We start from the raw sequence: 56,647 nt of genomic DNA, 5'->3' as shown, positions 1-56,647 counted from the left end.
GCCCGCCTGCGCAGATGGTACTGCAGTTTTGTGGGAGAGTATGTCGTCGCCTTTCTTTTGAAAACCCTATCCAAATCGGATGGGGTTTTCTGTTTTTGGATGTTTTAGTAAAACTGCCTGATGGCTGATAATGGCCGCTTATCAATAGATGGCCGCGTTAGTGATGGGAGCGTTAGTGATGGGAGCGGCATCCTTTTGCGGGGCACGAAGGGCTTCTTTTTCCCATAGACATCCATCCGCAAAAGATACAGCGGACAGCACGGCCCGCAGGGAAACGCCATTGACATTAGAAAGCTTGAGCCTATAATTGTTAAATTATAGACAATTGTTGGCTGTTAAATATTGATACTTTAGACTTTTTGGATTTGAATGAGTATTTTTGTGTTTAAATTACTTTTTAAACATGAAGAAAAATATTTTATTGTTAGCGCTTCTTGCCGTAACAGGCTTAAGTGCACAACAACGTCCAAAGTTAGTCGTGGGTATAGTTGTCGATCAAATGAAAATGGAATATTTATATCGTTTTTCAGATGATTTTTCTCCAAATGGCTTTAAAAGACTAATGAATGATGGATTTACTTTCCAGAATATGCATTACAATTATATGCCAACTTATACTGCTCCTGGACATGCTTCAATCTACACAGGTACAACTCCAGCGACTCACGGAATTGTAGGTAACGAATGGTTTAGCAGAATGCTTGGTAAAGAAACGTACTGTACTGACGATGCTGGTGTTAAAACAGTAGGTGATGGTACGGCAGAAGAAGGTGCGATGTCTCCAAAAAAACTTCAAAGCACTACAATTACTGATGAAGTTAGAATGGCTACTAATTTTACTGGAAAAGTTATCGGAATGAGTTTAAAAGATCGCGGTGCTATATTACCAGCTGGTCATTTTGCGAATTGGGCATTTTGGTACAGTAAAACGGGTTCTTTTATTTCTAGTACTTTTTATGGAGAGAAATTACCTGAATGGGTTACCGAATTCAATAATGAAAAAAACTACTTAAAATATATTAATAAAGGTTGGGATTTATATAAACCAGCTTCTGTTTATAATGAAAGTCTTCCAGATAATAATCCGTATGAAGGGAAATTATATGGAAGTGCTGCACCAGTTTTTCCATACGATTTAAAATCTATGTATGAGAAAAATGACGCTGGTGTTATTAGAGCGACGCCTTTCGGAAATGATTTGCTAGCTGAATTTGCAAAAAGAGCTATTGAGAAAGAAGAATTGGGTAAAGACAATATTACAGACTTTTTGACTGTAAGTTTTTCTTCTACAGACTACGTTGGGCACTTGTTAGGGCCAAGATCTATGGAACTTCAAGATACTTACTTGAGATTGGATCAAACCATTGCTGATTTTTTAGCATATCTCGACAAAACGGTTGGTAAAGGAAATTATTTGCTTTTCTTAACAGCTGACCACGCTGGTGCAGAAAATGTAATTTATCTTAAAGACCGTAAGTATAATGTAGATAATTACCCTTCTAAAGAGGTTAAGAAAAGCTTACAGGAATTTTCAACTAAGACTTTTGGAGTAGATTTAGTTCAAAATTATTCAAACTTTAATGTGTTCTTCAATAAACAAATTATTAAGGATAAGAAATTGGATCTTGATAAAGTTAAAGATGCTTTTAAAAAGTTTTTAATTACTCAGCCACAGGTTAAAAAGGTTTATACTGAAGAGGAAATTTTAGCTAATGCTGGAAATGATTATGCTCTTAATTTTGTGGCTAAAGGATATGATGCTACACAAAACGGTGATTTAGTTATTGTAGATAAACCTGGAATGATAGAATATACACCAACAGGAACATCACATGGAACAATTTATAGCTACGATACACATGTTCCTGCTATTTTTTATGGTTGGCACATCAAAAAAGGAGAATCTTACGATAAAAAAGCTATTACAGAGATCGCTCCAACAATAGCGCAGAAAATTAAAGTTACGTTTCCAAATGGAACAGAAGCGAAAGTTATGACTGAAGTTCTAGATAGTAAAAAATAAAAAAAATAAAATACTTTGAAAACCTGTCTTCATGACAGGTTTTTTTATGGCATAAAAAAAAGGCTTTTCAATTAAGAAAAGCCTTTTGTAATAGTGACTTAGTAAGCACTTGTTTAAGTATTAGCCTATGCGTTTGCTAATACTATTTCTTCGTTAAAAGGTAAATTCCAAGCTTCTGCAACTCCTTTGTAAAGGATTTTTCCATTTGCTACGTTTAACCCTTTATTTAGTTCTTCATTTTCAGCACAAGCTTTTTCCCATCCTTTATTTGCTAATTGTACAGCATATGGCAAAGTTGCGTTTGTTAAAGCTAAAGTAGAAGTGTAAGGTACAGCTCCTGGCATATTAGCTACACAATAGTGAACGATATCGTCGATAATGAAAGTTGGGTTTTCGTGAGTTGTTGGAGTACAAGTTTCAATACATCCTCCTTGGTCTACCGCTACGTCAACAACAACAGTTCCTGGACGCATTAATTTTAGCATATCACGAGTAATTAAGTGAGGTGCTTTTGCTCCTGGAATTAAAACTGCTCCAACAATTAAGTCAGCATCTTTAATTGCTCTTGTAATATTGTAGTGATTAGACATTTCTGTGTTTACGTTTGCTGGCATGATGTCATCTAACTGACGTAAACGTGGTAAGCTTAAGTCCATAATAGTAACTTGAGCACCTAATCCAGCAGCCATTTTAGCAGCTTGAGTTCCTACGATTCCTCCACCTAAAACTAATACTTTTGCTGGTGGAACACCTGGAACACCTCCTAAAAGAATTCCTCTTCCTTTTAATGGTTTTTCAAGGTATTTTGCTCCTTGTTGGATTGCCATACGACCAGCAACTTCAGACATTGGAACTAATAATGGTAAGCTTCTGTCTGTTTTTTCTACAGTTTCATAAGCTAAACATACAGCTCCTTTTTCTAACATTGCATGCGTCAATTCTTCAGAAGAAGCAAAGTGGAAGTAAGTAAATAATAATTGATCTTTTTTGATCAATGGATATTCAGAAGCAATTGGCTCTTTTACTTTGATGATCATTTCAGCGATAGCGTAAACTTCTTCGATAGTTGGTAAAACAACTGCACCAGCTTCAGCATATTCTGCATCAGCAAAACCGCTTCCTAATCCAGCAGTAGATTGAACATAAACTGTATGTCCGTGTTTTTTCATTTCAGAGACACCTGCAGGAGTTAAGGCAACTCTGTTTTCATTATTTTTTATTTCTTTAGGAACACCTATTATCATTTTGTTATATTTTTTTGTTTTTATTGAAATTGTTTTACAAATCTACAGATAGAGAATAAATTATGGTTTAACGCATAATAAATAAGAAAATATTATTTTATTTTTTACTTTTACAGAAAAATATTCTGTTTAGAAGCAGATTTTATTCTTTAAAAAGAAAAAATGACTAAATCGGACTAATTTTAATAAAACGTTTTCGTTATGGCTTTAGATGAAATTGACAAAAAAATCCTACGTCTATTACAGGAAGATGCGCACTACACTTTAAAAGACATCGCAAACAAAATAAATTTGTCTTTAACACCTGTTCATGATCGGGTGAAACGTCTTGAGAAAGATGGAATTATAGAAAAATATGTGACGCTTTTAGATAAGAAAAAACTTGGAAATAATTTGACCGTTTATTGTCAAGTTACGCTGACAAAACAGACTTATGATACTTCGGAAGGATTTAATCAGTCGATTTTGAATTTGCCTGAGGTTGTAGAATGCAATTATGTTTCAGGAAACTTCGATTATATGCTGAAAATCATAATTCCAGACATGGAAAGTTACCATCATTTTCACCAGAAAAAATTATCAATACTGCCTGAGGTTTCACTAATAAATACCGTTTTTGTAATTTCAGAAGTAAAGAGCACTACTGTTCTTCCTATTTAAACTAAAACAAAAAACCATCAAGAAAATCCTGATGGTTTTAAGAAAAAAAGTTAGTTTGGTTGAATTAATAATAAGTATAACGTCTTACTTTGGCAATATATTTTGCTAAGCGAATTACTTGATGACTGTAACCATATTCGTTATCGTACCAAATATACAGCACAATGTTTTTTCCATCTTTTGAAACAATTGTTGCATTACTGTCATAAATAGATGGAGCAGAAGTTCCTACTATGTCAGACGAAACCAATTCGTTATTCAAAGAATATTTTATTTGCTCTACCAGTTCTCCTTCGAGGGCGTACTTCTTCATGATTTTATTGATTGCCGTAATAGAGGTAGGTTTCTTAACTTCTAAGTTTAAAACAACAAGAGATCCATTAGGAACAGGAACGCGAATCGCATTCGAAGTTAATTTGCCTTCTAACGACGGTAAAGCTTTTGCTACTGCGCTTCCTGCGCCAGTTTCAGTAATTACCATATTTAAAGCTGCAGCTCTTCCGCGACGGTATTTTTTGTGCATATTATCAACCAAGTTCTGGTCGTTGGTATAGGCGTGAATGGTTTCTAAATGTCCTTTTACAACTCCAAGAGTTTCTTCAACGGCTTTTAGAATTGGAGTAATAGCATTTGTGGTACAAGATGCAGCAGAGAAAATATTTACTTCATCAGGATTAAAATCGTTATGATTAACTCCATGTACAATATTAGGAACACCTTTTCCTGGAGCAGTTAACAAAACTTTATTTGCTCCGTTTGATGTTAAATGTCTTTTTAATGCTTCTTCTGTTGTAAATGCGCCAGTATTATCAATAACTAAAGCGTCATTAATTCCGTATGCAGTATAATCAATCTCTTCTGGCGAATTGGCAGTAATGATATGAACGGTTGTTCCGTTTATAATTAAGGCATTATTTTTAGCGTCGGCTATTACTGATCCTTGGAAATCTCCGTGAATGGAGTCGTATCGTAATAGAGAAGCTCGTTTCTCTAAACTTGATGCGTCATTTTTATCACGGGTAACAATTGCTCTTAATCGCAACTGATTTCCTTTTCCTGTTTTCGACATTAGCTCTCTTGCCAATAAACGTCCAATTCTTCCAAAACCGTATAAAACAACATCTTTTGGCTTGATTTCTTTTGAAGATTTTGCTTTTTTCAGTTTATCAATAACAAAATATCTTGCATCGGGATATTTTTCATCTTCTAAACGATACTCGTAAGTTAGTTTTCCTAGATCTATCTTTGCTGGCGGAAGATCTAATGATAAAACCACTTTTGCAATCTCGACAGAATCGAATATTGTAATTGGTTTTCCAACAAATTCACCAGCATATTGATGAAGATTGATAATATCGCTAACGTTTTTATCCAATAATTGATTTTTGAATAAAACCATCTCGATTGATTTGTCATACCATAAATCGCTTATGACTTTAATTAATTCGACACCTGCTTTTCTTCGGTCGACTTGTAAGGATACCTCTTTTTGGTACAATGATTTGTTACTCATAATTGAAAAAATAAAATGCTCACTATTTTAAAATTTGGCGCAAAAGTATCCATTTCAATCGATTTCGTAAACTATTTTAGCATTTATTTTTGAAAATAAAAAAGTCACCTTAATTTTCTTAAGATGACTTTTTTGAAGTTTTCAGTCGCAGTCAGAGTTTGCAGTTTTTAGTAACCGAAAACTGTGGACGAAAAGGGAGATTTAAATTATAATTCTGAAAATCTCTCCGTTTCTGTTGATCATTTCAATTCTTACGCTTTGTCCTTCGTCTTTTTTACTTAAAAGTTTTGAAACAGTTTCAACGTTGGTTGCTTTTACATTATCAATACTTAGAATAATATTTCCTAGTAGTTCGTTTTGATATTGCATTAAATTTTCATTGCTGATGTTTTTAATTTTAACACCATAATCAATTCTGAATTTTTTCTTGTCAACAGCATCAATGTTTTCTAATTCAATCCCTTTAAATTCGGCACTGTAAAACTCATTTTTGCTTAACGTTACAGGAACTGTTTTGGTTTTTCCTTCTTTAATATAAGTTACTTTTACAACATCGTTTGGACGTTTTGTATTGATATAACCTGATAAATCTGCATAAGTTGCAATATTTTGGTCATCCAATTTTACGATAATGTCACCTTTTGTTAAACCAGCTTTTTCTGCACCTGAGTTTTTAGAAACTCTATTAATATAGAATCCTTGTGTTTCTGTTACTCCCAATTCTTTAGAAGCCGTTGCATTTAATTCACCTCCTTCAACACCAAGAATACCTCTTTGAACATTTCCGTATTCCATAATATCCTCAATAATTTTACGAGCAATATTAGAAGGAACCGCAAAAGAATATCCAACATAAGAACCTGTCATAGAAGAAATCATGGTATTGATTCCAATTAATTCTCCTCTAGCATTTACTAACGCTCCACCACTATTACCTGGGTTTACAGCAGCGTCAGTTTGTATGAAAGATTGAATGCCGCTTTGGTCTAAATTTCTGGCTTTCGCCGAAACAATTCCAGCAGTTACTGTTGATGTCAAATTATAAGGATTTCCAACTGCCAATACCCATTCGCCAACTTTTACATTATCAGAATTTGCAAAAGCAGTGTAAGGAAGTTTCTCATCGGCATTGATTTTTAAAAGAGCAATGTCCATTTTAGAGTCGGTACCAATTAACTTCGCTTTGTATGATTTTTTATTGTTTAAAGTAATTTCAATTTCTGTAGCATCTTTAATTACGTGATTATTAGTCACAATGTACCCGTCTTCAGAAATAATTACACCAGAACCAGTTCCTACTTGTTCTTGTTGTTGCTGTCCGCCGTATCCGTAGAAAAACTCAAGCATCGGATTGCTTACGGTTCTTCTCGAAACATTTTTTACGTGAACAACAGTGTGGACAGTTTTGTCTGCGGCTTCGGTAAAATCTAGTATTTCAGCGCCTAAACCAACATTTTTTCCATAAGAGTTAGGGGCAAGAGTTACAACAGAATTTCCTTTTCCAAAAAAAGAATTGTTGCTTTCAAATAATAACTTGTAAGCACCAAGAGTAATAGCACCACTTAATAATGATACTAAAAATAAGGCTGAAAATCTTTTCATATTAGAATTTGTAATTAAGTTATTAGAATTTAAGTTTCATGTTTTATTTAACGTAAAATTACTTCAAAAAATTATTTGTAAAAACGGTTTAACGCTCTTTAACAATGATTAACATTTCATTAATTAATAGTTCGTACTTTTGTATTTCTAACAACTAAAAAATGCAAGTAGAATTTTATAAATATCAAGGCACAGGAAATGATTTTGTAATGATTGATAACCGTTCTAATTTCTTTCCAAAAGACGATGTTAAACTTATTGAGCGTCTGTGTGACAGACGTTTCGGAATTGGAGCTGACGGATTAATCCTTTTAGAAAATGATACCGAAACCGATTTTAGAATGGTCTATTATAACTCCGATGGAAACCAAAGTTCGATGTGCGGAAATGGCGGCCGTTGTCTTGTTGCTTTCGCTAATCAATTGGGAGTAATTGATGATAAAACGACTTTTATCGCGACAGATGGTTTGCATCATGCTTCAGTAAATAATGATTCGATTGTTTCCTTACAAATGATAGATGTTAATGAAATCCAGAAAAAAGATTCTTATACGTTCCTAAATACAGGTTCTCCTCATCATGTTCAGATTGTGGATGATTTGGAACATTATAATGTAAAGGAGAACGGAGCCGCAATTCGTTATGGTGAATTGTACGGAGAAAAAGGCAGTAATGTCAATTTTGTAAAAAAGGTAGATAACGATACTTTTTCTTTAAGAACATACGAAAGAGGCGTTGAAGATGAAACTCTTGCCTGTGGAACTGGCGCAACTGCAGTTGCAATTGCTATGAATGCAATTGGAGAAACAGATAAAACTTCAATAAACTTAAATGTTGAAGGCGGAAAACTTGTCGTTTCTTTTGATAAAGATAATGATGGTTATACAAATGTTTTCTTAACAGGACCTGCAAAATTTGTATTCAAAGGCACAATTGAGATTTAAATCTAAAATCTACAATCAAAAATCTAAAATTGTAAAATGATAACATTAAAAGGCGATTCCATTTATCTACGTGCTCTTGAACCTCAAGATTTAGAGTTTATTTATTCGATAGAAAATGATGAAAATATCTGGGAAGTTAGCAATACGCAAACTCCTTATAGCCGTTTTTTGATTAAACAATATTTAGAGAATGCCCATCAAGATATTTATGAAGCAAAACAGCTTCGTTTGGCAATCTGTCAAGACGAAGATTTTCCTGCTATCGGATTGATTGATTTGTTTGATTTTGATCCTAGAAATAATAGGGCAGGTATAGGTATTGTGATTCAGAAAGAAGAAAATCAGGGAAAAAACATTGGATCTGAGGCTTTAGAGCTTTTAATAAAGTATTCTTTTTACAATTTAAATCTCCATCAATTGTATGCAAATATTGGTGTTCAAAATGTAGCCAGTCTTGCACTTTTTACTAAATTTGGTTTTAAGAAAATCGGAATCAAAAAAGACTGGATTTTGTATCATAACCACTATCATGATGAAGCAATTTATCAGTTAATTAATAAACAAATTTAAATTTTAAGCTTTGAGTCTAAAGAAAATAATCACAATAAGTGCCGTAGCCATTATTTCAGTTCTATTGATATATGGTTTTATTTTAGTAAGTAAAATTTTTAGTTCTAATACTAAATTTGAAGAGAAAGAAATATATGTTTACGTGCCTACAGACGCTAGTTATGCCGATGTAAAGAAAATATTAGCACCTTATATTAAGAATTTTGACAACTTTGAAATGGTTGCTGAAAAAAGAGATTATCCGCAAAATGTAAAATCGGGTCGTTTTCTTTTAAAGAAAGACATGAACAACATCGATCTAGTTCGTGCAATGCGTTCTAATATTCCGGTTAAGTTAGTTTTTAATAACCAAGAACGTTTAGAAAACTTTGCTGGAAGAATTGGAAAAGAAATCGAAGCTGACAGTTTATCCTTAATGAAAGCTATAAAAGATTCTACATTTTTAGCCGCAAACGGATTCAATGAAGAAAACGTCTTTGCAATGTTTATTCCAAATACATATGAAATTTATTGGAATACATCGGCAGAGAAGTTCCGTGATAAAATGATTAAAGAATATAATAATTTCTGGACGGCTGATAGAATCGCTAAAGCAAAAGCGCAAGGATTAACTCCGGTTCAAGCCACAATTTTAGCATCAATTGTACACAAAGAGTCCGTTAAAAAAGACGAAAGACCTCGTATTGCTGGTGTTTATTTAAACCGTTTGCGTTTAGAAATGCCATTACAAGCGGATCCAACAGTTATTTATGCTTTAAAATTGAGAGACAACGACTTTGATCAAGTTATTAAAAGAGTTTTTTATAATGATTTAGTTATGAGATCTCCATACAATACTTACGTAAACAAAGGACTTCCTCCAGGACCGATCGCAATGCCAGATATTACAGCTTTAGAAGCAGTTTTAAACCCAGAAAAGAACGATTATATTTATTTCTGTGCAAGTGTTGACCGTTTCGGATATCACGAGTTTGCGGCGACATTGGCAGAACACAATGTAAACGCAAAAAAATATTCAGACTGGATCGCTAGTCAGGGCGTAACAAGATAATTTTGCTTGTCTAAATAATATTATAAAACCGAAGTCAATTTTGCTTCGGTTTTTTTGTTTTCTTTTTGAGGTGAAAATGTCCTTTAGAACTAAAATTTATCAAATTGCTATTTTGACGATTTTATAGTTTATCGTAATAAAAAAATAAACATTTATTAATGAGGAATTTTATAAAATTCGAAAATTGCTTTTCAAGATTTGCATAAAAAATCATAACCTTTGCGTAAGGTAATTCTTTCTTTTTTGCTGAAAAAGCTTAAAATTTATATAAAATACAATTTTTTTTGACCTCATTTTTCAGTTTTTGAGGCCAAAAAAATAAGCTTCAAATCTATCGGAAACCACTATCATAACTGGGATGATCGCGATTTACGTTTTTACGTAAAAAACGCTAAAGCATTGGTTTTTAGTATATTTTTGAAATAACTTATCTTTGCACCGTAGAAATTTCAAGAGGGTGACAGCGTCTTGAAGAAAAACAATTTATGATAAAGAAATGGTATTTTTATGCGAGTTTAGTCGTTATTATTACATTTTTAAGTTTGGGATTTATTCCCTCAGAAAAAGAAACCAAACCTTGGTTTTTAATTGAAAAAACAGATGGATCAGAATATATTTTTCCATCAAAAGAAAAGGATGATTATCCGAACACCAACGTCCCATACACAGGAAATCATCTAATAGGATTTAAAGAGGCAGTAGCTTTTAAAGAATCACAAGGGCAATACAGACTAGTAAATTCTCTTGGCTATATGGGTAAATATCAATTTGGTTCTAAAGCTTTAAGAGCAATCGGAATTAATGATAATAAAGCCTTTTTAAAAGATCCTGCTCTACAAGAAAAAGCTTTTATAGCTTTGTTAGCCAAAAACAAATGGATTTTACGTTACGAAATCGAAAAGTATCAAGGTAAAATTATCAGTGGTATTGAAATTACCGAATCTGGAATTTTAGCGGCAGCGCATTTAGGTGGTGCAGGTTCTGTAAAGAATTTTTTCAAAAACAAAGGAAGCAGACATTTTAGAGATGCTTTTGGAACTTCTTTGAAAAGCTACATGAAAGATTTTGCAGGTTACGATCTTTCTTTTATAGAGGCAGATAGTAACGCAACAGTAAACGACTAAATTAAAAGAGGTTGTTTCACAATTGTGAAACAACCTCTTTTTCTATTTTATTTCTTTTGTCTCGAAATCTTTATTCATTTTCCCAAGTATTAATAGCTAAGAACTGTGACTGCGACTGCTAACTTTAATCTATTAAGGCTTCTAAGATTTTTATAGCTGCTTCGCTTATTTTAGTTCCAGGTCCAAAAACGGCTGATGCTCCGGCATCGAACAAGAATTGATAGTCCTGAGACGGAATAACACCACCTACAATTACCATTATATCTTCGCGTCCATGTTTTTTTAGTTCTTCTATTACTTGCGGAACTAATGTTTTATGACCAGCAGCAAGAGATGAAACGCCCAAAATATGAACATCATTTTCTACCGCCTGTTTTGCTGCTTCGGCTGGAGTTTGAAATAACGGACCTATATCAACATCAAAACCTACATCGGCATAACCTGTTGCAACTACTTTTGCACCTCGGTCGTGACCGTCTTGTCCCATTTTGGCAATCATAATTCTAGGACGTCTACCTTCTTGTTTAGCAAAAACATCTGCTAGTTGTTTTGCTCGCTCAAAATTTTCGTCATTTTTTATTGCTGCACTATACACTCCGCTAAAAGATTTGATTTGTGCTTTAAAACGGCCAAAAATAGTTTCCAATGCATTACTAATTTCGCCTAATGTTGCTCTGTTTCTCGCAGCTTCAACGGCAATTTCCAGTAAGTTGCCTTGTCCAGTTTGTGCACAAAGGATTAATTTTTCTAGTGATTGATTTACTTTTTCAGAATCTCTGGTTCTTTTTATTTCTTCCAGACGCTCAATTTGCTGTTTACGAACCAATTGATTGTCTACATCGAGAATATCTAACGGATCTTCTTTTTCTAAACGATATTTATTTACGCCAACAATAATATCTTGTCCGCTGTCAATTCTTGCTTGTTTTCTCGCAGCTGCTTCTTCAATTCGAAGTTTCGGAATTCCAGCTTCGATCGCTTTTGTCATTCCGCCAAGTTCTTCAACTTCTTCAATTAGCTTCCATGTTTTTTCAACAATATCGTTTGTCAGACTTTCAAGATAATAACTTCCAGCCCAAGGATCTACTGTTTTAGTAATTTTGGTTTCTTCTTGAAGAAATATTTGTGTATTTCTAGCAATTCTCGCAGAAAAATCTGTTGGAAGCGCAATAGCTTCATCTAAAGCATTGGTATGTAAAGATTGTGTTCCGCCAAAAACCGCTGCAGAAGCTTCTATACAAGTTCTCGCCACATTATTAAACGGATCTTGTTCTGTTAAGCTCCATCCACTAGTTTGGCAGTGTGTTCTTAAGGCTAAAGATTTATCGCTTTTTGGATTGAACTGTTTTAATAATTTAGCCCAGATCATGCGGCCAGCTCTCATTTTGGCAATTTCCATAAAATGATTCATTCCGATTGCCCAGAAGAAAGATAATCTTGGAGCAAAATCGTCAATTGTCATCCCAGTTAATAATCCAGTTCTGATGTACTCTAAACCATCGGCCAAAGTATAAGCCAATTCAATATCGGCGGTTGCTCCAGCTTCTTGCATGTGGTAGCCAGAAATGGAAATAGAATTGAATTTTGGCATTTTCTTGCTCGTAAATTCAAAAATATCTGCGATTATTTTCATTGAAGGAGTCGGAGGGTAGATGTAGGTATTTCTCACCATAAACTCCTTTAAAATATCGTTTTGGATCGTTCCTGTCAATTTTTCGGGACTAACGCCTTGTTCTTCTGCAGCAACAATGTAAAAAGCCATAATAGGTAAAACAGCTCCGTTCATGGTCATAGAAACCGACATTTCGTCTAATGGAATCTGATCGAAAAGCACTTTCATGTCTTCAACAGAATCAATTGCAACACCTGCTTTTCCAACATCACCAACTACTCTTTCGTGATCTGAATCGTAACCGCGATGAGTTGGCAAGTCAAAAGCAATGGAAAGTCCCTTTTGTCCTGCTGCTAAATTTTTTCTATAAAAAGCATTGCTTTCTTCTGCTGTAGAAAATCCCGCATACTGGCGAATGGTCCATGGACGTCTCACATACATGGTAGCGTATGGTCCGCGCAAATTGGGTGCGAAACCAGCTCCGAAATCAAGAAATTCTAAATCTTCGATATCTTTCTCCGAATAGTTTTTTTTGATTTCGATTCCTTCGGCAGTCGTAAAGTTGTCAGAACTAGAATTACCTTCTGGTTTCTGACTTTTAACTTCTAGCTTTATATGTTTAAAGTCTTTTCTCAATTTAAATATGGTTATTTAAGTGCGATTAAATCTCTTTTGATTTCTTCTAAAAAGTCATCGATGTTAGAGACATCATTTGGATTTTTTAAATAATCTTTTGTTCTTTTTCTAACTTGATCAATTTGCCACTCAGGAATTTTGTATTGAAATTCAGTTATTGAATCGTTTTCAACTGATATTATTTCATTAGGTCTTTTCATAATACTTTAGTTTAAATTCAAAAACTTATCTCTTAATTTTATTCAAGCTCCAATCTTTCTTGCTCCATTTTCTCAGCCAATCTTTTTTCAATAATTGGCGTAATTAATGTTTTTCTTGGTTTTATTTTTACAAAAGGAAACAATTCTAAATCCTGTTTCATTCGGTCTTCTTTGTTTGGATATTTGTTCGTTCCTAAAAGAATTTCTTTTTTAGAATCGAATAATTCCTGCTCTTTATTGGCACTTTCTTGAATCTTCTTTTTGATGGTTCCATCATTTAAAAGTTTTATGAAACCGCCATTGGCTTCAATTTCTTTAAATAATGCCAAACTTTTTTCTGCCAATTGCATGGTTAAACTTTCGATATAATAACTTCCATCGGCTGGATTGTCTACTTTGTCAAAATAACTTTCGTGTTTTAAAATCAAAAGCTGATTTCTGGAAATTCGGTCTCCAAATTCATTGTCTTTGTGGTACAATGCATCATAAGGTAAATTGGCAATTGCATCGGCTCCTCCCAAAATTGCCGACATGCATTCGGTTGTGGTGCGAAGCATATTGACATTATAATCGTAAATCGTTTTATTACGTTTTGTTGGTGTTGCCAATATATGACATTCGATTTTTGAATTGTATTCTTTAGCAATTAAATCGAAAAGCATTCGAAACGCACGAAGTTTAGCAATTTCAAAGAAATAATTTGTTCCAACAGAAACCTGAAAAACAATAGATTTTGCAGTATCGAAGAAACGATTTAAATATTCGTTTGCATGCGCTAAACTATAAGCAATTTGCTGCGTAATATTGGCTCCGGAATTTTGATACAACCCTAAATCTACACTAAGCAGATTTAAATTGGCCGTATTTTTAAAGAGTAGATCTAAAGTGTCAAAATTATTTTTCTCCGAAGTTGTAAACCAATTTCCTTCTCTTGCGAGTTGTCCGATTGGATCAAAATTGCAATAGAATTTAGCTTTTTTCTGGATTGAAATAGTATCTAATTTTTTAACGAAATCGATTGAGATAAAATTGAAATTAAAGTAAACCGTTTTGTTTTCTAAAGGAAGATTTTCTAATAATTTTTGAACATCAATTTTATCGTTTTCAATTGTAAAACGAAGGCTTTCTGCACCTCTTTCTAAAGTGTTTAAAGCACGTTCGATAGATTTTTCTACATCGAAAACAAAGATATTTTGGCAGATTTTAAAATCTGAGGCTTGCGTATTTACATTTGCTGCTTTTGTAAATTCGTCGCTGTGATAAAAAGGTTTTACCTGAATATCTTCTGGAGAATTCCAAATAACAGTCTGATTGTAATCGGCTCCATCTAATTCAAACTGAATTTTTTGTTTCCATTGTTTGGATGAAATCGGATTAAAATCGTCGAATAGGTTAGTGGCCATTGTATTTTGTTTGATTATTCTTTTTCTTGAATCGTGTCTCCTTCAAATTGAATGATATAAATATCCTCGCTGTCTTTTTTCATGAAATACTTTTCGCGAGCGTATTTCTCAATTTGTTCAGGATTTTTGAGCTGTTTGATCTGCTCTTGATCTTTTTTGATCTCGTCCTGATAATACTTTTTATTATCCTCAAGTTCATGAATTTGCTCATCTAAAAAGCGATGATCAAAATAGGAGTAATTGTCTAGAAATAACATCCAAACAATAAAAAACAGCAAAACCCAAACGTATTTGTTTCCTAGGTACTTGAACCATTTTCTGTCTTTGTATGGAATTTTAAATTTCATTTTTAAACGAATATTTCTTTTGAGTTATTAGTTTTTTTTAGCCCCGATAGAGCCGGTATCCTTTTTATGGTCTCGTTTCTTTAACGAGACCATAAAAAGATAAAGGCGAAAGCGGGAATCAGCTCCTAATTATTATGGTTTAAATTTACGATAAAAATTATGAAATTCTCTGATTAATTACAGCGCGAACTACATCTATTGCTACCGTATTGTATTTGTCATTCGGGATAATAATGTCTGCAAAAGCTTTAGAAGGTTCTATAAATTGCTCATGCATAGGTTTTAAAGTAGTTTGGTAACGGTTTAAAACTTCATCAATATCACGTCCTCTTTCTGAAATATCTCTTTTTAAACGACGAATTAATCTTTCATCAGAATCGGCGTGAACAAAAACTTTAATATCAAACATATCTCTCAATTCTGGATTTGTTAGAATTAAAATTCCTTCCACAATCATCACTTTTCTAGGATGTGTCGAAACGGTATCGTCTGTTCTGTTATGCTGAATAAAAGAATAAACTGGTTGGTCAATTGTTTCACCTGCTTTTAGTGCTTTTAAATGCTTAACCAATAATTCGAAATCAATTGCTCTTGGGTGATCAAAGTTGATTAATGCTCTTTCGTCAAACGATAAATTATCAGTTTGTTTATAATAAGAATCTTGAGAAATTACCCCAACTTCTGTATGTGGCAATTCGTTCATGATTTGGTGTACTACTGTTGTTTTTCCACTTCCTGTTCCTCCTGCAATTCCTATAATGAGCATAAATTTGATGTTATAATTTGTTTCGCAAAAATAATAATTTAACTGAATAGCTAAACATTTAATATAATTTAACCATATAAGTAATGTAAGTAAAATTAAGCTAGAAAATATTTAAACAAAATGTTACTTAACTGAAATTATTGCCGTTATATTAATAAAAGACCGAATTATTTCTTTTAAACCATTTAAGCAATATAATTAAATATAAATAGTTCTTTTTTCTGGACTTAAACAAGCTTTTAGATTTATTGATAAAAAATCTCCATTAAACTTATAATCTCTTAAATGAACTTATATGGTGAATATAAAAAAATCCCGAAAGTAAACCTTCGGGATTTCGTGCAATCAGTATAGTTTAAAAAAAATATTCTGAATTTAGTAAGCACTTGTAATTATTTATTCTTTTTTGCTTTTATCATCATTTCAAGTTGATCCCAAAGTTCTTCTGGAATTGCTTCTAACAAGTTGAATTGTCCAGCGCCTTTTAACCATTCGCCTCCGTCAATTGTAATTACATCTCCGTTGATATAAGATGAAAAATCAGAAACTAAATAAGCCGCTAAATTGGCCAATTCCTGGTGATCTCCAACTCTTTTTAATGGCACTTTTTTCGCCATGTCAAATTTTTCTGAAAGATCTCCTGGTAATAATCTGTCCCAAGCTCCTTTTGTTGGAAATGGTCCTGGAGCAATGGCGTTAGAACGGATTCCGTATTTAGCCCATTCTACTGCAAGACTTCTTGTCATGGCCAAAACTCCCGCTTTTGCTGTAGCACTAGGAACAACATAAGCAGATCCTGTCCAAGCGTAAGTTGTAACAATATTTAAAATCGTAGCAGAAGTTTGTTTCGTATCGATCCAGTGTTTTCCAAAAGCCAACGTACAGTTTTTAGAACCTTTTAGTACGATATCTATCACAGTATCAAATGCATTTGCAGATAATCTTTCTGTTGGAGAAATGAAATTTCCTGCTGCATTATTTAAAAGAACATCTACTTTTCCGAAAGCTTTTAAAGTCTCTTGAAGCATATTTTCTACTTCTTCGTAATGACGAACATCACATTGAAGAGGAAGACATTTACCTCCCGTTTGACTTTCCAGTTCGGCAGCCGTAGTTTTTAACTTTTCTAGGTCTCTAGAAGTTATGGCTACTTGAGCTCCTAATTCGAGAAAATATTTGGTCATAGCTTTGCCTAAACCGCTTCCGCCGCCCGTAACGACAATGACTTTGCCTTGTAAAGCATCATCACGTAACATCTTATCTGTGTAGCTCATACTTTTTTCTTTTTTTGCAATATTAGTTAAATAAAATAGGATGCATGCATAATAATGTTATAAAATTTTGAAAAAAATTATATTTCAGATAATTTTTTTGCTGCAGACTCTAATGTGAAGTCATCCTTTGCGAAACAAAAACGAATTAATTTTTGATCTTTATGATCGGAATAGAAGGTTGAAATAGGTATTGCAGCAACTCCGTGTTTGGTAATAAGATTTTTGCAGAAAGTAACATCGTCTTCATCTGAAATGTTGGCATAAGAAGCAACTTGAAAATAAGTTCCTTCGCAAGCTTTCAATTCAAAACGGCTATTCTGAAGCAGTTTCTGAAAATAATCTCTTTTTTCTTGATAGAATTTTCCAAGAAGATTAACGTCAACAACATCTAAATATTCGCTGATAGCAAACTGCGAAATACTGTTTACACTAAAAACTAAAAATTGATGTACTTTTTTAATTTCTTTCATTAAATGCTCTGGAGCAATGGTATAACCAATTTTCCATCCTGTTATATGAAATGATTTTCCAAAAGAAGAAACCATCACACAACGATCTAAAAGGAAATCTTTGGTGTGTGCTGAAATATGTTTTTCTTCGAAAGTAATATATTCGTAAACTTCATCAGATAAAATGATAATATCTGGATATTTTTCGAGAAGATTTTTTAATTGAACAAAATCATTTTCAGTTAAAATTTTCCCTGTCGGATTATGCGGATTATTGATAATCATCATTCTGGTTTTTGCAGAACATGCTTTTTCAATCCTTTCCCAATTTGGAGTATAATCATCATTCAGCGCTACTCGAACAGGTTTGGCATTGCAAAGTAAAACGGGAGACTCATAAGAATCATAACTCGGATCGAGAATAATTACTTCGTCGTTTTCTTTTACTAAAGCCAAAATAGTAGTGAAAATTCCCTGTGTAGCTCCAGCGGTAACCAAAAGTTCTGTGTCAGGATTAATTGTTCTGTTGTAAGAGCTCTGGGTTAACGTGGCAATTTTGTTCATCAACGGAGGATGACCTGCCATTGGTGTATATTGGTGAACGTTTTCTTTTGCTAATCTGGAAACAATATCTGTTAATCTTTCATCTACAGGAAAATTTGGAAATCCTTGGGAAAGATTTATAGCATTGTATTCTGTTGCCATTTTTGACATTACCGTAAAAATGCTTGTGGTTACGTTTGGGAGTTTACTCATGTTGAAGTTTGATTAGGGAAGAGATAATTAAAACTTACTGTTGAACTGGTACGACAAGCGAGTATAAAGTTCTAACTTCTTTGTCATTTTGTTTTCCAGGAATCCATTTAGGAGATGCTTTTAAAACTCGAATAGCTTCAGTGCCAGTCCCAGAACCAATATCTTTTAATACTTTTATGTCACTTAAAGAACCATCTTTTTCTATTATAAAAGTCACATATACGTTTCCTTTAAGTGAGGTGTCTTTTGGGTTTTTATAATTTTCTTTAATAAATTTATCCAATGCTTGCTGTCCTCTAGGAAATTCAGGTTTTATTTCTATGTCTAATGGATTATAAATTCTATTCTCATCATTATTAATTGCTTCAATTTTTGTTTTTGGAGTTTTGCAGATTTTTATATTTTCTTTTTGAGAAAAGGTTTGTTGTGAAACGAAAATCAAAATCAAGATTAGAAATTTTTTCATAATGATGATGGTGTTTGAGTTTTTTACATTTTATGAATAATAAAAATCGCAGGGCGTTTATCTAAGTCAACTTTTAACTTTTTCCAATCCGCAACTTTCAATGTTTTGATGAATTCTGTCGGCAAAGTAATATCTGCAGCAATGCAAAGATGAGTTGCAGGACTTAAAATCTGTAGAAGATCTTCAATCAGTTTATTATTTCTGTATGGAGTCTCAATGAATAGCTGCGATTGATTTTTATCGTAAGATAATTTCTCAAAATGACGAATTGCCGATTTTTTCTCGTCTTTGTCAATTGGTAAATATCCGTTGAAAGTAAAGCTTTGACCATTCATTCCAGAAGCCATCATGGCCAATAGAATAGACGAGGGACCTACCAAAGGCACAACCTGAATCCCTTTTTCGTGAGCCAATTTTACAATTGCAGCCCCAGGATCTGCAACTCCAGGACAGCCGGCTTCGCTCATTAATCCCATGTTTTTTCCTTCTAATAAAGGTTTAATGAAATCTAAGTGTTCGCTAGTTTCTGTTCTTTTGTTTAAAGTGAAAAGAACCAGTTCAGATTGTTTCTTTTCAGGATAAACTGCTTTTATTGATTTTCTCGCCGTTTTGTCGTTTTCAACAATATAATGGTCAATAACTTCTATCGTTCTTCTAACGGTTTGAGGTAAAACATCCATCGGATCGCTTTCGCCCATTGTAGTTGGAATTAAATATAATTTTCCGAGAAGTTTCATGTGTTTTTTCTTTAAAATTAAAAAATTCAATTATCTCTTTTTTAGAAACAATTGAATCGAATTAGGAGTGTTTTTTAAGTAATTGATCTGCAATAAGATCGGTTACTTCGTCTAGCATTTGGTAAACATTGTCAAAACCATTTGCTGAGCCATAATATGGATCTGGAACATCGACATTTTCGTTTGGAAATAAATCGTTTAAAATCAAACGAATTTTGTTTCTGTGTTCTGGAGTTTTAGCTAAATGAAGTACATCGCGAAAATTAGAATTATCCATTACATAGATATAATCGAATTTGTCAAAATCAGAAACTTGAATTTGTCTCCCTTTTTGCTCGCCGATATTGATTCCGTTTTTTTTGGCAACTTCGATAGAACGTTTATCAGGACAATGGCCAATATGCCAAGAACCTGTTCCAGCCGAATCAACTAAAAATTTATCTTCGGGAAGTTTAGAAGCTAAAATCCCTTCTGCTAAAGGAGATCTACAGATATTCCCTAAACAAACCATTAAGATCTTTACAGGCATGGTGCGTCTTAAAGCGTTAGTTTTTTATTGATGTCTTCAACAAACTTTTTAAATTGTTTGTCTGTAGAAACTAAATTATCGACTGTTTTGCAAGCATGAAGAACAGTTGCGTGATCGCGGTCTCCAATTTGTGAACCAATATTTGCCAAAGAAGCTTTTGTGAATTTTTTAGCAAAGAACATCGCTAGTTGCCTTGCTTGTACAACGTGCCTCTTTCGAGTTTTAGACTGAAGTGTTTCAATATCTAATTGGAAATAATCTGAAACGATTTTTTGAATATAATCGATTGAGATTTCTCTCTTTACGTTTTTAACAAATTTCTCTACAACACTTTTAGCCAGTTCAATCGTAACTTCTTTTTTATTGAAAGAAGATTGAGCGATTAACGAAATAATTGCCCCTTCCAATTCTCTAACATTTGATTTAATGTTTCGAGCAACATATTCTAAAATATCTTCAGGCATCTCAACACCATCACGATATAAAATGTTTTTTAAGATCGAGATACGAGTTTCGTAATCAGGCTGATGCAACTCTGCAGATAATCCCCATTTAAAACGAGACAATAATCTTTGTTCGATATCCTGCATATCAACAGGAGCTTTATCTGAAGTTAAGATTACTTGTTTTCCGTTTTGATGTAAATAGTTGAAAATATGGAAGAATACATCTTGTGTTCCTGATTTTCCAGATAAGAACTGAACGTCATCAATAATTAAAACATCGATTAATTGGTAAAAGTGAATAAAATCATTACGATTATTCTTTTTTACAGAATCAATGTATTGCTGCGTAAAAATCTCAGCAGAAATATATAAAACGGTCTTTTCTGGATATTTATCTTTTACCTCTACACCTATAGCATGTGCTAAGTGTGTTTTTCCTAAACCAACTCCTCCAAAAATCAATAACGGATTAAATGAAGTTCCTCCAGGTTTGTTGGCAACAGCCATGCCTGCAGAACGAGCCAAACGGTTGGAATCTCCTTCTAAGAAATTATCAAAACTATAGTTCGGATTTAACTGAGACTCAATTTTTAAATTTCTAATTCCAGGAATTACAAACGGATTTTTTAGTTCAGGATTTAAGTTTTTAAACGGAGCATCAACCTCTTGCGGTTTCATTGGCACTCTGTTGGCACTTGGCAGCTGCTCGGTAAACGGCTGTTTATTGCCATAAGTGTTCTCCATTTTAATTTTATAGAGTAACTTTGCGTTTTTTCCCAGTTCTTTGGTAAGCGCAACTTTCAATAATTTTACGTAATGCTCTTCGAGCCATTCGTAGAAAAATTTACTTGGAACCTGAATGTATAATGCGTTATCGGTTAGCTCAACTGATTTGATTGGTTCAAACCAAGTTTTATATGCTTGGTCTTGAATATTATCCTTTATAAAGGACAAACAGTTTTCCCATACCGATTGAGCAGTTTTAGTCATAGATTCAGATAAATTTTTATTATTGTTATAAAGATTCTCCTAATAAAAGAGGAGCAATTTTATTCCGTATTTCGGGATAACAAATATGTGAACAAATTTCTGTAAAAAAAAATATTTTGGTATCTAATTTTATAAAAAAAAGTTGTAATGCGGCTTTTTAAATTCGAATTTTTTTAATATTTTATAAATGAAAAATCATCAGACTCAAGTACGAGTTCGTTACTCAGAAACTGACCAAATGGGAGTCGTTTATCACGGCAATTATATTCCTTATTTTGAAATTGGACGCGTGGAATGGCTTAGAAATAAAGGGGTTTCGTATAAAAGCATGGAAGAAAGTGGTATTGGTCTTCCAATTGTCAACATGAACATCAATTACAAAAAATCGGCGAGATACGACGAACTTTTGACAATTCACACGACTTTCAAAAGTCACTCTTTTGTAAAGATCGAATTTGACTGCGCAATTTACAATGAGGCTAATGAGTTATTAACAACTGCGACATTTATTTTAGTATTTGTAGCGTTAAAAACGGGTCGACCAACAGCTCCTCCAGAATACATTTTAGACATATTCAAAGCACTTGATGAAAAGTGTTAAAATAGCCTTTGTTTTGGTGTTAAATTATATAATTTTAATATCAATTTCGAACATTAAATCAAAAATGCTGAATACTGTTTCGGCATTTTTTTTTCGTGTTTTTGTCACAATTTTGCCAATTGGCAGTCCAGAAATTTCATCCATTTCCATTTCCTGAGAAGTGATTTCTAATTTCTTTTCTTTGATCACTCGCATTACTTTATTCATGTTTTTGTAATCAAAAGAAATTAAAAATTCAACATCAATTGTCTTTTCAACGATTTCACAAACTTCCAAAGTCTGTTGTGCAGTTGTTCGATAGGCAGAAATCAATCCGCCAACGCCTAATTTTACTCCGCCAAAAATACGAACGACTACAACTAAAACGTTCGTTAATCCAAAAGATTGTATTTGTCCGTAAATTGGAGCTCCGGCTGTATTGCTTGGTTCTCCATCGTCGTTGGCACGATACGAGATTTTATTTCCAACACCAATTTGGTAAGCGTAGCAATAGTGTACTGCGTGTGGATGTTGCTTTTTAAGTTCCTCGATAATTGGTTTTACTTCGTCTTCATGATCTATCGGAAAAGCATAGCCAAAGAATTTACTGCCTTTTTCTTTAAACAGTATTTCTTCAGATGCAGATGCAATAGTTTGATAAGTATCGTTAATTTCCAAAAGCAGTATTCTAAATTATATTCTTTTTATAAAGGTCAATCACATCTTCTTTTCCAACCTGAAGATTCCAAATTTTAATTCCTAAAGCTGCGGCACTGTCTGTATTTTCTGTTTTATCATCAACAAACAAAGTGTTTTCTGCAACTAGATTATTTTGGTCTAATACAAATTGATAGATTTTCGGATCTGGTTTTCTCATTCCTATATCAAATGAAAAATATACTTTTTCGAAACAAGCATAAAAATCTTTGTAAAAAGAAATTCCGCTTTTTTCTTCAAATGTATTAATGTGAATAGAGTCGGTATTGCTCAACAAAAACAAGCGGTATTTTTTTGATAGTTCCTGAAGAAACTCTAGACGATAAAAAGGGAAGTCTGCTAAAACTGCATTCCAAGCTCTCAAAATATCATCTTTAGAAGCATTTGGTAATTGTTTTTGAAAACCTCCAATAAAATCTTCTGGTGAAATAGCTCCCACTTCAAAAGAAAGATTTAATTGATCCAATTCATTATTCCATTCTTTCATTCCTAATTTTTGCAAACCAGAAATTGTGGCAGGTTTATCTAAATTGATGAAAATATCTCCAAAGTCAAAAATTATCGCATTAATCATGATTTCTAATTTGTATTAGTTCGTCACTTAATATGTTAGTCTTTGTGGTGGTTTTTCTGGTAATAATTGGAGCTCTCGTTCCATTTAGAAAACTCGTTTTTCCAACAAAAATTCGAGCTTCATCCCAAAGATTTTCATCAATAAAAGATTGGAGTGTTTGTCTTCCTCCTTCAATTATTATAGATTGAATTTGATTTTGATATAAAACATCCAAAATTTGAGGGATACTATTTTTATCAAAGTCAATTGCTTCAAATTGAGTGTTTTCTTTTGATGGTTTCGAATCTTTAGAAAAAATAAAAGTTTTTACAGAGTTATCAAAAATAAAACTGTTTTCATCAATTCTATTATTTTGATCAATAACAACTCGAACGGGATTATTGCCGCTCCAATCTCGAGCATTTAATTTCGGATTGTCATCAACAACAGTCTGTGTTCCAACCAAAATTGCCTGTTCTTCAGTTCGCCATTTGTGAACCAATTGTCTTGAATATTGGTTCGTAATCCAAATTGGCTGGCGCGCCTGGTCGATTTCTTTTTCTGGAGCTAAAAATCCGTCTTGACTTTCGGCCCATTTTAAAATAATATATGGTCTCTTTTTTTGATGGAAAGTAAAAAAGCGTTTATTCAGTTCGTTGCATTCCTCTTCTAAAACTCCAACAGTAACATTCGCTCCGGCTTCAATTAATTTTAAAATTCCCCTTCCCGCTACTTTTTCGTTAGGATCAACTGTGCCGACCACAACATTCGGAATTTCATTTGCAATAATCAAATCACAGCAAGGAGGAGTTTTCCCAAAATGACTGCAAGGTTCCAAGCTTACATAAATTGTAGCTTTTTTTAACAACGATTTGTCTTTTACAGATTTAACTGCATTTACCTCGGCATGGGGTTCACCTGCTTTTTTATGCCAACCTTCGCCAATAATTGTATCTTCGTAAACAATCACACTACCAACCATAGGATTCGGATACGTTGTCCCAAGTCCATTTTGTGCCAGTTCGATGCAGCGTTGTATGTATTTTTCATGTATATTCACAGTGCAAAAGTAGTTAATTTTAAGATTATCACTAACTCGAAAAGATTAAGTTGTGAAACAATCCCGATAGTTATAATGGTATCAAAAAAGTATATTTATCTTTGTGTTTATAATAATTTAGAATAAAAAAATGGTAAATTGGTTTATAAGGACAATTAAAAAAGAAGACAATCAAGCTGTTGCAAGTTTGATAAGATCTGTTTTTGATGAAATGGAAATTCCAAAAGTAGGGACAGCATATGAAGATCCTTATTTGGATTTGATGTTTGAGGAATATAGTAAAACGAAATCGGCCTATTTTGTTGTTGAAAATGATGGAGAAATTGTAGGCTGTGCTGGAATTGCTCCTTTAGAAAATGGAGATCCTGAAATTTGTGAATTGCAGAAAATGTATTTCCTTCCAAAAACAAGAGGATTGGGGATTGGAACCCAAATGATGGATAAATGTTTGGAACAAGCAAGAGCTTTTGGTTTTAAAAAATGTTATATCGAAACCATGCCATTTATGCATGCAGCGCAAAAGCTTTATAAAAAATCCGGTTTTGAGTATTTAGATGCTCCAATGGGATGTACTGGGCATAATTCTTGTCCGGTATGGATGCTGAAAGTATTGTGATTTTAATGTAACAAATTTGAAGTAGCAAGACTTATTGAAAGATAAAATATCAGTTTTGGACTGATGTAAATGCCCAAAAAATAAAAATGAAAATTAAACAATATCGTACTCAGTTTATTAAAGAATTATCTCCTTTTTACGATGCGTACGAAGCAGAGAGTTTTTTTTATTTAATTTTAGAAGATAAGCACCAACTTCGCCAGATTGATTTAGCTTTAAATCATGAGTTGGTATTTGATGAGAATGATTTTGTGATATGGGATGAATTGCTGAAACAGCTTAAAAAAGAAGTTCCAATCCAATATTTGCTTGGGAAAACAAACTTTTACGGTTTGGATTTTGAAGTAAATGAAAATGTTTTGATTCCGAGGCCAGAAACAGAAGAATTGGTCGAGTGGATTATCAATGAAAATACTAGTAGAGATAAAAATAAAAAATTAAGAATTCTCGATATTGGAACAGGAACTGGCTGTATTGCGATTTCGTTAGCCAGTAATCTTCCACATGCAGAAGTTGTTGCCATTGACGTTTCTAAAAAAGCAATTGAAACGGCCAAAAGAAACGCTGTAAGAAATAATGTCGAAGTGACTTTTGTGTTATTGGATATTTTAAAAGAAGAAGAATTAAGATGCCAGTTTGATATTATTGTTTCTAATCCGCCGTATGTACGAAATTTAGAAAAAGCAGAAATCAAAAAAAATGTTTTGGACTACGAACCGCATTTAGCTCTTTTTGTTGAAGATCACGATGCTTTAATTTTTTATAGAAAAATTGCCTTACTGGCAAAAAAAGCCCTTCTAGAAAAAGGAAAATTATATTTCGAAATCAATCAATATCTTGGAAAAGAAATGACCGATTTATTAGAAAGTATGGATTTTAAAAGTGTAGAGCTTCGAAAAGATATTTATGATAATGACAGAATGATTTCTGGTAAGGTTTTGAAAGGCTAGTAATTTAATAATTCGTTTAAAATCTTATGGAAGACCATAATCACCCCAAAGATGAGTTTATTGTAATTGATGGTTATTTTTCAGGAAATGGAATTAAATCTGTTAAAGATATTGTAGAAAAGCGTTTTGAAAATCGATTAAAAACAGATTTCTATAATGATTTTATAAATTGGTCTAAAGCTGAAAATGAAATTCTGTTAGGAACGTTTAGAGCCTCTGCCGCTTGGCCTTTACTTACGGATTTAGGATGTATTTTTGATTTTCGTAACCCAGAAAAATTTGTTTATCAGGAATTTAAACTTGTACATTCTTTAGTGAATGGGTGGATTCCAGCAGAAAGCACTTCGATAGGAAATAATCATATTATAGCTGTAAAGTTTGAAAGGCAGATCCCTAAAATGCTGCATGAACTTTATGAAGAAAATGAATATCATCCCAAAGCACCAAGTGGTTGTCTTCAATTAGGAATATGTCGTAAAAAAGATTTTCCCATTATTCTAGAAAATATTAGAAAGAATCGTTTAAAAAGTAAAAGTGATTATTAACTGAAAACTGACACTAAAAACTATTCGTAACGCAACGCTTCAATAGGATCTAATTTTGATGCTTTAATAGCAGGATACAAACCAGAAACTATTGCCACGCAGAAACTAGTTGCAAAAGCGGCAAAAATAGCCATCCACGGAATCACAAAAGAAAAACTCATAGCTGTGGCTATCCCGAAACCAAGAAGAATTCCAAGAAAGATTCCAACTAAACCACCAATTTGTCCGATTAATAAAGTTTCGATAAAAAACTGAAAAGCAACTGTTGATCTTTTTGCCCCTAACGCTTTACGAACACCAATTTCGCGTGTACGTTCTGTTACCGAAACAATCATAATATTCATTAAAGCAATAGATGATCCTAAAATGGTAATTACAGAAATAGTCCACGCTGCTAATCCTAGATATTGAGTTATGCTTAGAATACGATTAATCAAATCATCGCTTCGAACTATTCCAAAATTATTGTCACGAACCGGACTTAATTTACGAACTCTTCGCATTGTACTTGTAGCATTGTCTATGGCTTCGTCTAAAACTTCTTTTTTAGAAACCATTACACTAATGGTATAATTGATATTTGGTGCAGTAAATAAAGATCTTGCAACTTGAATTGGAATTAGAACTCTTAAATCCTGGCTGTTGCCAAACGTAGAACCTTTCTCTTTTAGGACACCAATTACTTTAAATCTTGCGCCTCGAATAGAAATAGTTTTATCAATTGGATTAATATCTTTCAAAAGTCCTTTTTCAAAATCAGAACCAACAATACAAGAGTAAGTATTGTTTTCAATATCAAATTGGTTAAAACTTCTTCCTAAACTAGTTTCTAGTCCAGAATTGGTAATAAAATGTTCGTCTACGCCTACAATTGTAATTTCTGGATCTGTTTTTTCGCTCAAGTATTTTACTTCGGCAGTTGTAGTTGCGGTAAAAGATAGAGAGGTTTCTGTAAATGGGTATTTGTATTTGCTTTTGAAAGCCACAGCTTCTGGATAGGAAATAATCGGATTGATGACTTCGCGTTCGTTTCCGCCACGGTTTCGAACTTTATTTTCATATTGATTGATGTTAAAAGTATTGGCTCCCATAGAAGCAAAATCGCTGGAAATTGTGTTTTCTAAAGCAGAAACTACAGTCAAGATTCCAACCAAAGCGGTAATACCGATGGCAATAATTAAAACAGTAAGAATAGTTCGCAGCAGTTGTGTTTTGATAGAACCAAATGCAATTCGGATATTTTCTTTAAATAATTTTAGCATCATGACCAATTTGTCACGAAAATACGGTTTTTGTTACAAGTTTGTTTTCGAAGTGTTATTATTTATTTTAAAAAGTAAGATATTTGCAGACGATTTGAGATTTTGAATAAAATCCAAATCAATAAGAAATTAATGTTAAAGATTTTTGAAGATAAAGATTGGAAAATAATCTAAAATCAGAAATCTAAAATCTAAAATAGAAAAGATGGCTTCGAAACCAAGTATACCAAAAGGGACAAGAGATTTTTCACCAGCAGAGGTGTCAAAACGTCAATATATTATTCAGACTATAAAAGCTAATTTCGAGAAATTTGGTTTTCAACCAATCGAAACGCCTTCGTTTGAAAATTCAGATACCTTAATGGGGAAATATGGAGAAGAAGGAGACCGTCTTATTTTTAAAATATTAAACTCAGGTAACTTTTTCTACAATAAAAGTAAAATTGAATTGCCAGAATCGATCGAAGAATTGCAATTAAATTCTGCTGAAAAAATTACTTTAGAACAAAGAATTGAGCTAAATAAATTTACAGGAAAAATTTCTGAGAAAGCGTTACGTTACGATTTGACAGTTCCGTTTGCAAGATACGTGGTACAGCACCAAAGTGAAATTGAATTTCCTTTTAAGAGATACCAAATCCAGCCAGTTTGGAGAGCAGATAATCCGCAAAAAGGGCGTTTTAGAGAATTCTTTCAATGTGATGCCGATGTTGTAGGTTCGAAGTCGCTTTGGCAGGAAGTTGAATTAGTTCAATTGTATGATACTGTTTTTACTTCTTTAGGTTTAGAAGGCGTTACAATTAAAATCAATAACCGAAAAATTTTATCTGGAATTGCTGAGGTAATTGGTGCTTCAGATAAATTAATCGATTTTACGGTTGCTCTTGATAAATTGGATAAAATTGGAGAAGATGGCGTAAAGAAAGAAATGATTGAAAAAGGAATTTCTGAGGAGGCTTTGGTAAAAGTACAGCCACTTTTTAGTTTCTCTGGAACTTTTGCAGACAAAATTGCACAGCTTTCAGAATTATTGTCATCTTCTGAAGAAGGTATGAAAGGTGTTGAAGAACTTAAATTTATATGTGACAATGTTGCTGAATTAGGACTTTCTACTGCGATTTTAGATTTAGATGTGACTTTAGCTCGTGGTTTAAATTATTATACAGGAGCTATTTTTGAAGTTGCAGCTCCAAAAACTGTTGCTATGGGTTCTATCGGAGGTGGCGGAAGATACGACGATTTGACGGGTATTTTTGGTTTAAAAAATATGAGTGGTGTCGGAATCTCTTTTGGATTGGATAGAATTTATTTGGTTTTAGAAGAATTACAATTATTCCCTGAAACTGTTGCGGCTACTTCAAAAGCACTGTTTTTGAATTTTGGAGACAAAGAAGCGCTTTACGCTTCACAGGCAATTCAGAAATTGAGAAAAGAAAATATAAAAGTAGAATTGTATCCTGATAGTGTAAAAGTTGGAAAACAATTTCAATATGCAGACAAACGTTTAATTCCGTTTGCAGTATTAGTTGGAGATCAAGAAATTACTTCAAATTCTTATACGCTTAAAAATTTAGTGACAGGAGAGCAGGTTTCTGTTGATTTCGAAGGATTAAAAAATGCTTTACAGGCATAATAAAATTTTGTTTCACGCAGATTTTTCAGATTAGAGCAGATTTATTTTATTTTTTTGTTTAAAAAATCTGTACAAATCTCCCTAAATCTTTTTTAAAATCTGCGTGAAATAATTTTTCTTTCTAAGAAGCAAATAAAATTCGAAGAATTAAAAAAAACTTTATCAAGTTAACTATCTGGAACAAAAGTTTTTGCTTTAGATTCCGCAGATTCAAAGGGTTTTCTTTTAAAATCTCTGCCTGAAATAGTTGCCAGAGAAGAAAAAAAACTTTTAATTTGCCAACCTTAAAGTTACGGGCGTAGTTCAAGGGTAGAATAGCGGTCTCCAAAACCGTTGATGGGGGTTCGAATCCCTCCGCCCGTGCTAAAATAGTAAATGACAACTTTGTCATGTAAAGCTTAAACATAAAAAAAAGCTTCGTCTCTATAGGCGAAGCTTTTTTTAATATAAGGTAAACTTGAATTAATAATTATTTAGAGGCCGAAGCCAACCCTTAAATTCAATTTTTGGTGGTAATAATTTATGTTTATTGGTCTCAAAGATAACATAAACTAAAACGTAATAGTCTTAAAATTATAATAAATTTTTTCTGCGCAAATACGTTTTTTAAATGTCTCATAATTAATAAAGTGACAATTTGACATTTTATAAGATTTGGCAGTACTTTTGCAATCCAACAGAAAGAAATAAAAATGAAGTTTAAGAATATTTTTAAAAATAAAAGTAATATGACTACGGAAAATACAGAATTCGATCAGGAATTAGACGATGTAACGTTAGAGAACAATGCCAACGGAGAACAGTTAATTGTTGAAGAATTAAGTGTTGAGGAGCAATTAGCTAAAGACTTGGCTCACGAAAAAGATAAGTTTTTAAGATTATTTGCTGAATTTGAAAATTACAAAAAAAGAACTTCAAAAGAGCGTCTTGATTTATTTAAAACAGCAAATCAAGAGGTTTTATTGGCTATGCTTCCGGTTTTAGATGATTTTGACAGAGCGGCAGTAGAGATCAACAAGTCTGAGGATGAGAATTTGAAAAAAGGTGTTGAGTTGATTCACGAAAAACTGAAAAACACTTTAGTTTCTAAAGGTTTAGAGCAAGTTGAAATTCAAGCAGGAGATGCTTTCAATGCTGATATTGCTGAGGCAATTACCCAAATTCCAGCTCCGTCTGATAAATTAAAAGGGAAAATTGTTGATGTTATTGAAAAAGGATACAAATTAGGAGACAAAATTATTCGTTACCCTAAAGTTGTAGTTGGAAACTAAAAAGCAAATAAAAATTCTGACTCCAATTTTGGATTTTGGAATTTTAGAATTTGGAATTTAAACCTAATTATGAAAAAAGATTTTTACGAAATACTAGGCATTTCAAAAAATGCTGATGCTGCCGAAATTAAAAAAGCGTATAGAAAAAGCGCGCTTAAATACCATCCTGATAAAAATCCAGGCGACAAAGAGGCAGAAGAAAACTTCAAATTGGCGGCAGAAGCTTATGAAGTTTTAAGTGATCCACAGAAAAAAGCGAAATACGATCAATATGGTCATCAAGCATTTGATGGTTCTGGCGGATTTGGCGGTGGCCACGGCGGTATGAATATGGATGACATTTTCAGCCAGTTTGGTGATATTTTTGGTGGCGGATTTGGCGGTTTCGGAGGCGGAGGCGGAGGTCCTCGTCGTGCGAAAGGAAGCAATCTTCGAATTAAAGTGAAGTTAACTTTAGAAGAAATTGCAAATGGAGTGGAGAAAAAAGTAAAAGTAAAACGTAAAGTTCAGGCAAAAGGCGTAACGTATAAAACTTGTACGACTTGTAATGGTCAAGGACAAGTAATGCGTGTAACCAATACCATTTTAGGAAGAATGCAATCTGCATCTACTTGTCCTACTTGTGGTGGTTCTGGTCAGATTTTAGATAAAAAACCTTCTGAGGCAGATGCTCAAGGAATGGTTCAAGAAGACGAAACAGTATCAATCAAAATTCCTGCTGGAGTTGTTGACGGTATGCAGTTAAAAGTTGCTAACAAAGGTAACGATGCTCCAGGAAACAGTATTCCAGGAGATTTAATTGTAGCGATTGAAGAAGTTGAGCACGAATTCTTGAAGCGTGAAGGAGAAAACATCCATTTCGATTTATATATCAGTTTTCCTGAAGCAGTTTTGGGAGCTTCTAAAGATATTGAAGCAATCAACGGAAAAGTTCGTATTAAATTGGAAGAAGGAATTCAGTCTGGAAAAATCTTAAGATTGAAAGGAAAAGGAATTCCAAGTTTAAATGGTTACGGAAGCGGAGATTTATTGGTTCACGTAAACGTTTGGACTCCAAAAACATTAAATAAAGAGCAAAAACAATTCTTTGAAAATGCTTTAGCAGACGAACATTTTGTTCCAAGTCCAGAGAAATCAGAGAAATCGTTTTTTGAAAAAGTAAAAGATATGTTCTCATAATCTTAACTTCTTTTAAAGTTATAAAAAATTAAAAACCCATTCTAGCATAAATTAGAATGGGTTTTTTGCGTAATATGCCACAATTTCGCTTCGAATTATTTACTTTTACAGTCGCTGAACCGTAACAGGCAAAGTGACGCAGTAAATCCTTAAAAATAGCATGAGTAACTTACTTGAAGTACATAAAGTCGTAAAAAAATACGGCGATTATGTAGCACTTAACGAAGTTTCATTAAATGTGCCAAAAGGCAGTATATATGGACTTTTAGGTCCCAATGGAGCCGGAAAAACTTCCCTTATCAGAATCATAAACCAAATTACATTGCCAGATAGTGGCGAAGTAATTTTGGATGGAGAAAGATTGCAACCCAAACATGTGCAAACTATCGGGTATCTTCCAGAAGAAAGAGGTTTGTATAGTTCGATGAAAGTGGGAGAGCAATGTTTGTATCTGGCTCAAATGAAAGGCCTTTCTAAGGCTGAAGCCAAAAAACAATTGGATTATTGGTTTGACCGATTAGGAATTCAAGGCTGGTGGAACAAGAAAATTCAGGAACTTTCTAAAGGAATGGCACAGAAAATTCAGTTTGTGGTTTGTGTTTTGCATAAACCAAAATTGCTAATTTTAGATGAGCCCTTCTCCGGATTTGATCCTGTAAATGCGAATGTTATTAAAGATGAAATTCTGGCATTGAAAGAACAAGGTTCTACTATTATTTTTTCGACGCACAGAATGGAAAGTGTAGAAGAGCTTTGTGAAAACATTGCTTTAATTCACAAATCCAATAAATTGATCGAAGGGAAAGTGGCTGATGTGAAACGTCAGTTTAGAACCAATAGTTTTGAAGTGGGAATTTTGACAAATAATGTTGAAGGTTTGATGTACGATATCACTCAAAAGTTCACGGTTTCGCCTGCGAGTTTTAAATCTTTAAATGATGATTTGAAATTAAATATTCAGATTGGAAATGCAAGTCCAAACGAATTATTGAATATTTTAACACAACGTGGACAAGTAACACATTTCGTAGAAAAAATTCCGAGCATAAACGATATTTTTATCCAAACGGTAACGGAAAACAAAAAATTAAATTCCAATAATTAAATTCCAAAATCCAAGTTTGAAACTGCGAGAGTTGGAATTTGGGGTTTTAGATTTGAAAATTAAAAATATTTATGAGCATCATCTCGTTGATTATAAAAAGAGAATTTATTGCCAAAGTCCGCAATAAATCTTTTGTTGTCATGACATTTTTGAGTCCGCTTTTATTTGTGGCAATTGCTGTTTTTATTGGCTATTTAAGCTCGATGAAAGCAGAAACAAAAAGAATTGCAATTCATGACGAAACTGGACTTTTTGCATCTGATTTTTTAAAAGAAAATAAAAAAGGAGCCGAATTCAAATATTTAAATTTATCTGAAATTGATGTAAAGGCTTTAAAAGATAGCATTACAAAAGAAAATTTCAACGGATTAATCGTTATTCCGAAAACAAAAAACATTAAAGATTTAGAACGTAAAATTGAATTTATTTCTAATAATAGTCCGAGCATTTCTTTTATTGAAAATACTCAAGATATCATTGGAAGTAAAATTACAAAACTAAATCTGGAAGAAGCAAAACTAGACACTTTGGCCATTCAGAAAGCACAGTCAGATGTAAATATTCATTTGGTTAAAGCTTCTGGAGAAGAAAGTCTGAAAGGTTTAAATGAAATTAAAATCGGAATCGGAGGCGCATTTGGTTATTTGATTATGATGTTTATTATCATTTATGGAAACATGGTAATGCGAAGCGTAATCGAAGAAAAAACAAACAGAATTATCGAAATCATTATTTCATCTGTAAAGCCATTTCAGTTGATGATTGGTAAAATTGTCGGAACGTCATTGGCTGGAATTTTGCAATTTATGATTTGGGCCATAATTGGATTAGGATTAATGTTTGCAGCTTCGGCATTTTTCGGCGTGAATGTTGGTCCGACAGCAAGAATTTCACCGGAATTAATGCAAAGTGCGCAGCACGAACTTGCTGGATCGGCGCAAATGTATATTGCTGAATTATGGAATTTGCCAATTGCAAGCATCATAATCGGATTTGTGATTTATTTTATTGGAGGGTATTTTTTATATAGCTCATTTTACGCGGCAATTGGAGCAGCAGTTGACAATCAAACCGATTCTCAGCAATTTTTGCTGCCAATTTTAATGCCTCTGATTTTGAGTGTTTATATCGGTTTTTTTACAGTTGTAAACGATCCGCACGGAAGTGTTGCAGTTATCTTTTCAATGATTCCGTTAACTTCGCCAATTGTAATGCTAATGCGTATTCCGTTTGGCGTGCCGTGGTGGCAAATCGCAATTTCGGTATCATTATTGTTTGCTACATTTTTCCTTGTGGTATGGTTCGCAGCCAAAATCTACCGTGTAGGTATTTTAATGTACGGCAAAAAACCGACTTGGAAGGAATTGTATAAGTGGCTAAAATATTAATTTTAAAGATGCTAAGATACTAAGGTTCTAAGATGCTATTTTTTAGCTTCTAAAAAAAAACTCAGAACCTTAGTATCTTAGCGTCTTAGAACCTTAGAAAAGAATGAGTAAAATACTAATTGTAGAAGACGAAGCAGCGATCAGAAGAGTTCTGGTAAAAATATTATCAGAAGAAAATGATGCGTATCAGGTTGATGAAGCTGAAGATGGTGTTGCGGGACTTGAAAAAATAAAAAACAACGATTATGATTTGGTTTTGTGCGATATCAAAATGCCAAAAATGGACGGTGTTGAGGTTTTGGAAGAAGTAAAAAAGATCAAACCAGAAATTCCGATGGTGATGATTTCGGGTCACGGTGATATGGAAACTGCGATTCAGACCATGCGTTTGGGAGCTTTTGATTATATCTCAAAACCGCCAGATTTGAACCGTTTATTGAATACGGTTCGTAATGCTTTGGATAAAAAACAATTAGTAGTTGAAAATAAAATTCTAAAGAAAAAAGTTAGCAAAAACTACGAAATGATTGGTGACAGCGAATCGATTAATCATATCAAAGTGATGATTGATAAGGTGGCGCAAACAGAAGCAAGAGTTTTGATTACTGGACCAAACGGAACAGGAAAAGAATTAGTAGCGCATCAATTACATGAAAAAAGCGAGCGTTCTAGTTTTCCGTTAATTGAAGTTAACTGTGCTGCAATTCCGAGCGAATTGATCGAAAGCGAATTGTTCGGACACGTAAAAGGTGCTTTTACATCGGCAGTGAAAGATCGTGCCGGAAAGTTTGAAGCAGCAGACAAAGGAACTATTTTCTTAGATGAAATTGGAGATATGAGCCTTTCGGCGCAAGCCAAAGTTTTGCGTGCTTTGCAAGAAAGTATGATTACGAGAGTTGGTGCTGATAAAGATATTAAAGTTGATGTTCGTGTTGTTGCAGCAACAAATAAAGATCTGAAAACAGAAATTGCAGAAGGCCGTTTCCGTGAAGATTTATACCATCGTTTGGCTGTGATTTTAATTAAAGTTCCGCCATTGAATGAAAGACGTGATGATATTCCGGCTTTGATTTCGCATTTTGCAGAAAAAATAGCTTTAGAGCAAGGAAATGCGGTTAAGTCGTTTTCGGCGCAAGCCATAAAATTATTGCAAGAATACGATTGGACAGGAAATATTCGTGAACTTCGAAATGTAGTTGAAAGATTGATTATTTTGGGAGGAAACGAAATCTCAGAATCAGATGTGAAAATGTTCGCAAGCAAATAATGATTTGGAATCTAAATTCTAAAATCATAAATCTAAAATTTAGAAATGAAACTAAAAAAAATAAACGAGAAATTACAAGACGGATTAGTTGAAAATGGTTTAACGGAAGCGAATGCTTTGCAGTTAGAAACTTTTTCAACCATAAAAAGCGGTGCTGATTGTGTAATTATTTCTCCAAAAGGAAGTGGGAAAACAACAACGATTGTTTTAAATGTGATTCAGCAATTGGCTGGTAAAACTGAAGAATCGCCACGTGCTTTAATCATTGTGGAAGACAAAGCAAAGGTTTTGGAAATGGTTGAGCTTTTTGAGAAATATGGGAAATACACCAATTTGGAAATTTATGGTGTAAACGAAAAAGGCGACATGGATTATGATAAAAACTACGTTTCTACAGGAATTGATGTTTTAATTGGTACGCCAACTAAATTAAATGACATGTTTAGTACAGCGGGTTACAATGTAAATCGTTTAAAAATGTTTATTTTGGATGATGCAGATCCGATTTTGAAATTACGCCATGATCCAAAAATCACACGTATTTCAAATAGTATTGCCAAAGTGCAGCGAATTATCTTTTCTGAAACTCTGACAGAGCGTATTGAAATTTTGGCAGATAAAATCATGGTTGAGCCTTATTTGTTTGATATGGATGAAGACGGAGAAGAGCTTGATGAAGACGAAGACGATATTGAAGAAGAATAATTTACAATAAAGTTTTCAGTCCCGGTTTTCAGTCTCAGTAACTGGAAAGCGGGATTTTTTGATTTTTAAATTAATAGAATAAAAAATAAAAAGTTATGGGATTAATGAAAGTATTTTCTGGAAGTGAAGTATTAGCAATTGCTTTGCAGGAAAGATTAGAAGAAGCTGGGGTAGAAACAGTAAAAAAAGACAATATTCAATCTGCACGTTTAGGAGGTTTTGGTCAGACAGATTTGGCGATTGAAGTATTTATACAAGAAACAGATTTTGCAAAAGCAAATCCGGTTATAGAAGAGTTTAGAATGAGTCTTTAAAAGTTTTCAGTTTTCAGTTGCGGTTTTCAGTGGTTACTGAGACTGCGACTGAAAACTGCGACTGAAAACTAAAAAAATGCAATACAAAATGTTAGTGCTCGACATGGATGACACCTTGTTGACAGACGATCACAGAATATCAGATTTAAATAAAAAAGTAATACTAGAAGCACAAGCAAAAGGCGTGTATGTTGTTTTGGCTTCTGGAAGACCAACTACCGCAATGACAGCTTATGCAAAGGAGTTGGAATTAGATAAAAACGATTCGTATATGATTTCGTTTAACGGCGCAATAATCAGCCGTGTAAAAGATGATTTAGTTTTGTTTGAACAGAAGTTGACTGTAGAACAAATTCATGCGTTATACGATTATAGTGTAAAAAAGAATGCGCACATCATTACGTATTTAGACGACCAAATCATTAGCGAAACAGATTCTGAATATATTGAGGTAGAAAAAGAAATCACGGGAATGGCACATCATAAAGTTTCAAGCTTTAAAGATTATGTAGACAGACCAGCGGTTAAATGTATTTTGTTGCAAGATCCAGCTTATTTAAAAACCTTGGAAAAAGATTTAATGGAGGCTATGCCACATTTAAGTGTTTCGATGTCTAAACCATTTTTCTTAGAAGCGGCACAACAAGGCATTGATAAAGCTGCGAGTTTGAAACTTTTGGCAGAAAAGCTGGGTATTCATCAAAGTGAGATTATCGCCGTTGGAAACGCAGGAAATGACTTGACAATGATAGAATATGCAGGTTTAGGAGTTTGGGTAGATAATGTGAATCCTGAATTGCGTGATAGAGCAGATTTAATCGTGGCTTCAAATAATGATGATGGTGTTGCTGAAGTGGTACAAAAATATATTTTAAATTAAATAAAAGATGAAAAATCCAATTGAAACAGAGCGTTTGCTTTTACGAGAATTAGAACTTTCTGATGCGGAAGGAATGTTTGAATTGGATTCTAATCCGAATGTGCATTTATTTGTGGGCAATAGACCTGTAAAACATATTGACGAAAGCATTGAATATATCAAATTTGTTCATAAACAATACAAAGATCTTGGTACAGGAAGATGGGCTGTTGTTCTTAAAGAAACTAACGAATTTATTGGTTGGTCTGGAATCAAATTTATTACAGACGAAATAAATAATCATAAAAATTTTTATGAGTTAGGATATCGTTTTATCGAAAAGCATTGGGGAAAAGGTTATGCAACCGAAGCAGGAAGAGCTTTTATTGATCATGCTTTTAATGAAATGAAAGTAGAAGTACTTTATGCTTACGCAGATGCAGGAAACGAGAACTCAAGAAAAATTCTGGAGAAATTAGGCTTCCATTTTGTAAATTCTTTTGAATACGATGAAGAATTAGAAGTTTGGTACGAACTTAAGAATCCAAACAGAATTTAAATAAAAAACGAATTCCAAATCTTTACATACTTAAAAGTCAGTAAAGATTTGGAATTAATTAAGAAGTAATATTTGAAAATATTATTTTTTAGCTACAGAAACAAAATATTTATTTCCGTCACCCATAGTTAATTTTACACGCTCGTCGCAAAGATCGATTGCAAAATTGGCACTTTCGTAACAGCTGCAAGTCGTATTTTTGTCTTTAGACATTTCTGTCTTACAGTTGTTGTTTTTAAAGCTTGCTAATTGTGGAGTGTATAAACTAACTAAATCAGTAGAAGCGGTTACTAAAGAAATGATACTTGCAGAATTGTTGTTTGTAATTCTGTATACAATTCTATCTGTATAATTTACTTCGTTAACTGTTACTTTACGAATGTAGGTATAAGCTGTAGATCCTTCACCAGGTTCTTTAACTTCAAACTTAAACCCAACTGCACGAATAGCAACATCAAATTGCTGTTGTGAGTTAAAGCTTGCCCAAGTCGTCAATGTGCTAATAGTAGGAAATGGATTTGCATTTGCGGCTGGAGCATTAGTTTGCGCTTGCGAACTAAATACGGTTAAGAACATCAAGCAGATTGTGGGTAAAAATGCTTTCATAAAGCGTGGTATTTGTATTTTAATTTTGCCTACTCTCTTTGGTTTTCGGCTTTCCCATTTCATTTTGTAACACAAAACAACAACATAACGAGTAAAATTCAAAATTGTTATGCCCGAATTATTATTAAATTAATTAAAGCTTATCAAAATTCTTTAATCTAAACTAATTTTGAATTACATTCATAACAATGGTAAATGTAAGAAATTTAGAATTTAAAACCGAGAAAAACGTATTTAATCGATAAAATTTGCATTTAATCGATTATTTTGTCATTTAATTCTTATCAGAGCATTAAAATTTCAAGAATATCAGGCTCAGATTTTTTTTTAATAAAAATAGAAAAAATTAGCTTTCGAATGTTTCTAAATTAACATTAGTGTCAAATTATTGATTCGAAGTAGATTAATTGCTTTCTTTTGATGAATATTGTTTGTAAATTTGCAGCCTTAAATTTTTTGACAACGATTTCATTAATTTAAGCAGATTATGGAAAACAGAAAAAAAGTTGCCTTTTATACGCTGGGTTGTAAACTGAATTTTTCAGAGACTTCTACAATTGCCAGAAATTTTAATGACGAAGGTTTTGACCGCGTCGATTTTGAAGAAATAGCAGATATTTATGTCATTAATACTTGCTCTGTAACAGAAAATGCAGATAAGCAGTTTAAGCAGGTAGTTAGAAAAGCAATGAAGCTGAATGAAAAAGCTTTTGTTGCTGCTGTTGGATGTTATGCACAATTAAAACCAGAAGAATTAGCAGCGGTTGATGGTGTTGATTTGGTCTTGGGCGCAACAGAAAAATTCAAAATCACAGACTATATCCATGATTTGAGCAAAAACGATATGGGCGAAGTTCACTCATGCGAAATTGCTGAAGCCGATTTCTACGTAGGAAGTTATTCTATTGGAGACCGTACCAGAGCATTCTTAAAAGTTCAAGACGGTTGCGATTATAAATGTACCTATTGCACAATTCCGTTGGCAAGAGGAATTTCTAGAAGTGATGCTTTAGAAAATGTACTAAAAAATGCCAAAGAAATTTCGGCTCAAAATATCCGTGAAATTGTTTTAACGGGTGTAAATATTGGTGATTACGGAAAAGGGGAGTTCGGAAACAAAAAACACGAACATACTTTTCTAGATTTAGTTCAGGCTTTAGATAAAGTAGAAGGAATTGAGCGTTTAAGAATTTCGTCTATCGAACCGAATTTATTGAAAAACGAAACGATCGAATTTGTTTCTAAAAGCAGAACTTTTGTACCGCATTTTCATATTCCGCTGCAATCAGGAAGCAATGATATTTTGAAATTGATGAAACGCCGTTATTTACGTGAAGTTTATATTGACCGTGTCAATAAAATTCGCGAAGTAATGCCACACGCTTGTATTGGTGTCGATGTGATTGTTGGTTTTCCTGGAGAAACAGATGAGCACTTTTTAGAAACGTATCATTTCTTAAATGAATTGGATATTTCGTATTTGCACGTATTTACGTATTCAGAAAGAGATAATACCGAAGCTGTTGATATGGAAGGCGTAGTTCCTTCAAATGTTAGAGCAAAACGCAGTAAAATGCTACGCGGTTTGTCAGTTAAAAAACGTCGTGCTTTTTATGAAAGCCAGTTAGGAACAAACAGAACAGTTCTTTTTGAAAGCGAAAATAAAGAAGGATACATTCATGGGTTTACTGAAAACTACGTAAAAGTAAAAACACCTTGGAATCCAAAATTAGTAAATACTTTGCAAGAAATCAATCTAACAAAAATAGACGAAGACGGAAGTGTACGTTTGGAGTTTTTGAATAAATTGGCGGAAGCTTAAAAAATATACTCAAAGTATTTGTCATTCCGAGGAACGAGGAATCACACTCGAAACTCTACAAAGATTGACGATTATAGCATACGGAATTACTAGTGTGATTCCTCGTTCCTCGGAATGACAAAAAAAAAGCCTCTTATTAGAGGCTTTTCTGTTTTTATAAATTATTCATTTTCCTGAACAACCAATTTCAAAGAATTAATATAATCGGTATCAAATTCTATAACTCGAATTTTTTCGGGATTAAAACTTAATTCTCCTCCAAACTGACCTTGCGTATCTAAAAAATCGATAGTCAATTCTTCCTCATTTAATTCGATTAATTTTCCTAGATAAGCAGATTTAGATGATTTTTTTGCAATCTGAAAAATACCATATTTCTCAGAAATAAATTTAATAATCGAAGTCAAATCTTTAATTGGGATAATATCATCCGAATTAATTTTTAATCCTTTCATCCGAATTACTTTTTCTGTGAAAGCCAAATCGTGATCTCGGTTTACGGCTTCAATGTTTTTATTTCTCAAAATAACAAAACCATCCAAAATAAAATCTACAGGATTATTTCGAAGCAAAATCCATTCATCAGAATAATCAATAAGAAATCCGGAGAAAATCTGTTTTTTATCCTGAAATTCTATTTCGACCAATTGTCTTAAATATTGTTCCATCATGTTTTTTTAAAATTCCAATAATTTAGTTCCAAATTCCAATATTTAAATTCCAAACTCCAATTACTTTGAGATTGGAATTTGGAATTTCAAAAATTTAGAATTTATTCTTTATGGGTTAGTAGACCAGATGCTGCTATTTTTAATAAACACTCTTCTGTTCAGTTTTAATTGAGCAATGATTAAATCTGCCATGTCTTCAGACTGCATTACTTTTTCTGGGTTTCCATCAGTTAAGTTTAAGTCTTTTGCCATATCAGTTGCAACGGTACTTGGTGTTAAGGCCGTAACACGAATATTGTGTTTTCTCATTTCCTGCATCAAAGAATCAGTTAAGCCTAAAACAGCAAATTTAGAAGCACTATAAGCACTTGTCAAAGCGTTTCCGTTTAATCCAGCAGTCGAAGAAATATTGATAATGTCTCCAGTTTGTCTTTCGATCATATTTGGAATAATCGCACGAGTAGTGTAATACGTTCCCATTAAATTGACCTGAATAATTCTTTCCCAAGCTTCTGGCTCTAATTCTAAGAATTTTCCAAAAGAAGCAATTCCAGCGCTATTGATTAAAATATCGATACTTTTAAATTCTGCAATAGCTTTTTCAACAGCAGAATTGATAGAGCTGATGTCAGAAACATCGGCAGACAAAGCCAAAGTTTTTACGCCCAATTTAGCAGTTTCTTCTGCCAGCTGATCAATATCGCTTTTTGTTCTCGAAACTAAAATTAGGTTTACGCCTTCTTTGGCCAAAGCAATTGCCACAGCTTTTCCAATTCCTTTTCCTGCGCCTGTAATAAAGGCATTTTTATTTTTTAAGTCGGTCATGATTGTATTTTTAGAAATGCAAAAAGCATCATTTTAAGTCTTACAAAAATAAGGTTTTGAAAACTAAAATGATGCTTTAAAAGATATTCTTAATCTAAGTTTAACAACTTTCTGTTATTCTTTCAGAACCATGTCTATACACATTACGGCTCCTAAAATTAACTGTCTCAACGGACTATCGGCTGCTACTGTCTCTTCAATTTGAAGTACATAATTATCGGCACTTGTAAAAAACTCTTTTCCTAATCCAGCCCATTTTTTATTTACTTGCGCTAATTGTTTGCCTTCATGAGAGAATTTAAAATCCCAACCGGTCCATTTTCCTTGAAGCGTTGCAACTGGTTTTTCGTTTTTATCTAGGATATCAAACTTTCCTCCAATAGAAAAGAATTTTTGTTTGAAAGTTCCAACCAAACGATCTTTTTCGTCCAAAACTTCAACAGTAGATCTAAAGATGGCAACACCTCTTCTTACTGTTATTAATTTTTCTCCAGAAGCAGTTGTAATTTCAACATTAAACGGAGTTGCTCTTTTATAATCTGTAAAACGAAATACTTTGGTGAAAAAACCAAGATTGTTTTCTCGGCAGTTCATTATAATTTGATTGGTTTCTGGATGATAAATATCGTAATTGTTTGCGGCTTTGAACATTCCAACATGTTCTTTTACTAAAAATAGATTTTGGCTTAAAATAGGATTCATACGTGTGTAAAATAAGTTTTAAAAATAAAGCCACAAATGTAATATAATTTTTATTAATTGTGCAGTTTCGAAGTTTCAACTAAACGAATAAATTCTGCTTTGTAACCTTCGCCGTCGTTTGAATTTCCTTGTTTGGCCAGTTTTATAATTTCTTTCGAAGATTTGTCAGCGATTAATTTTGAATCTCTCAATTTCAAACCAAACCAAGCTACGGCAGAACTAAATTTCATATCATCACTTGCTTTCTCTAAAATTACCGATTTGTTTTCGATTACCTGAACCATTTCGATGCTTTTATCGCCGTCAGGCTTTTTGTAACGGAATTTTATTGTAGCCAATTCATTGCTGTAATTAGTAGAACTGTTTTCGGTTTTAGTATATTTTAAAGGATCTGGCTGTTCTGCTAAATAATCGCTTTTTACTCCAGCTGGAATAATTTCATACAAAGCTGTAACCGTATGATTGCTGCCCAATTCTCCTGCATCAATGGCGTCATTTTTAAAATCTTCTGGACGCAATTTTCTGTTTTCATAACCAATCAATCTATACGCCTGAACTTGTTTTGGATTAAATTCAATCTGGATTTTTACATCTTTCGCGATAGCAAACATCGAACCTTTGAATTCTTTTCCTAAAAAACGATTGGCTTCTTGAATGTTATCGATGTACGCATAATTTCCGTTTCCTTTATCAGCCAAGATTTCCATTTTGCTGTCCTTGTAATTTCCCATTCCGTAACCTAAACAAGTTAAGAAAACACCTGTTTTTCTTTTTTCTTCAATTAGTTTTTCCATATCAGAATTAGAAGAACTTCCAACGTTAAAATCTCCATCGGTAGCCAAGATTACTCTGTTGTTTCCGCTTTTAATGAAATTTTCAGTTGCAATCTTATAGGCTAATTCAATTCCTGCTCCGCCGGCCGTACTTCCTCCAGCTTGCAAATTATCCAATGCATTAATAATTGTTTTTTTCTCATCTCCAGAAGTTGGCGGTAAAACCATTCCTGCAGCACCCGCGTAAACCACAATTGCCACTTTATCTTTTGGTCTTAATTCGTTAACCAAAATTTTTAATGATTGTTTTAGCAAAGGCAATTTGTTCATGTCTTCCATAGATCCAGAAACATCAATCAAGAAAACAAGATTTGAAGCGGGTAAATCTTCAGTTGGAATGTTTTTTCCTTGTAAACCAATTTTCAAGATTTTGTTATTGGAGTTCCAAGGCGAATCGCTCACTTCGGTATTGATCGAAAATGGATGTTCGTTTTTGGGCTGTGGGTAAGTATATTTAAAAAAATTAACCATTTCTTCTACACGAACGGCATCTTTTGGTACTTGCTGTCCGTTGTTTAAAAATCGTCTAATATTCGTATAAGAAGCATTATCGACATCTATAGAAAAAGTAGAAAGTGGCGCTGTTTTCGGACTTTCAAAAGCATTTTCTACAAAAGAATTATAATCTTCTTGAGTTGGTTCAGTTGGAATTGGCATAATGTTTAATTTTTTGTCCAATTCTTTTTCTGAAAGGTTTTTGTAGATTTCATTTTTGGTTGAAATTATTACAACACCATTTGAAGCTTTGCTTCCATAAATCGAAGTTGCCGCTTGGTCTTTTAAAACCGAAACATTATCAATATCATTCGGATTAATTTTTGCCATTTGATTGGCTTTTGCAGGAACTCCATCAATAATGTACATCGGTTCGTTTATGGGTGAAATTGATGCAGTACCGTGAATCGCAATAGTTGGCGATGGAATAGCTGAATATCCCATAGAATTTTGAACTTGAATTCCGGCAACTTTTCCTTTAAGTGCCTGCTTAGCGTCTTTTTTCTCTCTCTTTCTTTCGGCACGAGCATAACTTCGGTCTTCATATTCAGAATTGGCAGTTCCATAACCAACAACTACGACTTCTTGTAATTCAGCATGACTACTTTTTAGTCTAACATTGATAATATTTGACGATTGTACATAAAAGGTTTGAGTATCCATACCGATATAACTAAAAACAAGAGCATCTCCCTTTTGTGCCTGAATAGAATATTTTCCATCAAAATCGGTTTGAGCATACTTTTTAGTTCCTTTAATAGTTATTTGAACCCCCGGAAGAGCTATGCTAGATTCATCTGTAACTGTTCCTGTAATGGTTCTTTCTTGTGCCATGGTTACGAAACATATAAGCATAGCAATGGCTGATGAAATAAGTTTTAGACTTTTCATGATAATAAGTTTTAGGATTAATGTTTTGATTTTGCTTTGTCAAAGCTGCAGACTTTGACAAAGCATAAGATTATTTTTTCGGAGCTGGTTTTCCGTTTTTAGTAGTGATAATAAGAACTCCCTTTTTTCCTCGTTCGCCATATTTAGAAGTAGCTTCAAGGTCTTGTAAAATAGTTATAGTTTTAATTTCCTGTTTGTCTAAAGGCGCATAAGGACTTGTTGGGTTTTTGCCAAATAAATCTTCTTCAGAGTAATAGATGCCGTCGATAATGTATAGAGGATCGTCTAGAACTACTAGAGACTCAACATTTTCAGGCTGTAAATTAGACATTTCTGCTTGCATCATTTTATCTCTTTTAGCATCGTCACTGTGTGCCATCGCATTTCCGTTAAGAATTACCAGAGGAGCATTTTTCTTAGCTTTTTGAGCGGGTGCGGCTGCGTAAGCAACTTTAGCAGATTGTCTGTTTTTTGTGTCTAGATAACTTCTTTCTTCAAAAGCATCTTTTTTTGAAGAACTAGCATCTTCTTCTTCAAAACTTTCACTTATTGCGACTTTTGCAGGAATAGTAGCTTCTGCTTCAATTTTTGGTGTTGCAACAGCTTGAATTGGTTCTGCTTTAGGAATTATTGTTTCTTGAATTGCAACTCGCTCTTTATTTTTAGTTTGATTTTCTAAAATTTTAACCGCTTCTTCATTAGAAACTATTTCTGAATCTGAGGTTGGAGTTGCCACTTTTTTATCTAAAATTGGTTTTTCCGATTGTTTGGTTTCTTTTGCATCAAAAACGACTTTTGGTGTTTCTGTTACAGTTTCTTTATCTGAATGTAAAAATTGATATCCTAAAGAAATAAGTAAAAGAAGAGAAGCCGCAATTGCAATTTTCTTCCATAAAGCGATTGTTTTTTTATCTTCTTTTTTGTCCAGTTTTTCTTCAACACGCGACCAGACTTTTTCCATTCCTGGAAAGTCTTGAAACTCGGCTTTTTGCGAAGCTTCTTTTATTTTATCGAATAATTTATCTTGATTGTCCATGACTATTTTGCTTTTTGATAATAAAGTTTATTAACCAGTTCTTTCAGTTTGGTCTTAGCGGCATTCAATTGTGATTTTGAGGTGCCTTCAGAAATCTTTAGCATTTCGGCTATTTCTTTATGAGAGAAACCTTCAATAACAAAAAGGTTAAAAACAGTTTTACAGCCGTCAGGAATGTGGTTTAATAAATTAAGTAGATCTTCTTCTTCCAACGTATTCAGTTCATCGACAGAAGGCTGAGAAATCAGCTTTATGTCGTCTAAATACATATTGAAGTTGGTTGCTTTTCTAATAGTCGCCAAACAATGATTTACAGTTATTCGTCTAGCCCAAGCTTCAAAAGCATACGCTTCTTTTAATTGATCCAGTTTGGTGAAAATAGTAAAGAAAGAATCGGCTAATGCTTCTTCAATTTCTTCTTCCTTTTTTAAATATCTTTTGCATAGGCGGTACAACTTAGGCGCCATGTATTCGTACACCTCACGCTGGGCGTCGCGATGCATTTTTTTACAGTTTGCTATTTGAGTCTCGTTTATCACAATTGTTGTCTTTCTTATATAGAGAGATAAAAAGATAAAAAGGTTGGGATGGGGGTGAAAAAAATATTAAAATATTTTTTTTGGGTTCAAAGGTTCAAAGGTTTTATTGTAATCGAATAGCTTTTACTTAATCGGTAATGTCAATTTATAGATTTTCGTTTCTAAAAGCTCTGTGTCATTGTCTTCGCAAAGCAAAAACTCGATTTTATTATTTTCTTTTTTGTATAAAGTTAGACCTTCAAATTTATTGGTTGCCGTAATTTTTTGAGTGAAATCTATTTTCATAGTTTTAACGTCTATTCTTCCAATGAAACTTCCTAAAATGTCTCCGTCATCATAAGTTGATTTGGTATCTTCGGCAGTTGAAAGGAAATAAATTTTATCATCGACCAACACAGCATCGGTAAAACTGGAACGGACGCCTTTTATTTTTGGCAGTTTGTAATTGACCGAAATCAGAGCAAATTCTTCTCCGAGATTTTTAGCGTGAATGGTAAAAATGGTGTTTTTGTTAGTGGCCCCATTTCCTCGATTGAATAAATACCAATTTTCTCCATCAAAAATAGCACCTTCCAGATTAAAATCTTCGGGTTTTATTTCTCCGAAATTCTGCATTACGGCATATAAATCGACTAAATTATTCTTTTGTAAAACCGTTTTCGATTTAATATCAAATTCAATCATTTTATTTCGGTTTTCGGTTGAACCAGAACCAAAAACATACAATGTGTCGTTATGATGCGTTAGGGATTCAAAATCAGGTTTTAGATTTTTCGGAATATTTTGCGTCGGATTGTCAATTAAAGCGTGTTGATTTAATTGCTGATTCTGCATATTGTATTCGTAAAGGAATCCGCTGTTGTCGCCAATTACATAAAGTGCATCGTTATTGTAAAATAATCCTGATGCAGAACCGATTCCGATAATTTGAAATAATATTTCTAAGGTGAATTTTTCCATGAAATGTTGTTTTGAGAGCTTCTGTTATTTTATTTTTTTTGTTTTACTGATTTTGAGTTATTAACTAACTCCATTGTCGCTTTATTTACAGCTTCACTTATTTTTATTAAAGAGTTTGAAACAATACATTCTGCAACACTTATATAGACTAAATTATCGTCGTCTGTCAAAATTTGATTATCCCAATCGGCTTGGCTTGAACTGTTCATCCCGTAGATTAAATATACAGGAGTTCCTTCGCTATAAAGTCTAACAGTTATTTCTACAGCTCTTTTGATAATTGCTTTTTCGATATCTTTCTGTTTCTCTGCATATTCAATTCTTGAAACACATTGGTATAGGGAACAGAATTTTACATTTTTCTTTTCAGGAATAAGACCTCTTGTTCCTTCAATTGACTTTAAATCCTCGTAACATTTTCCATATACTTTAATTAAAGCTTTTTCAGGATTTGAGTAATTTCCATCTTGACAGTAAGACTTATTTAAGAAAAGTAAAAATACAATTAGAAATATCTTTTTCATTATGAATTTGAAATACTTGAATTGTTATTTTGAAAATGAATGTCTAGCCCTGATAGAAATGGAAATACTTTGAAAAGAAATTGCATTTTTTCCTGACATAAGAAAGCGACCAACGGAAGCTCTTGTTATGGCTTTGGAAAAAAGCAGTTTATTGAAAAGTATTGCAATGAATAGCAGGAATATGCTTCGTAAAATTACTATATTTATAAGACAAAAATTGAAAAAGATATGAAATCAATAGATCCGAAAGATTTTAAAGTTGTAGATAAAATAAAGCTTAAAGAAATTCCAACTGTTTTGAATGTCAAAGCAGATGATGACGAAAAAGAAGAAAAATTAGATAAGGTACAAGCCAAATTAAGCGATTTGCAAGACGTAATGTACGCACACAACAAATACAGTGTTTTGATTTGTCTGCAAGGAATGGATACTTCGGGGAAAGATAGTTTGATTCGAGAAGTTTTTAAGGAGTTTAATCCGCGTGGAGTAGTGGTGCATAGTTTTAAAACGCCCACTTCAACAGAACTGGAACATGATTATTTATGGCGTCATTATATTGCATTGCCCGAAAAAGGGAAGTTTGCCATTTTTAATAGAACCCATTATGAAAATGTTTTGGTAACCCGTGTGCATCCTGAATACGTCTTGGCCGAAAACTTACCAGATATTAATTCTGTAGACGATATTACGTCTGATTTTTGGGAAAATAGAATTAAACAGATTAATAATTTTGAAAAGCATATTTCTCAAAACGGAACAATCGTAATGAAATTCTATCTGCATTTGAGCAAAGAAGAACAGCGTCAGCGTTTATTGCGTCGTTTGGAGGAAGAAAAACACAATTGGAAATTTTCTCCAGGCGATTTAAAAGAGCGCGGTTATTGGGATGAATACATGAAATATTATGAAGAAGCAATCAATAAAACATCGACTTCGCATGCACCATGGTATATTATCCCTGCAGATGACAAAGAAATGTCACGCTATATTGTAGCAAAAATTATTTGGGAAGAAATGAAAAAACATACCGATATTAAAGAACCTGAACTAGACGAAAAAACGGCTTCCAATATTGAATTGTATAAGAAAGAATTAGGAGAGAAATAATTGAACAATTGAGATAATTAGTCAATTTTATAATTTTTTGAACCCCGATAAGTTTTTAAAAACCTGTCGGGGTTATTTATATTTATATCTGAGAAAATTTTTAACTGTTTTGTAAATACCATTGGTCAAAACAAAAACGCAGTTCGTCAAACTAATTTTAATAGTGTTTGTGGTTTATGCTCCTTTGTTATTTGTTTCAAAAAATATAGGACTATTTTTGAAGTCAAATTTTCTCAATAAATTAACTATAAATGATTGCAATCAGTAAAAATAGGCATTGGATATTTTTAGTCTTTTTTTGGAGCTTGTTGGGTATCACGATTTGGGCGCAGATGATCGAAGATTACGATTTCTTTACCGCTACGATTCAGGCTGTTTTAGTTTTGTTTTGTTCTGCTGTTTTAGCTCATATTTTAAGTGATGTTATACTGCCCAAAGCGCTAAAACAAAATAAAATGAGCTGGTTTGCGGTACAAAGCGTTATTGTTGTGCTGCTTTTGGGATTTTGCCTGTCATTGATTTATATTGTTTTTTCTGATTCGGTTTTGAGAAGGAAAGCATATCCTGAAGCAGCAGATGTAGATTCTCTGCAATTTTTGTGGGCACGATTTTATGGCAACATTCCGTCAGCGATTTTAATTTGCGGTACTGCTTGCGGACTTCGATTTTATCAGGAACATAATGTCATCGAAAGAAATCATGCGCAATTACAGCAGGTTCATTTAGAAGCGCAAATTAAGATTTTGCAAGATCAGATTAATCCGCACTTAATGTTTAATGTATTAAACCATATTCATATTCTGATGCAAAGCAATGTAAAGTTGGCTTCAGATTTATTGGTTCAGTTTTCGGATATTTTGAGGTATCAATTGTACGAATGCAATAAGGAATATGTGCCTCTGCATCTTGAAATTAAATATTTAAAAGATTTAATTGCTGTTGAAGAAACCAGATGGGGAAATGAGCTAGAGGTTAAAAGTAAATGGAGTATTGAAAATGGACAGCTTCAGATTGTGCCTTTGCTTTTGGTTCCGCTAATTGAAAATGCTTTTAAACATGTTTCAAGGCTTCCGAACCAAAAAAGATATGTGCATTTGTCCTGCAAACAGCTCAACAATCAATTGAGTTTTAAAATCGAAAACTCTTATACAGAGCAATATAAAATATCTTCAAAAAATCAAGGATTAGGTTTGGAAAATGTAAAGAAAAGGCTGGAAATACAATATCCAGGAAAACACAATTTAAACATCCATAAAACCGATTCTGATTTTACTGTTGAAGTGACTCTAGATTTGAAATGATTTTTTGCCACAGATTATATTTTTTTGCCACAACTCGAGCGATAGCGACAGGCGAAGCAATTGCACGAATTAACGCGAATTTTTAATCTTGAAAATCTCAACATATTGCTTTAGTTATTAGCGTCCTTTTATAAAACTAAAACTTTGCGAACTTTGCGTAAATCTTTGCGCTCTTTGCGGTTAAAAAACAAATCTGCGTGAAAAAAACACCAAACCAGAAACAATAAACTATGAACATGAAATGTCTCATTATCGATGATGAACCCATAGCAAGAAACGGAATAGCAGATTTTGTTTCTAAAATTGATTTTCTAGAAACCGTAGCGACTTGTGCTTCGGCTCTAGAAGCGACTTCATATCTTGAGGAAAGAGAGATCGATTTATTATTTCTGGATATCAATATGCCTTATTTATCGGGATTGGAGTTTTTAGAATCTTTAGAGAATCCACCTTTAGTAATTTTTACAACTGCTTATTCAGAACATGCTTTAGACGGATACAGACTTCAGGTTGTAGATTATTTATTAAAGCCCATTACATTTCAGCGTTTTTATCAGGCTTCGTTAAAAGCAAAGCAATGGCATCAAATGATGAATTCTCCAAAACAAAGTCAATTAGATCCTTTTTTATATGTGCGTCAGGAGGAAGGATTTCAGAAAATTTCTTGGATCGATATTTTATATATCGAAGGAATGCAAAATTATGCTAAGCTTCATTTTAAAGATAAAGTGCTAATTATTCATCAAACGATGATATCATTAGAAGAAACACTCCCTGCAGAAATTTTCTTTAGAATCCATAAATCATTTCTGGTAAATGTTACACATATAGATTCTATTTCTGGCGGGCGATTATTTATAAAAGGACAAGAACTACCTATTTCAAGAACTCGAAGAGAAGTATTATTGAAAGAGGTAGTGTATAAAAACTTGTTAAGCAGATAGCTCTAGAATTTCCATTTTAGAGCTATTGCTCCATAAAAAGTAGTAGTGAATCTTGGATCTGCAATATTTTTTTCTTTAAAGATTTCTTTAATTTTTCGGTTCGTCGTCGAAAAACTTCGAACAAGAGTAGTTCCGCCAGTTGGTTCTAAAATCCAATGTTTTCCAAATTTCATCTGAGGTCTTAAGCCTGCAATTATCTGCTGATATCCGAGTAATGTAGATTTATTTCCAATTTTGGTTTCAGCTGTCATTCCGCTTAATTCAGCTACTGCTTTTAAGTCAAAATGATCAGACATTCGATAGCCTATTTCTACGCCTTCCGGAAAAGCAACCTTAAAATGTAAAGCTCCAGTAGATTCCCAGTTAAAATAAATTCCAGGAAGCACCATTGGAACACCAAAACTATTAGTCAAAACAGGACCTGCACCCAAAGCCAGTTTAGGGTTAAATTGTTTAATAAAAAGAATTCCCCCTTGAATAAGGAAATCATCTTTATTAATTTCGACCATGTCAGTATAAACACCAAGGGAAGCCATTATTAATAAAGACCATGAAGAAGAAATGGAACGTAAATGCTTAACTCCAATTTGCGTATTGAGTAATTCATTCGGAAATCCGCCTTGAAATTCTACTGGTAGATCTTGAATATTGTAATTTCTGTTTTCCATTTTGGCGTAACTGCTATTAAAAAATACAGACCAGAGTTTTGGATGATTGTATTTATCCATTTTTAAAGATAATGGTACTTCAAAAGCGATCTGTGATCTTTTAAAATTGCTTTCGGCATTTGTTTTCGTACTGTCCAATGGCCTTACATATTTAGAAAAAGGGACAAAATCGAGTTTAAATTCGCCTGAAATTCCCGATTGTGAGCGTGCAGCAACTGTGGCAAGTAAAAAAAGTAAAAGTTGCGATAGATAAAAGATTGTTTTGTTCATGATTTGATTAATTTTTCTGCGAATTACCGCGTTCCAAATCAATCCTGAAAAATCATTTGACTACTTGCACTTTTGTTTTGACCAATGGTATGTTGTAAAAATAAAAAACCCGACAGACTCTTGAGACCGTCGGGTTTTTACCAAAAACAAAATAATAAATTAAACCTATTTTTTATAGTTTAAAACCATAAGCAACACGCAATGCTACTTGATTGGTTCTAAAATCATGATAATCTTCGTAACGAACACTTAAGTCGATGTACTTGTTGGCATAACCAATTCCTGGAGCCCATAAAAAAGTTGTTTTATCGTAACCATTTGTTACCGCAAAACCAGCACCCAGTTCTCCTAAAACATAAAATTGATCTTTTAAGACAAAAGCTTTAAAACCTGCTTTGGCCGGAATAAATCCAAGATCTTTTATGTTGTTTCCAAGGTCATCTTTTCCCATAAATAGGTTTGTAAATCCCGTTGTTAAAGTCAAAGATGTTTTCTTAGAAAGATCATATTGTAAACGAACGTCTCCCCCAAGAGCCCAGTCGTAATCACCGTCGGTAGGTAATCCTCCATTTAATCCGACTCCTAATCTAAAACCCTGATCGTAATTTTCTACTCCGCTCTCTTGAGCAAAAGTTGTGTTGGCAAATAAAAACGTGAACGCAGCTAGACATAACATCTGTAATTTTTTCATGGCTTATATTTTTGAAATTTCTATGTTGTAAAATTATATTGGAGGCGTTTGGACTTTGTTATACAATTTTTAAAAATCGTTACATAATATTGAGTTCGTCTTATTTTTGTCTTAAAATTGGGATATATTTTTATTGATAGGATAGAATTCGAAGCTTCTGACTATCTTTGCGCACAAAATAGAATAAAAGTGAATTTAAAGCAGTACACCAAAGAGTTTTCGTATAATTTAAGACTAGCTTATCCCATAATTTTGGGTATGGTCGGACATACTTTAATTGGTATTGTCGATAATATAATGGTTGGTAAAATTGGAAGTACAGAATTGGCGGCAGTTTCACTGGGTAACAGTATGATTTTTATTGCGATGTCTTTAGGAATTGGATTTTCTACAGCTATTACGCCAATCGTTGCCGAAGGTGATGCGGAGAAAAACGATACCAAAATTCGTTCTGCCTTTCATCATGGATTATTTCTATGTACAATTCTAGGATTGGTACTTTTTACCGTTATCATGTTTGCTAAACCAATTATGGAATTGTTAAAACAGCCAGAAGATGTTATTGTTCTTGCAAAACCTTATTTAGGATGGGTAGCTTTTTCTTTGATTCCGCTTGTAATGTATCAGGGGTATAAGCAATTTGCAGACGGAATGTCTTTGACCAAATATTCTATGTATGCGATGGTAATGGCAAATGTGCTTCACGTAGGTATAAATTATGTTTTGATTTACGGAATCTGGATTTTTCCAAAAATGGGAATTATTGGCGCAGCATTAGGAACCGTAATTTCGAGAATATTTTTGGTAATGTTCATGCATATTATGCTTTCGCGAAGAGATGATTTAAAGCGATTTTTTAAAGGTTTTAGTTTTAATGAAATCAAAAAAACTATGATCAAAAAAATTATCAGTATCGGATTTCCTTCTGCAATGCAGATGCTTTTTGAAGTGGTTTTGTTTACCGCTTCGATCTGGCTTTGCGGGAACATCGGAAAAACAAGTCAGGCTGCCAATCAGATTGCTTTGAGTTTGGCTTCGATGACTTTTATGTTTGCAATGGGATTAAGTGTAACTTCTATGGTGCGTGTAAGTAACCAAAGAGGACTGATGGATTATAAAAAACTGATTGTTGTTGCCCGTTCTATCTTTTTGCTTGCTATAATATTAGAGACCGTATTTGCAATTTTCTTTATTATTTTCCACGATTATCTTCCATACATTTTCTTAAATATGGAAAATACAGGGCAGATTTTAGATAACGAAGAAGTTATTGGCATTGCTTCAAAACTGCTTTTAATTGCAGCTGTTTTCCAGATTTCTGACGGAATTCAAGTTGTTGTTTTAGGCGCTTTACGCGGATTACAAGACGTAAAAGTTCCAATGTACATTACTTTTGTAGCCTATTGGGTTATTGGTTTTCCGATTTCCTATTATTTAGGAGAACACACAGAACTGAAGGCGCAAGGAGTTTGGGTCGGACTTTTGGCAGGTTTGACTGCAGCGGCAATTTGTCTTTATATTCGTTTTCATTACTTGACAAAGAGATTAATTGCGAAATCAGATATAGAATAATTAAATTTGAAAAATATATTTCACTGATTTTGAAGATTAAAACAAGAGAAATCGGTTAAAAAAATAATAATCAATTACTAAAAAAATAAACACATATGGAATTACCTAAATTTTTACTTGGAGATAACACAGATTTTCCAGACGATATTTTTATCATTCACTTAGATTATCCAAGATTTATAATCAATTTGAAAGATGATGAGGTGGAGTTTTTAGAAGAAGCTGAAGATCTTGACGAAGCAGAATTAAATGCCGAAATGGAAGATTTAATTGAAAAAGCAAATGAGTTTTATGATAGAGAAATAAACCGTTACGAAGAGTAATTTGTTTCTCTAATTTTACGTTCTTATAACTATCTTAATGAAAAACTTACGTTTCTTAAAACCGATTTTTAGTTTCATCGCAATCGGATTATTGATTACCACTCTAAGTCGAGTATTTTTATTTTTTCTTTTTAAAGAAAGAGTAGTTCAAACGCCAGATTTCTGGTATATTTTTCCAATCGGTCTTCGAATGGATTTGATATTACTTTGTTATTTGTCGTTTCTTCCAGCATTACTAATTACCTTTTTGCCGAATAAATGGATAAAATTTACCAATAAGTTTCTGGTAATATATAGTTTTCTGTTTCTGTTTTTAATTCTTTTTGTAGAATTAGCTTCGCCAGATTTTGTAAAACAATATGATACACGTCCCAATAAGATTTTCTTAGATTATCTTATTTATCCAAAGGAAGTAGTAGGAATGCTTTTAAAAAGTTATCTGACTTCTATAATCGTAACATTTTTAATTTTAGGAGTTGCGCTTTATTTTGCTTTCAAAAAAGGAAAACAATTATTCTATACTTCAAGTGCAGAATATAAATTCAAGTTAATGATATTTCCATTAGTAGCTTTTTTATTGTTTTTTGGAGCACGTTCTAGTCTAACTTCAAAACGTCCTATTAATGCGAGTAATGCTGTTTTTTCTACCGATCAATTAACAAATGCTCTTGGATTAAATTCATTTTATACGGTTGCTTTTGCTGCCTATTCAATCAAAAATGAAGGAAATACAAAAATGTATGGAAAAATGGATGAAGCCGAAGCTATTGCTCGTGTAAAAAAATACATGATCGCAGGGCCGAAGGATTTTACCGATGCTGAAATTCCGTTTTTGCATGTCCAGCAACCAGATTCTTTATTGAAGAAACCTTACAATTTAGTAATCTTTTTGCAAGAAAGTTTAGGCGCAGAGTACGTTGGAATTTTAGGCGGAAAACCATTAACGCCAGAATTTGATAAATTATCTAAAGAAGGAACATTATTTACTAATTTGTATTGCACAGGAACCAGAAGTGTTCGCGGAATTGAAGCAGTAGTGACTGGATTTTTGCCTTCGCCATCTGAAAGTGTCGTAAGATTAGGAAATTCACAGCAAGGCTTTTTTACCTTAGCAGATGCTTTAAAACAAAAAGGGTACGACACCAGTTTCATTTACGGAGGAATGGCCAATTTTGATAATATGGCTTCATTTTTTAATGGAAATGGTTTTCAAGATATTGTTGATCAAACCGATTTTGAATCTGATGGGAATAAATATGCTTTTAAAGGAACTTGGGGATATTCTGATGAAGATTTGGTAACCAAAGCCAATCAGTATTTTAAATCAAAAGGAGATAAACCGTTCTTTTCCTTAATGTTTTCGACTTCTAATCACGAACCTTTTGAATATCCGGCAGGAAGAATTAAACCTTATGATAAAAAACCTAACACGGTAAATAATGCCATGAAATATGCCGATTTCTCTATTGGAAAATTCTTTGAAATGGCAAAAAAAGAGGATTATTTTAAAAACACAATTTTCATTGTAATCGCAGATCATAATACTAGAACATACGGCAAAAATTTAGTTCCAATAAATAAATTCCATATTCCAGCATTTATTATGGGGCCGGGAGTTCCAAAAGGAGCAGTTTATGACAGACTAGCAAGTCAAATTGATATTCCGCCAACATTGTTAGGGTATTTAGGAATGCCTTTTGAAACCCCAATGGTAGGACGCAACTTGACAAAATTAGATTCAAAAGTGCAAGGAAGATCTATTATGCAGTTTAATGACATTAATGCATTTAGAGTTGAGAATCAAGTTGTGATCATGCAGCCCAATTTGAAACCATTACAATTTGAAATCAAAAATGATACAACTTTAATTCCAGTTAAATTAAACGAAGATTTAGCAAAAGATGCCTTAGCGCATGTTATTACAGCAGGGAATTTGTATAAAGAGAGTAAGTATAAGCTTAG

The 56,647-nt window shown here is 33.2% G+C and carries 56 protein-coding genes and 1 tRNA gene (1 of these 57 only partly in view); 28 read left to right on the top strand and 29 right to left on the bottom strand.

All coding sequences use genetic code 11. The annotated features are described in order from the left end of the window. Positions 1–403: 403 nt before the first annotated feature. Positions 404–2,023 carry an alkaline phosphatase PafA gene (gene pafA / locus SOM12_RS03505; protein ID WP_320492397.1) on the top strand — a complete coding sequence of 540 codons (1,620 nt, stop codon included), beginning with the start codon at positions 404–406 and terminating at the stop codon, positions 2,021–2,023. A gap of 125 nt (positions 2,024–2,148) precedes the next feature. On the opposite strand, the gene ald is transcribed toward pafA, so the two are convergent. Then, positions 2,149–3,267, bottom strand: coding sequence for an alanine dehydrogenase (ald, locus tag SOM12_RS03500; protein WP_095931877.1), 1,119 nt, complete (start codon positions 3,265–3,267; stop codon positions 2,149–2,151). 201 nt (positions 3,268–3,468) lie between these two features. Between ald and SOM12_RS03495 the strand changes: the two genes are divergently transcribed. Next, the gene (locus SOM12_RS03495) at positions 3,469–3,927 is read left to right on the top strand and encodes an Lrp/AsnC family transcriptional regulator (protein ID WP_073416996.1); all 459 of its coding nucleotides are present in this window, start codon (positions 3,469–3,471) and stop codon (positions 3,925–3,927) included. 64 nt (positions 3,928–3,991) lie between these two features. On the opposite strand, the gene SOM12_RS03490 is transcribed toward SOM12_RS03495, so the two are convergent. After that, positions 3,992–5,440, bottom strand: a complete 1,449-nt coding sequence (locus SOM12_RS03490) for a glyceraldehyde-3-phosphate dehydrogenase (RefSeq protein WP_320492396.1) — start codon at positions 5,438–5,440, stop codon at positions 3,992–3,994. A gap of 201 nt (positions 5,441–5,641) precedes the next feature. Next, positions 5,642–7,042 carry a trypsin-like peptidase domain-containing protein gene (locus SOM12_RS03485; RefSeq protein WP_320492395.1) on the bottom strand — a complete coding sequence of 467 codons (1,401 nt, stop codon included), beginning with the start codon at positions 7,040–7,042 and terminating at the stop codon, positions 5,642–5,644. Positions 7,043–7,203: 161 nt separating this feature from the next. Here SOM12_RS03485 and dapF point away from each other — a divergent pair, with 161 nt between their 5' ends. From dapF to SOM12_RS03465, 4 genes are all read left to right on the top strand, one after another. Then, positions 7,204–7,986: a diaminopimelate epimerase gene (dapF, locus tag SOM12_RS03480; protein ID WP_095931874.1), complete on the top strand. Its 783-nt coding sequence runs from the start codon at positions 7,204–7,206 to the stop codon at positions 7,984–7,986. A 36-nt stretch (positions 7,987–8,022) separates the two neighbouring features. Continuing rightward, entirely contained in the window at positions 8,023–8,556 is a 534-nt protein-coding gene (locus SOM12_RS03475) for a GNAT family N-acetyltransferase (protein ID WP_095931873.1), read from the top strand. Positions 8,557–8,566: 10 nt separating this feature from the next. Continuing rightward, positions 8,567–9,607 (top strand): endolytic transglycosylase MltG, encoded by a 1,041-nt coding sequence (gene mltG, locus SOM12_RS03470; protein WP_095931872.1) that lies wholly within the window; start codon positions 8,567–8,569, stop codon positions 9,605–9,607. Between the two features lie 485 nt (positions 9,608–10,092). Next, positions 10,093–10,731, top strand: a complete 639-nt coding sequence (locus tag SOM12_RS03465; protein ID WP_320492394.1) for a peptidoglycan-binding protein LysM — start codon at positions 10,093–10,095, stop codon at positions 10,729–10,731. A gap of 124 nt (positions 10,732–10,855) precedes the next feature. On the opposite strand, the gene scpA is transcribed toward SOM12_RS03465, so the two are convergent. From scpA to dnaA, 11 genes are all read right to left on the bottom strand, one after another. Then, positions 10,856–12,979 carry a methylmalonyl-CoA mutase gene (gene scpA, locus SOM12_RS03460; protein ID WP_320492393.1) on the bottom strand — a complete coding sequence of 708 codons (2,124 nt, stop codon included), beginning with the start codon at positions 12,977–12,979 and terminating at the stop codon, positions 10,856–10,858. 11 nt (positions 12,980–12,990) lie between these two features. After that, positions 12,991–13,179 (bottom strand): hypothetical protein, encoded by a 189-nt coding sequence (locus SOM12_RS03455; protein WP_308070940.1) that lies wholly within the window; start codon positions 13,177–13,179, stop codon positions 12,991–12,993. Positions 13,180–13,217: 38 nt separating this feature from the next. Next, the gene (locus SOM12_RS03450) at positions 13,218–14,582 is read right to left on the bottom strand and encodes a methylmalonyl-CoA mutase subunit beta (protein ID WP_320492392.1); all 1,365 of its coding nucleotides are present in this window, start codon (positions 14,580–14,582) and stop codon (positions 13,218–13,220) included. A gap of 14 nt (positions 14,583–14,596) precedes the next feature. Then, the gene (locus SOM12_RS03445; RefSeq protein WP_095931869.1) at positions 14,597–14,929 is read right to left on the bottom strand and encodes an FtsB family cell division protein; all 333 of its coding nucleotides are present in this window, start codon (positions 14,927–14,929) and stop codon (positions 14,597–14,599) included. Between the two features lie 157 nt (positions 14,930–15,086). Then, a complete protein-coding gene (gene udk / locus SOM12_RS03440) occupies positions 15,087–15,695 on the bottom strand; it encodes a uridine kinase (protein WP_250837162.1) in 609 nt (202 codons plus the stop codon). A gap of 392 nt (positions 15,696–16,087) precedes the next feature. Beyond that, positions 16,088–16,969: an SDR family oxidoreductase gene (locus SOM12_RS03435; protein WP_172426967.1), complete on the bottom strand. Its 882-nt coding sequence runs from the start codon at positions 16,967–16,969 to the stop codon at positions 16,088–16,090. Positions 16,970–17,046: 77 nt separating this feature from the next. Next, a complete protein-coding gene (locus SOM12_RS03430) occupies positions 17,047–18,174 on the bottom strand; it encodes a methionine aminotransferase (protein ID WP_320492391.1) in 1,128 nt (375 codons plus the stop codon). Between the two features lie 34 nt (positions 18,175–18,208). Then, positions 18,209–18,640: an energy transducer TonB gene (locus SOM12_RS03425; RefSeq protein ID WP_320492390.1), complete on the bottom strand. Its 432-nt coding sequence runs from the start codon at positions 18,638–18,640 to the stop codon at positions 18,209–18,211. 23 nt (positions 18,641–18,663) lie between these two features. Next, a complete protein-coding gene (locus SOM12_RS03420; RefSeq protein ID WP_095931849.1) occupies positions 18,664–19,377 on the bottom strand; it encodes an SAM-dependent methyltransferase in 714 nt (237 codons plus the stop codon). Between the two features lie 61 nt (positions 19,378–19,438). Then, positions 19,439–19,906 carry a low molecular weight protein-tyrosine-phosphatase gene (locus tag SOM12_RS03415; protein WP_320492389.1) on the bottom strand — a complete coding sequence of 156 codons (468 nt, stop codon included), beginning with the start codon at positions 19,904–19,906 and terminating at the stop codon, positions 19,439–19,441. 8 nt (positions 19,907–19,914) lie between these two features. Next, positions 19,915–21,342 (bottom strand): chromosomal replication initiator protein DnaA, encoded by a 1,428-nt coding sequence (gene dnaA / locus SOM12_RS03410; RefSeq protein ID WP_095931847.1) that lies wholly within the window; start codon positions 21,340–21,342, stop codon positions 19,915–19,917. Between the two features lie 187 nt (positions 21,343–21,529). On the opposite strand from dnaA, the gene SOM12_RS03405 reads away from it, so the two are divergent. After that, the gene (locus SOM12_RS03405; RefSeq protein ID WP_095931846.1) at positions 21,530–21,943 is read left to right on the top strand and encodes an acyl-CoA thioesterase; all 414 of its coding nucleotides are present in this window, start codon (positions 21,530–21,532) and stop codon (positions 21,941–21,943) included. 24 nt (positions 21,944–21,967) lie between these two features. On the opposite strand, the gene SOM12_RS03400 is transcribed toward SOM12_RS03405, so the two are convergent. From SOM12_RS03400 to ribD, 3 genes are read right to left on the bottom strand one after another with little or no spacing between them, the layout of a single operon-like run. Continuing rightward, positions 21,968–22,600 (bottom strand): IMPACT family protein, encoded by a 633-nt coding sequence (locus tag SOM12_RS03400; protein WP_095931845.1) that lies wholly within the window; start codon positions 22,598–22,600, stop codon positions 21,968–21,970. A 10-nt stretch (positions 22,601–22,610) separates the two neighbouring features. Continuing rightward, positions 22,611–23,213, bottom strand: a complete 603-nt coding sequence (locus SOM12_RS03395) for an HAD family hydrolase (protein WP_095931844.1) — start codon at positions 23,211–23,213, stop codon at positions 22,611–22,613. Further along, a complete protein-coding gene (ribD, locus tag SOM12_RS03390; protein ID WP_320492388.1) occupies positions 23,206–24,252 on the bottom strand; it encodes a bifunctional diaminohydroxyphosphoribosylaminopyrimidine deaminase/5-amino-6-(5-phosphoribosylamino)uracil reductase RibD in 1,047 nt (348 codons plus the stop codon). Before ribD ends, SOM12_RS03395 begins: the two co-directional genes overlap by 8 nt. A 130-nt stretch (positions 24,253–24,382) precedes the next feature. Here ribD and SOM12_RS03385 point away from each other — a divergent pair, with 130 nt between their 5' ends. The 3 genes from SOM12_RS03385 (at position 24,383) to SOM12_RS03375 (ending at position 26,363) form a co-directional block, all read left to right on the top strand. Further along, positions 24,383–24,868 (top strand): GNAT family N-acetyltransferase, encoded by a 486-nt coding sequence (locus tag SOM12_RS03385; RefSeq protein WP_320492387.1) that lies wholly within the window; start codon positions 24,383–24,385, stop codon positions 24,866–24,868. An 86-nt stretch (positions 24,869–24,954) separates the two neighbouring features. After that, positions 24,955–25,818 carry a peptide chain release factor N(5)-glutamine methyltransferase gene (gene prmC, locus SOM12_RS03380; RefSeq protein WP_095931841.1) on the top strand — a complete coding sequence of 288 codons (864 nt, stop codon included), beginning with the start codon at positions 24,955–24,957 and terminating at the stop codon, positions 25,816–25,818. 26 nt (positions 25,819–25,844) lie between these two features. Next, positions 25,845–26,363: a hypothetical protein gene (locus SOM12_RS03375; protein WP_095931840.1), complete on the top strand. Its 519-nt coding sequence runs from the start codon at positions 25,845–25,847 to the stop codon at positions 26,361–26,363. A gap of 20 nt (positions 26,364–26,383) precedes the next feature. On the opposite strand, the gene SOM12_RS03370 is transcribed toward SOM12_RS03375, so the two are convergent. Further along, positions 26,384–27,628 (bottom strand): ABC transporter permease, encoded by a 1,245-nt coding sequence (locus tag SOM12_RS03370; RefSeq protein ID WP_172426966.1) that lies wholly within the window; start codon positions 27,626–27,628, stop codon positions 26,384–26,386. 202 nt (positions 27,629–27,830) lie between these two features. Here SOM12_RS03370 and hisS point away from each other — a divergent pair, with 202 nt between their 5' ends. From hisS to SOM12_RS03315, 11 genes are all read left to right on the top strand, one after another. After that, positions 27,831–29,258 carry a histidine--tRNA ligase gene (gene hisS / locus SOM12_RS03365; protein ID WP_320492386.1) on the top strand — a complete coding sequence of 476 codons (1,428 nt, stop codon included), beginning with the start codon at positions 27,831–27,833 and terminating at the stop codon, positions 29,256–29,258. Between the two features lie 292 nt (positions 29,259–29,550). Next, positions 29,551–29,621: transfer RNA gene (locus SOM12_RS03360), tRNA-Trp, on the top strand. 329 nt (positions 29,622–29,950) lie between these two features. Further along, positions 29,951–30,529 (top strand): nucleotide exchange factor GrpE, encoded by a 579-nt coding sequence (locus SOM12_RS03355; protein WP_320492385.1) that lies wholly within the window; start codon positions 29,951–29,953, stop codon positions 30,527–30,529. Positions 30,530–30,598: 69 nt separating this feature from the next. Then, entirely contained in the window at positions 30,599–31,708 is a 1,110-nt protein-coding gene (dnaJ, locus tag SOM12_RS03350) for a molecular chaperone DnaJ (RefSeq protein ID WP_095931836.1), read from the top strand. Between the two features lie 160 nt (positions 31,709–31,868). Next, positions 31,869–32,813: an ABC transporter ATP-binding protein gene (locus SOM12_RS03345; protein ID WP_250837147.1), complete on the top strand. Its 945-nt coding sequence runs from the start codon at positions 31,869–31,871 to the stop codon at positions 32,811–32,813. Positions 32,814–32,884: 71 nt separating this feature from the next. Beyond that, positions 32,885–34,201, top strand: a complete 1,317-nt coding sequence (locus SOM12_RS03340) for an ABC transporter permease (protein WP_320492384.1) — start codon at positions 32,885–32,887, stop codon at positions 34,199–34,201. A gap of 103 nt (positions 34,202–34,304) precedes the next feature. Next, positions 34,305–35,468: a sigma-54-dependent transcriptional regulator gene (locus SOM12_RS03335; RefSeq protein ID WP_095931833.1), complete on the top strand. Its 1,164-nt coding sequence runs from the start codon at positions 34,305–34,307 to the stop codon at positions 35,466–35,468. A gap of 45 nt (positions 35,469–35,513) precedes the next feature. After that, entirely contained in the window at positions 35,514–36,173 is a 660-nt protein-coding gene (locus SOM12_RS03330; protein WP_320492383.1) for a DEAD/DEAH box helicase, read from the top strand. 95 nt (positions 36,174–36,268) lie between these two features. Further along, the gene (locus tag SOM12_RS03325) at positions 36,269–36,487 is read left to right on the top strand and encodes a putative signal transducing protein (protein WP_095931831.1); all 219 of its coding nucleotides are present in this window, start codon (positions 36,269–36,271) and stop codon (positions 36,485–36,487) included. A 76-nt stretch (positions 36,488–36,563) separates the two neighbouring features. Further along, a complete protein-coding gene (locus tag SOM12_RS03320) occupies positions 36,564–37,367 on the top strand; it encodes a Cof-type HAD-IIB family hydrolase (RefSeq protein ID WP_095931830.1) in 804 nt (267 codons plus the stop codon). A 7-nt stretch (positions 37,368–37,374) separates the two neighbouring features. Beyond that, positions 37,375–37,905, top strand: coding sequence for a GNAT family N-acetyltransferase (locus SOM12_RS03315; protein WP_320492382.1), 531 nt, complete (start codon positions 37,375–37,377; stop codon positions 37,903–37,905). 81 nt (positions 37,906–37,986) lie between these two features. Here the strand turns inward: SOM12_RS03315 and SOM12_RS03310 are convergent, their stop codons facing one another. Continuing rightward, entirely contained in the window at positions 37,987–38,511 is a 525-nt protein-coding gene (locus SOM12_RS03310; protein WP_095931853.1) for a hypothetical protein, read from the bottom strand. A gap of 487 nt (positions 38,512–38,998) precedes the next feature. Here SOM12_RS03310 and mtaB point away from each other — a divergent pair, with 487 nt between their 5' ends. Further along, entirely contained in the window at positions 38,999–40,333 is a 1,335-nt protein-coding gene (gene mtaB / locus SOM12_RS03305; RefSeq protein WP_320492381.1) for a tRNA (N(6)-L-threonylcarbamoyladenosine(37)-C(2))-methylthiotransferase MtaB, read from the top strand. A gap of 161 nt (positions 40,334–40,494) precedes the next feature. Here mtaB and SOM12_RS03300 read toward each other — a convergent pair whose 3' ends face one another. From SOM12_RS03300 to SOM12_RS03265, 8 genes are all read right to left on the bottom strand, one after another. Continuing rightward, positions 40,495–41,001, bottom strand: a complete 507-nt coding sequence (locus SOM12_RS03300) for a hypothetical protein (RefSeq protein ID WP_320492400.1) — start codon at positions 40,999–41,001, stop codon at positions 40,495–40,497. Positions 41,002–41,112: 111 nt separating this feature from the next. Beyond that, the gene (locus SOM12_RS03295) at positions 41,113–41,829 is read right to left on the bottom strand and encodes a 3-ketoacyl-ACP reductase (protein WP_095931102.1); all 717 of its coding nucleotides are present in this window, start codon (positions 41,827–41,829) and stop codon (positions 41,113–41,115) included. Between the two features lie 114 nt (positions 41,830–41,943). Further along, positions 41,944–42,531 (bottom strand): phospholipid scramblase-related protein, encoded by a 588-nt coding sequence (locus SOM12_RS03290; RefSeq protein ID WP_095931101.1) that lies wholly within the window; start codon positions 42,529–42,531, stop codon positions 41,944–41,946. 53 nt (positions 42,532–42,584) lie between these two features. After that, a complete protein-coding gene (locus SOM12_RS03285) occupies positions 42,585–44,750 on the bottom strand; it encodes a vWA domain-containing protein (RefSeq protein ID WP_320492380.1) in 2,166 nt (721 codons plus the stop codon). Positions 44,751–44,820: 70 nt separating this feature from the next. Continuing rightward, positions 44,821–45,786, bottom strand: coding sequence for a hypothetical protein (locus SOM12_RS03280; RefSeq protein ID WP_320492379.1), 966 nt, complete (start codon positions 45,784–45,786; stop codon positions 44,821–44,823). Positions 45,787–45,788: 2 nt separating this feature from the next. Next, entirely contained in the window at positions 45,789–46,289 is a 501-nt protein-coding gene (locus SOM12_RS03275; RefSeq protein ID WP_320492378.1) for a sigma-70 family RNA polymerase sigma factor, read from the bottom strand. A gap of 159 nt (positions 46,290–46,448) precedes the next feature. Continuing rightward, positions 46,449–47,285: a DUF6929 family protein gene (locus tag SOM12_RS03270; RefSeq protein WP_320492377.1), complete on the bottom strand. Its 837-nt coding sequence runs from the start codon at positions 47,283–47,285 to the stop codon at positions 46,449–46,451. A 29-nt stretch (positions 47,286–47,314) separates the two neighbouring features. Continuing rightward, a complete protein-coding gene (locus tag SOM12_RS03265; RefSeq protein ID WP_095931096.1) occupies positions 47,315–47,809 on the bottom strand; it encodes a hypothetical protein in 495 nt (164 codons plus the stop codon). A 228-nt stretch (positions 47,810–48,037) separates the two neighbouring features. Here SOM12_RS03265 and SOM12_RS03260 point away from each other — a divergent pair, with 228 nt between their 5' ends. The 3 genes from SOM12_RS03260 to SOM12_RS03250 all read left to right on the top strand — a co-directional run bounded on the left by SOM12_RS03260 (position 48,038) and on the right by SOM12_RS03250 (position 51,161). Beyond that, on the top strand, positions 48,038–48,916 hold the full coding sequence (locus tag SOM12_RS03260; protein WP_320492375.1) for a PPK2 family polyphosphate kinase: 879 nt from the start codon (positions 48,038–48,040) through the stop codon (positions 48,914–48,916). A 251-nt stretch (positions 48,917–49,167) separates the two neighbouring features. Then, positions 49,168–50,217: a sensor histidine kinase gene (locus SOM12_RS03255; protein ID WP_320492374.1), complete on the top strand. Its 1,050-nt coding sequence runs from the start codon at positions 49,168–49,170 to the stop codon at positions 50,215–50,217. 230 nt (positions 50,218–50,447) lie between these two features. Further along, positions 50,448–51,161: a LytR/AlgR family response regulator transcription factor gene (locus SOM12_RS03250; RefSeq protein ID WP_172426940.1), complete on the top strand. Its 714-nt coding sequence runs from the start codon at positions 50,448–50,450 to the stop codon at positions 51,159–51,161. A gap of 2 nt (positions 51,162–51,163) precedes the next feature. Here SOM12_RS03250 and SOM12_RS03245 read toward each other — a convergent pair whose 3' ends face one another. Further along, positions 51,164–52,099, bottom strand: a complete 936-nt coding sequence (locus SOM12_RS03245; RefSeq protein ID WP_320492373.1) for a DUF6268 family outer membrane beta-barrel protein — start codon at positions 52,097–52,099, stop codon at positions 51,164–51,166. Positions 52,100–52,271: 172 nt separating this feature from the next. Then, positions 52,272–52,790 carry a hypothetical protein gene (locus tag SOM12_RS03240; RefSeq protein ID WP_095931092.1) on the bottom strand — a complete coding sequence of 173 codons (519 nt, stop codon included), beginning with the start codon at positions 52,788–52,790 and terminating at the stop codon, positions 52,272–52,274. A gap of 189 nt (positions 52,791–52,979) precedes the next feature. On the opposite strand from SOM12_RS03240, the gene SOM12_RS03235 reads away from it, so the two are divergent. The 3 genes from SOM12_RS03235 to SOM12_RS03225 form a co-directional block, all read left to right on the top strand. Beyond that, entirely contained in the window at positions 52,980–54,362 is a 1,383-nt protein-coding gene (locus SOM12_RS03235) for an MATE family efflux transporter (protein ID WP_320492372.1), read from the top strand. A gap of 95 nt (positions 54,363–54,457) precedes the next feature. Further along, complete coding sequence (locus tag SOM12_RS03230) at positions 54,458–54,685, top strand: hypothetical protein (protein ID WP_095931090.1); 228 nt, start codon at positions 54,458–54,460, stop codon at positions 54,683–54,685. A gap of 37 nt (positions 54,686–54,722) precedes the next feature. Continuing rightward, positions 54,723–56,647 carry the 5' portion of an LTA synthase family protein gene (locus SOM12_RS03225; protein ID WP_320492371.1) on the top strand. 13 nt of this gene lie beyond the right edge of the window, so only the first 1,925 of its 1,938 coding nucleotides appear in the window; it begins with the start codon at positions 54,723–54,725; the stop codon falls past the right edge of the window.

The sequence above is a fragment of the Flavobacterium sp. CFBP9031 genome, assembly GCF_034044945.1.
Classification (GTDB): Bacteria; Bacteroidota; Bacteroidia; order Flavobacteriales; family Flavobacteriaceae; genus Flavobacterium.
The sequence above is the reverse complement of the archived record's forward strand: the minus strand, read 5'-3'. Positions and strand labels throughout refer to the sequence as shown.

What these genes read in the sequence shown, in the direction of transcription:
- pafA (WP_320492397.1), top strand. Translation starts at nt 404, where the DNA reads ATGAAGAAAAATATTTTATTGTTAGCGCTTCTTGCCGTAACAGGCTTA.
- ald (WP_095931877.1), bottom strand. Translation starts at nt 3,267, where the DNA reads ATGATAATAGGTGTTCCTAAAGAAATAAAAAATAATGAAAACAGAGTT.
- SOM12_RS03495 (WP_073416996.1), top strand. Translation starts at nt 3,469, where the DNA reads ATGGCTTTAGATGAAATTGACAAAAAAATCCTACGTCTATTACAGGAA.
- SOM12_RS03490 (WP_320492396.1), bottom strand. Translation starts at nt 5,440, where the DNA reads ATGAGTAACAAATCATTGTACCAAAAAGAGGTATCCTTACAAGTCGAC.
- SOM12_RS03485 (WP_320492395.1), bottom strand. Translation starts at nt 7,042, where the DNA reads ATGAAAAGATTTTCAGCCTTATTTTTAGTATCATTATTAAGTGGTGCT.
- dapF (WP_095931874.1), top strand. Translation starts at nt 7,204, where the DNA reads ATGCAAGTAGAATTTTATAAATATCAAGGCACAGGAAATGATTTTGTA.
- SOM12_RS03475 (WP_095931873.1), top strand. Translation starts at nt 8,023, where the DNA reads ATGATAACATTAAAAGGCGATTCCATTTATCTACGTGCTCTTGAACCT.
- SOM12_RS03465 (WP_320492394.1), top strand. Translation starts at nt 10,093, where the DNA reads ATGATAAAGAAATGGTATTTTTATGCGAGTTTAGTCGTTATTATTACA.
- SOM12_RS03455 (WP_308070940.1), bottom strand. Translation starts at nt 13,179, where the DNA reads ATGAAAAGACCTAATGAAATAATATCAGTTGAAAACGATTCAATAACT.
- SOM12_RS03450 (WP_320492392.1), bottom strand. Translation starts at nt 14,582, where the DNA reads ATGGCCACTAACCTATTCGACGATTTTAATCCGATTTCATCCAAACAA.
- SOM12_RS03445 (WP_095931869.1), bottom strand. Translation starts at nt 14,929, where the DNA reads ATGAAATTTAAAATTCCATACAAAGACAGAAAATGGTTCAAGTACCTA.
- udk (WP_250837162.1), bottom strand. Translation starts at nt 15,695, where the DNA reads ATGCTCATTATAGGAATTGCAGGAGGAACAGGAAGTGGAAAAACAACA.
- SOM12_RS03435 (WP_172426967.1), bottom strand. Translation starts at nt 16,969, where the DNA reads ATGAGCTACACAGATAAGATGTTACGTGATGATGCTTTACAAGGCAAA.
- SOM12_RS03430 (WP_320492391.1), bottom strand. Translation starts at nt 18,174, where the DNA reads ATGAGTAAACTCCCAAACGTAACCACAAGCATTTTTACGGTAATGTCA.
- SOM12_RS03425 (WP_320492390.1), bottom strand. Translation starts at nt 18,640, where the DNA reads ATGAAAAAATTTCTAATCTTGATTTTGATTTTCGTTTCACAACAAACC.
- SOM12_RS03420 (WP_095931849.1), bottom strand. Translation starts at nt 19,377, where the DNA reads ATGAAACTTCTCGGAAAATTATATTTAATTCCAACTACAATGGGCGAA.
- SOM12_RS03415 (WP_320492389.1), bottom strand. Translation starts at nt 19,906, where the DNA reads ATGCCTGTAAAGATCTTAATGGTTTGTTTAGGGAATATCTGTAGATCT.
- dnaA (WP_095931847.1), bottom strand. Translation starts at nt 21,342, where the DNA reads ATGACTAAAACTGCTCAATCGGTATGGGAAAACTGTTTGTCCTTTATA.
- SOM12_RS03405 (WP_095931846.1), top strand. Translation starts at nt 21,530, where the DNA reads ATGAAAAATCATCAGACTCAAGTACGAGTTCGTTACTCAGAAACTGAC.
- SOM12_RS03395 (WP_095931844.1), bottom strand. Translation starts at nt 23,213, where the DNA reads ATGATTAATGCGATAATTTTTGACTTTGGAGATATTTTCATCAATTTA.
- SOM12_RS03385 (WP_320492387.1), top strand. Translation starts at nt 24,383, where the DNA reads ATGGTAAATTGGTTTATAAGGACAATTAAAAAAGAAGACAATCAAGCT.
- prmC (WP_095931841.1), top strand. Translation starts at nt 24,955, where the DNA reads ATGAAAATTAAACAATATCGTACTCAGTTTATTAAAGAATTATCTCCT.
- SOM12_RS03375 (WP_095931840.1), top strand. Translation starts at nt 25,845, where the DNA reads ATGGAAGACCATAATCACCCCAAAGATGAGTTTATTGTAATTGATGGT.
- SOM12_RS03370 (WP_172426966.1), bottom strand. Translation starts at nt 27,628, where the DNA reads ATGATGCTAAAATTATTTAAAGAAAATATCCGAATTGCATTTGGTTCT.
- hisS (WP_320492386.1), top strand. Translation starts at nt 27,831, where the DNA reads ATGGCTTCGAAACCAAGTATACCAAAAGGGACAAGAGATTTTTCACCA.
- SOM12_RS03355 (WP_320492385.1), top strand. Translation starts at nt 29,951, where the DNA reads ATGAAGTTTAAGAATATTTTTAAAAATAAAAGTAATATGACTACGGAA.
- dnaJ (WP_095931836.1), top strand. Translation starts at nt 30,599, where the DNA reads ATGAAAAAAGATTTTTACGAAATACTAGGCATTTCAAAAAATGCTGAT.
- SOM12_RS03345 (WP_250837147.1), top strand. Translation starts at nt 31,869, where the DNA reads ATGAGTAACTTACTTGAAGTACATAAAGTCGTAAAAAAATACGGCGAT.
- SOM12_RS03340 (WP_320492384.1), top strand. Translation starts at nt 32,885, where the DNA reads ATGAGCATCATCTCGTTGATTATAAAAAGAGAATTTATTGCCAAAGTC.
- SOM12_RS03335 (WP_095931833.1), top strand. Translation starts at nt 34,305, where the DNA reads ATGAGTAAAATACTAATTGTAGAAGACGAAGCAGCGATCAGAAGAGTT.
- SOM12_RS03330 (WP_320492383.1), top strand. Translation starts at nt 35,514, where the DNA reads ATGAAACTAAAAAAAATAAACGAGAAATTACAAGACGGATTAGTTGAA.
- SOM12_RS03325 (WP_095931831.1), top strand. Translation starts at nt 36,269, where the DNA reads ATGGGATTAATGAAAGTATTTTCTGGAAGTGAAGTATTAGCAATTGCT.
- SOM12_RS03320 (WP_095931830.1), top strand. Translation starts at nt 36,564, where the DNA reads ATGCAATACAAAATGTTAGTGCTCGACATGGATGACACCTTGTTGACA.
- SOM12_RS03315 (WP_320492382.1), top strand. Translation starts at nt 37,375, where the DNA reads ATGAAAAATCCAATTGAAACAGAGCGTTTGCTTTTACGAGAATTAGAA.
- SOM12_RS03310 (WP_095931853.1), bottom strand. Translation starts at nt 38,511, where the DNA reads ATGAAAGCATTTTTACCCACAATCTGCTTGATGTTCTTAACCGTATTT.
- mtaB (WP_320492381.1), top strand. Translation starts at nt 38,999, where the DNA reads ATGGAAAACAGAAAAAAAGTTGCCTTTTATACGCTGGGTTGTAAACTG.
- SOM12_RS03300 (WP_320492400.1), bottom strand. Translation starts at nt 41,001, where the DNA reads ATGGAACAATATTTAAGACAATTGGTCGAAATAGAATTTCAGGATAAA.
- SOM12_RS03295 (WP_095931102.1), bottom strand. Translation starts at nt 41,829, where the DNA reads ATGACCGACTTAAAAAATAAAAATGCCTTTATTACAGGCGCAGGAAAA.
- SOM12_RS03290 (WP_095931101.1), bottom strand. Translation starts at nt 42,531, where the DNA reads ATGAATCCTATTTTAAGCCAAAATCTATTTTTAGTAAAAGAACATGTT.
- SOM12_RS03285 (WP_320492380.1), bottom strand. Translation starts at nt 44,750, where the DNA reads ATGAAAAGTCTAAAACTTATTTCATCAGCCATTGCTATGCTTATATGT.
- SOM12_RS03280 (WP_320492379.1), bottom strand. Translation starts at nt 45,786, where the DNA reads ATGGACAATCAAGATAAATTATTCGATAAAATAAAAGAAGCTTCGCAA.
- SOM12_RS03275 (WP_320492378.1), bottom strand. Translation starts at nt 46,289, where the DNA reads ATGCATCGCGACGCCCAGCGTGAGGTGTACGAATACATGGCGCCTAAG.
- SOM12_RS03270 (WP_320492377.1), bottom strand. Translation starts at nt 47,285, where the DNA reads ATGGAAAAATTCACCTTAGAAATATTATTTCAAATTATCGGAATCGGT.
- SOM12_RS03265 (WP_095931096.1), bottom strand. Translation starts at nt 47,809, where the DNA reads ATGAAAAAGATATTTCTAATTGTATTTTTACTTTTCTTAAATAAGTCT.
- SOM12_RS03260 (WP_320492375.1), top strand. Translation starts at nt 48,038, where the DNA reads ATGAAATCAATAGATCCGAAAGATTTTAAAGTTGTAGATAAAATAAAG.
- SOM12_RS03255 (WP_320492374.1), top strand. Translation starts at nt 49,168, where the DNA reads ATGATTGCAATCAGTAAAAATAGGCATTGGATATTTTTAGTCTTTTTT.
- SOM12_RS03250 (WP_172426940.1), top strand. Translation starts at nt 50,448, where the DNA reads ATGAACATGAAATGTCTCATTATCGATGATGAACCCATAGCAAGAAAC.
- SOM12_RS03245 (WP_320492373.1), bottom strand. Translation starts at nt 52,099, where the DNA reads ATGAACAAAACAATCTTTTATCTATCGCAACTTTTACTTTTTTTACTT.
- SOM12_RS03240 (WP_095931092.1), bottom strand. Translation starts at nt 52,790, where the DNA reads ATGAAAAAATTACAGATGTTATGTCTAGCTGCGTTCACGTTTTTATTT.
- SOM12_RS03230 (WP_095931090.1), top strand. Translation starts at nt 54,458, where the DNA reads ATGGAATTACCTAAATTTTTACTTGGAGATAACACAGATTTTCCAGAC.